31 protein-coding genes (1 of these 31 running past the window's edge) are annotated in these 57,671 nt (G+C 42.5%); 14 read left to right on the top strand and 17 right to left on the bottom strand.

What is annotated here, in order from left to right; genetic code table 11:
* Positions 1 to 704, top strand: the 3' portion of a protein-coding gene (locus Q3A68_RS21740; RefSeq protein WP_302903250.1) for a glycosyltransferase family 4 protein. Its footprint begins 1,573 nt before the window's first position; 704 of the gene's 2,277 nt are visible here — the last part of the coding sequence; its start codon lies off the left edge, out of view; it ends in the stop codon at positions 702 to 704.
* 23 nt (positions 705 to 727) lie between these two features.
* Here Q3A68_RS21740 and Q3A68_RS21735 read toward each other — a convergent pair whose 3' ends face one another.
* Together Q3A68_RS21735 and Q3A68_RS21730 are read right to left on the bottom strand one after the other, a co-directional pair.
* Positions 728 to 2,200 carry a glycoside hydrolase family 130 protein gene (locus tag Q3A68_RS21735; protein ID WP_302903249.1) on the bottom strand — a complete coding sequence of 491 codons (1,473 nt, stop codon included), beginning with the start codon at positions 2,198 to 2,200 and terminating at the stop codon, positions 728 to 730.
* Between the two features lie 40 nt (positions 2,201 to 2,240).
* Positions 2,241 to 2,438, bottom strand: a complete 198-nt coding sequence (locus Q3A68_RS21730; RefSeq protein ID WP_302903248.1) for a hypothetical protein — start codon at positions 2,436 to 2,438, stop codon at positions 2,241 to 2,243.
* A 482-nt stretch (positions 2,439 to 2,920) separates the two neighbouring features.
* On the opposite strand from Q3A68_RS21730, the gene Q3A68_RS21725 reads away from it, so the two are divergent.
* From Q3A68_RS21725 to Q3A68_RS21670, 12 genes are all read left to right on the top strand, one after another.
* The gene (locus Q3A68_RS21725) at positions 2,921 to 8,575 is read left to right on the top strand and encodes a hybrid sensor histidine kinase/response regulator (protein ID WP_302903247.1); all 5,655 of its coding nucleotides are present in this window, start codon (positions 2,921 to 2,923) and stop codon (positions 8,573 to 8,575) included.
* A gap of 26 nt (positions 8,576 to 8,601) precedes the next feature.
* Positions 8,602 to 9,822: a hybrid sensor histidine kinase/response regulator gene (locus Q3A68_RS21720; RefSeq protein ID WP_302903246.1), complete on the top strand. Its 1,221-nt coding sequence runs from the start codon at positions 8,602 to 8,604 to the stop codon at positions 9,820 to 9,822.
* Between the two features lie 630 nt (positions 9,823 to 10,452).
* Complete coding sequence (locus Q3A68_RS21715; protein ID WP_302903245.1) at positions 10,453 to 13,374, top strand: hypothetical protein; 2,922 nt, start codon at positions 10,453 to 10,455, stop codon at positions 13,372 to 13,374.
* Positions 13,374 to 16,181: a hypothetical protein gene (locus Q3A68_RS21710; RefSeq protein ID WP_302903244.1), complete on the top strand. Its 2,808-nt coding sequence runs from the start codon at positions 13,374 to 13,376 to the stop codon at positions 16,179 to 16,181. Before Q3A68_RS21715 ends, Q3A68_RS21710 begins: the two co-directional genes overlap by 1 nt.
* Positions 16,182 to 16,185: 4 nt before the next feature.
* Positions 16,186 to 17,262 carry a DUF928 domain-containing protein gene (locus Q3A68_RS21705; RefSeq protein ID WP_302903243.1) on the top strand — a complete coding sequence of 359 codons (1,077 nt, stop codon included), beginning with the start codon at positions 16,186 to 16,188 and terminating at the stop codon, positions 17,260 to 17,262.
* Between the two features lies 1 nt (position 17,263).
* Positions 17,264 to 17,713 (top strand): hypothetical protein, encoded by a 450-nt coding sequence (locus Q3A68_RS21700; protein ID WP_302903242.1) that lies wholly within the window; start codon positions 17,264 to 17,266, stop codon positions 17,711 to 17,713.
* Between the two features lie 17 nt (positions 17,714 to 17,730).
* Entirely contained in the window at positions 17,731 to 24,957 is a 7,227-nt protein-coding gene (locus tag Q3A68_RS21695; protein WP_302903241.1) for an RHS repeat domain-containing protein, read from the top strand.
* Positions 24,958 to 24,974: 17 nt separating this feature from the next.
* Entirely contained in the window at positions 24,975 to 25,763 is a 789-nt protein-coding gene (locus Q3A68_RS21690; RefSeq protein ID WP_302903240.1) for a hypothetical protein, read from the top strand.
* A gap of 19 nt (positions 25,764 to 25,782) precedes the next feature.
* Positions 25,783 to 34,956 (top strand): AHH domain-containing protein, encoded by a 9,174-nt coding sequence (locus tag Q3A68_RS21685; protein WP_302903239.1) that lies wholly within the window; start codon positions 25,783 to 25,785, stop codon positions 34,954 to 34,956.
* On the top strand, positions 34,937 to 35,512 hold the full coding sequence (locus tag Q3A68_RS21680) for a hypothetical protein (RefSeq protein WP_302903238.1): 576 nt from the start codon (positions 34,937 to 34,939) through the stop codon (positions 35,510 to 35,512). The genes Q3A68_RS21685 and Q3A68_RS21680 overlap by 20 nt, the downstream gene beginning before the upstream one ends.
* A gap of 311 nt (positions 35,513 to 35,823) precedes the next feature.
* Positions 35,824 to 37,908: a hypothetical protein gene (locus tag Q3A68_RS21675; protein WP_302903237.1), complete on the top strand. Its 2,085-nt coding sequence runs from the start codon at positions 35,824 to 35,826 to the stop codon at positions 37,906 to 37,908.
* A gap of 17 nt (positions 37,909 to 37,925) precedes the next feature.
* Entirely contained in the window at positions 37,926 to 38,942 is a 1,017-nt protein-coding gene (locus Q3A68_RS21670) for a PorP/SprF family type IX secretion system membrane protein (RefSeq protein WP_302903236.1), read from the top strand.
* Between the two features lies 1 nt (position 38,943).
* Here Q3A68_RS21670 and Q3A68_RS21665 read toward each other — a convergent pair whose 3' ends face one another.
* The 14 genes from Q3A68_RS21665 to Q3A68_RS21600 form a co-directional block, all read right to left on the bottom strand.
* Positions 38,944 to 40,959 (bottom strand): T9SS type B sorting domain-containing protein, encoded by a 2,016-nt coding sequence (locus Q3A68_RS21665; RefSeq protein WP_302903235.1) that lies wholly within the window; start codon positions 40,957 to 40,959, stop codon positions 38,944 to 38,946.
* 923 nt (positions 40,960 to 41,882) lie between these two features.
* A complete protein-coding gene (locus tag Q3A68_RS21660) occupies positions 41,883 to 43,385 on the bottom strand; it encodes a capsule assembly Wzi family protein (RefSeq protein WP_302903234.1) in 1,503 nt (500 codons plus the stop codon).
* 51 nt (positions 43,386 to 43,436) lie between these two features.
* Complete coding sequence (locus Q3A68_RS21655; protein WP_302903233.1) at positions 43,437 to 43,922, bottom strand: glycosyltransferase; 486 nt, start codon at positions 43,920 to 43,922, stop codon at positions 43,437 to 43,439.
* Positions 43,919 to 44,362: a glycosyltransferase gene (locus tag Q3A68_RS21650; RefSeq protein ID WP_302903232.1), complete on the bottom strand. Its 444-nt coding sequence runs from the start codon at positions 44,360 to 44,362 to the stop codon at positions 43,919 to 43,921. The genes Q3A68_RS21655 and Q3A68_RS21650 overlap by 4 nt, the downstream gene beginning before the upstream one ends.
* A 210-nt stretch (positions 44,363 to 44,572) precedes the next feature.
* Positions 44,573 to 45,568: a glycosyltransferase family 4 protein gene (locus Q3A68_RS21645; RefSeq protein WP_302903231.1), complete on the bottom strand. Its 996-nt coding sequence runs from the start codon at positions 45,566 to 45,568 to the stop codon at positions 44,573 to 44,575.
* A 164-nt stretch (positions 45,569 to 45,732) separates the two neighbouring features.
* Positions 45,733 to 46,530 carry a polysaccharide lyase family 20 protein gene (locus Q3A68_RS21640; protein WP_302903230.1) on the bottom strand — a complete coding sequence of 266 codons (798 nt, stop codon included), beginning with the start codon at positions 46,528 to 46,530 and terminating at the stop codon, positions 45,733 to 45,735.
* A 2-nt stretch (positions 46,531 to 46,532) separates the two neighbouring features.
* The gene (locus Q3A68_RS21635; RefSeq protein WP_302903229.1) at positions 46,533 to 47,033 is read right to left on the bottom strand and encodes a serine acetyltransferase; all 501 of its coding nucleotides are present in this window, start codon (positions 47,031 to 47,033) and stop codon (positions 46,533 to 46,535) included.
* 20 nt (positions 47,034 to 47,053) lie between these two features.
* Complete coding sequence (locus tag Q3A68_RS21630) at positions 47,054 to 48,100, bottom strand: glycosyltransferase family 4 protein (protein ID WP_302903228.1); 1,047 nt, start codon at positions 48,098 to 48,100, stop codon at positions 47,054 to 47,056.
* The gene (locus Q3A68_RS21625; RefSeq protein ID WP_302903227.1) at positions 48,097 to 48,876 is read right to left on the bottom strand and encodes a glycosyltransferase family 2 protein; all 780 of its coding nucleotides are present in this window, start codon (positions 48,874 to 48,876) and stop codon (positions 48,097 to 48,099) included. Before Q3A68_RS21625 ends, Q3A68_RS21630 begins: the two co-directional genes overlap by 4 nt.
* A 21-nt stretch (positions 48,877 to 48,897) precedes the next feature.
* Positions 48,898 to 50,235, bottom strand: coding sequence for a hypothetical protein (locus tag Q3A68_RS21620; protein WP_302903226.1), 1,338 nt, complete (start codon positions 50,233 to 50,235; stop codon positions 48,898 to 48,900).
* A 71-nt stretch (positions 50,236 to 50,306) separates the two neighbouring features.
* Entirely contained in the window at positions 50,307 to 50,708 is a 402-nt protein-coding gene (locus Q3A68_RS21615; RefSeq protein WP_302903225.1) for an acyltransferase, read from the bottom strand.
* A 293-nt stretch (positions 50,709 to 51,001) separates the two neighbouring features.
* The gene (locus tag Q3A68_RS21610; RefSeq protein ID WP_302903224.1) at positions 51,002 to 52,360 is read right to left on the bottom strand and encodes a lipopolysaccharide biosynthesis protein; all 1,359 of its coding nucleotides are present in this window, start codon (positions 52,358 to 52,360) and stop codon (positions 51,002 to 51,004) included.
* Between the two features lie 51 nt (positions 52,361 to 52,411).
* Positions 52,412 to 54,799, bottom strand: coding sequence for a GumC family protein (locus Q3A68_RS21605; protein ID WP_302903223.1), 2,388 nt, complete (start codon positions 54,797 to 54,799; stop codon positions 52,412 to 52,414).
* 1 nt (position 54,800) lies between these two features.
* Complete coding sequence (locus tag Q3A68_RS21600; RefSeq protein ID WP_302903222.1) at positions 54,801 to 55,646, bottom strand: polysaccharide biosynthesis/export family protein; 846 nt, start codon at positions 55,644 to 55,646, stop codon at positions 54,801 to 54,803.
* A 567-nt stretch (positions 55,647 to 56,213) separates the two neighbouring features.
* On the opposite strand from Q3A68_RS21600, the gene Q3A68_RS21595 reads away from it, so the two are divergent.
* Positions 56,214 to 57,059 (top strand): N-acyl homoserine lactonase family protein, encoded by an 846-nt coding sequence (locus Q3A68_RS21595; RefSeq protein WP_302903221.1) that lies wholly within the window; start codon positions 56,214 to 56,216, stop codon positions 57,057 to 57,059.
* Positions 57,060 to 57,275: 216 nt separating this feature from the next.
* Here Q3A68_RS21595 and Q3A68_RS21590 read toward each other — a convergent pair whose 3' ends face one another.
* Positions 57,276 to 57,653 (bottom strand): helix-turn-helix domain-containing protein, encoded by a 378-nt coding sequence (locus Q3A68_RS21590; protein WP_302903220.1) that lies wholly within the window; start codon positions 57,651 to 57,653, stop codon positions 57,276 to 57,278.
* Positions 57,654 to 57,671: the final 18 nt, after the last annotated feature.

The following is a 57,671-nucleotide window of genomic DNA, read 5'->3' as shown; positions in this document are numbered from 1 at the left end:
AAGCCGAGCCCCACTTCAAAGCTCTGCAATACCTGAGAGGTATTAGCAATACTATAATTGGCATCTCTTATTATCTCCGAAGGCATCCATCCGAGAAACTTCTGTTGGAAACGTTGAACTGCTTAACAGAAAAGCTGACGCAAGCCTTCAATAAAACACATGATACAGAATGGCATTGGTTTGAAGATTTTCTAACTTATGATAATGCTATTTTGCCCTTATCCTTGCTCCATTCAGCTTCAATAACTGGTAACAAAAAGGTTTTCGATATAGGATTTGCGTCATTGAAGTTCCTGGAAGGACTCACTTTCAAATCCAACTACTGGAATCCGGTTGGAAACGAGAACTGGTATTTCCGCGATGCAAAAATGTCATTGTACGATCAGCAGGCAATAGAAACCATGGCGATGGTGTTAACGTATGGCCAGGCTTACGAGATGACCGAAGATTCGCAGTATCTTGAAAAAATGTTCTCGGTTTATCAATGGTTTCTCGGTGAAAATTCGCTCAGTATTCCTTTGTATGACCCCGAAACCAAGGGCTGCTCAGACGGTTTGCACCGCATGGGCATTAATAAGAACCAGGGAGCTGAGAGCGTACTGGCCTACTTAATATCACACCTGACGATATTGCAGAATTTCAAAACCAAACCCACCAGTTCAAACGGAGAGCTTACCAACAACGACGGCGTGCTGTTGAAATAATAAAGATAATGATCCCCGGCCAATTATATTTGGGGGTCAGAGACCAACTTGTCCAGCAATGCATTCAGCTCAACTGTTGCAAAAGATGAAGAATAATCAGAAAGCCCATAAGGAAGAATTAATTTGCCATTATTAACAATACCCCCGCAGGAATAAACCACATTGGGAACATAACCCTCCCGCTCATCCTGGGTAGGTACAAGCAGGGGCTCTCTAAGCCGGCCCGTTTCAACAGACGGGTCATCAAGCTTGAACAAACTAGCGCCCAAACAATATCTTCTCATCGGGCCTACACCATGTGTAATAACCAGCCAGCCACGGTCGGTTTCAATTGGCGAACCACAATTACCTATCTGGACCAACTCCCAGGGATGCAGAGGCTCCTGCAGTTTGATCGGGTTTTCCCACAGATTGATATTATTTGAATACATAATGAAATTATTGCAACCATCTATCCGGGAAAGCATAGTATAATACCCGTTGATTTTCCTTGGGAACAGAGCGAGGTTTTTATTACGGGCCCCATTGCCATGAAGGGGCCTTATTCTAAAATTGTGAAAATCAGAAGTTTGCAATAGCTTCGGCATTATTAAAGCACCATCGAAAGCGGTGTAGGTGGCATAATAAATAGCCGGTCCGCCATTTTCTGTAAATTTAACAAAGCGTGCATCTTCAATCCCTTTGCGTTCCAGCTCCGACATCGGAAATATCACCCGGTCCGAAATATCGGTATCTAGTGAAAAGCTAATGGTGCTGTAGGAGTCCGACAACCAAAGTATCTTTTCATACTCCGTTTTTTTTGAATCATCAATATCTTTTTGCTGCAGGTTCTGTATTGTTCGTTGTAAAGTGTCGTAATCAAACTTTTCATCCAATTGCCCTTTGAGTTCCTTTACAATCTTATGATCGATCCTGGCGGTAACTATTTTTTCGAAAAAAAGCTTTTTTTCATAGGTAGTTGCATTGCGGATAACCTCAGCCTCATCTACGTAATTACCTACGGGCAAAACTTCTATCTTGCTGTCCTTATCTATAATGGCTCTTCTAAAAGCAATAGACGAAATATGCCCTTCACCCACAGCCCTGAAACTGATGATCAACCGCTTTTGTCCCAACTCCAACTCGGATTGGTCGGGATCTTCAATAATGGAAGGGTTAAAAAATGCAGCTGACTCGATAGAGTATTCATGAGTAAAATATGAGCCCACCAATAATTTTCTGTAACTGGAAAGTTCTTCGTGGTCAAATCCGGTACTTTCGATAAATGAGCTCACCCTGTTGCAATGCCTGTAAAGTATTTTGGTGATGTTTCGGTGCCGTTTTGAAAACTCCTGCAACAGAGGTGAAATAATGGCAAACACTTCGTCTTCACTAAGTTTCATGACGCGTTCTATTAATTCTTGCGCCCTTTGCTCACCGTTAAAAAAGAATCTTGCAATTACACGTTTGGCATCAGGGTAAACCCTTATTTGTTGACGTTCAATAGGTATCCTCATTTGCAGAGAAATTTTGGTTGATAATAAATTATGGAGATGTTTATTCATGGATTTCCGTTTCCGGAATCTCGATATAATATATGCTACCGATGTAAATTCCATTTTGAATGGCAAGTTTATGCCGGGTGTCTTCCAGTACTTTTTTACAGTCGGGGCTATTTTTAGGAACCGACAGAAAATAGATCACATTATCCGTTTCATTGTTAATGAACTTATAATGTTTGCTGTCTTTTTTCATCACAAAGAAAGTTTACATACATAATAGCAAAAGGGTGATTTTGTTTGTAATTTATGCTGAAATTATAGGCGAAATTTACGATATTGACTGTTGATCTTATTTTCCGTTCCCATTTGCGTTTTAGCCGGAGCCTTTACTCTATTTTCATTAATCAATAGTTAAGCAATTTTCGAAAATAAAAACTGTATCTGTGTTATCATATCTGCACCGTGGGCTTAATTAAAATAAACTATTAATTAAGTTTTGCTTTGTGGGATTTTTTTTGCATATTTATTTTCCCTTGATTGATGAAATGTTGCCATATACTAAAATGCTCGTTTTGGGTGTTTAATAGATATAGCACCAGAACTATTTATGAAAAACAAACCCTAAATGAAAGTAAATTAACCTTTATTTAATTTAGAAAAATAGTTAAAACATTATCTTTTTTAGGCTGTATATAGCAAATCACAGCTACCTGAAATTTTTTGATTACCCAAACTATGAAAGATCAAATTCTGGAGGAACTCCTGGAACAGGAAGAAGTTTCGCGCTTATCACATGAAGATTCTCTTGACTTGAAAGAACTTTTACGGGTTCTTTCGCTTGTCAAAAACGGTAAACTGGATACCCGGATGCCTGTTACTCAGGCTGGTATAAACGGTAGGATATGCGAGGTGTTGAATGATATTATTGACATGAACCAGCGCCTGGTGGCTGAGATATCAGAAGCTGAAAAAACTATCGGAAAAAAAGGAAATTTATCAAAGCGTATCGAGCTCTCTGATGCACGGGGCGATTGGGCCGATGGCGTGTCGTCATTAAATAACCTGATATCCGATCTGACATCGCCGACCTTGGAAATTGCAGGAATGATCAACTCCGTAGCCAACGGCGATTTATCAAAACAAATACCACTCGAAATAAGCGGTCACCCGTTGCGCGGAGAATTCCTCCGTATCGCTAAAGAATCCAATCAGATGCTTTCCAAGCTGCGGTTATTCTCGATGGAGGTAACCCGCGTCGCGCGTCAGGTGGGCTCTGAAGGCAAGTTGGGTGAACAAGCTAAAATTAAAGGTGTTGCCGGTGTTTGGGCCGAGTTGACAGACTCAGTGAACCAGATGGCAGGTAACCTGACGGCCCAGGTGCGAAACGTTGCTGCAGTAACTACGGCGGTTGCCAAGGGTGACCTTTCGCGTAAGATCACAGTTGAGGCTAAAGGTGAAATATTGGAGCTGAAAAATACCATTAATACCATGGTGGATCAGCTCAACTCGTTCTCATCGGAAGTAACGCGTGTGGCATTGGAAGTAGGCACTGAAGGTAAACTGGGGGGCCAGGCGAAAGTGCCGGGTGTTGCAGGTACCTGGAAGGACTTGACAGACTCGGTAAACCGAATGGCAGGTAACCTTACCTCGCAGGTACGTAATATAGCTGGTGTAACTACCGCGGTAGCAAATGGTGACTTGTCCAAGAAAATTACGGTGGACGTAAAGGGAGAAATGCTTGAGTTGAAAAAGACCATCAACACAATGGTGGACCAATTGAACTCGTTTGCATCCGAAGTAACGCGTGTGGCGCTGGAAGTAGGTACCGAAGGTAAATTAGGAGGTCAGGCCCGTGTGAAGGGTGTAGGTGGTGTTTGGAAGGATCTGACAGACTCTGTCAACCAGATGGGTAGTAATCTTACCGACCAGGTGCGAAACATTGCCTGGGTAACCACGGCAGTAGCAAAGGGCGACTTGTCGCGGAAAATTACGGTAGATGCCAAAGGCGAGCTCCTTGAGCTGAAGAATACGATCAATACGATGGTGGACCAGTTGAACTCCTTCTCGTTTGAGGTGACGCGTGTGGCCAGGGAAGTAGGCTCCGAAGGTCAGCTTGGTGGCCAGGCAAACGTGCCGGGTGTAGGTGGTACCTGGAAGGACTTGACCGACTCCGTAAATCAGATGGCCGGTAACCTAACAGGCCAGGTACGTAACATAGCTGAGGTGACGACGGCTGTGGCCAAGGGGGACTTGTCAAAGAAGATCACGGTGGACGTTCAGGGCGAAATGCTCGAATTAAAGAATACGATCAACACGATGGTGGACCAGCTGAATTCGTTCGGGTCGGAAGTAACCCGTGTAGCGAGGGAAGTAGGTTCGGAAGGGCAGCTTGGTGGCCAGGCAAATGTGCCTGGAGTAGCAGGTACCTGGAAGGATTTGACCGACTCGGTAAATAAAATGGCGGACAACCTGACCTCGCAGGTGCGTAACATCGCCGAAGTAACCACAGCGGTGGCAAAGGGTGACCTTTCACGTAAGATCACGGTAAATGCAAAGGGCGAGTTATTAGAGCTGAAAGATACCATTAACACGATGGTGGACCAGCTGCGCGGCTTTGCATCCGAAGTAACGCGTGTGGCGCGCGAGGTGGGGTCGGAAGGACAGTTAGGCGGCCAGGCAAACGTACCCGGTGTGGATGGTACCTGGAAGGACTTAACCGACTCGGTAAATAAAATGGCCGGCAACCTGACCGCGCAGCTCAGAAATATAGCCGACGTATCCATTGCCATCGCAAACGGTGACTTGTCGAAGAAAATTACGGTCGACGTTCGTGGAGAGATCCTCCAGTTGAAGGAAACAATTAATACAATGGTGGACCAGCTTCGTGGTTTTGCATCCGAAGTAACTCGTGTGGCACGAGAAGTGGGTACCGATGGTAACTTAGGTGGCCAGGCGTTTGTGCCCGGGGTAGGTGGTACCTGGAAGGATTTGACTGACTCCGTAAACCAGATGTCGTCAAACCTAACCTCACAGGTGCGTAACATCGCCGAAGTGACCAAAGCTGTAGCAAGCGGTGACCTTTCGAAGACAGTAATCATCGACGTAAAGGGAGAGATCCTCGACCTGAAAAATACCATCAACACGATGGTGGACCAGCTGAACTCGTTCGCATCCGAAGTAACGCGTGTGGCAAGGGAAGTAGGTACCGAAGGTAAACTGGGTGGTCAGGCGCACGTCAAGGGTGTGGCAGGTACCTGGAAGGACTTAACGGACTCCGTAAATCAGATGGCATCCAACCTTACCGGCCAGATACGCGGTATCGCAAAAGTAGCAACAGGTATTGCAAAAGGTAACCTGAAGCAGCGATTATCCATCAACGCATTGGGTGAGGTGGCACAGCTGACGGATACCATCAACGAAATGATCGATACGCTTGCCGTGTTTGCGGACGAAGTAACCACGGTGGCACGTGAGGTGGGTGTGCAGGGCCGTTTAGGTGGTCAGGCTAGTGTACCGGGCGCTTCGGGTACCTGGAAGGACTTGACAGAAAACGTAAACCAGCTGGCGCAGAATTTAACTGTTCAGGTGCGTTCAATTTCAGAAGTGGCCTCGGCGGTAACCAAGGGTGACCTTACCCGAACTATCCGTGTGGACGCCAAAGGCGAGCTGGAAGCCTTGAAGGATACCATCAACCAGATGATCGCCAACCTGAAGGGTACAACCCTGAGAAACCATGAGCAGGACTGGCTGAAATCAAACCTTGCTAAATTCGCACAGATGCTGCAGGGCCAGCGCGACAGGAATGCGGTAGCAAACAAAGTGCTTTCAGAATTGGCCGAACTGGTAAATGCAAGATATGGTGCCTTCTACGTACTGGAACAGGATATTGCAGAAGAGCCTAAATTAAAACTCTTTGCAGGGTACGCGCAGAAGAGCCGTAAACTCATCAATAACGAATTTGAGCTGAGTGAGGGCCTTGTAGGGCAGTGTGCTACTGATAAGGAACGTATTCGCCTGTCGAACGTGCCCTCAGAATATTTGCAGATCAGTTCAGGTATAGGCAGCGCGGCGCCAATAGACCTGGTGATCCTGCCGGTGTTATTTGAAAATAATATAAAAGCTGTAATTGAGCTGGCATCATTTGAAAACTTCAGTGATACCCACATCGACTTCCTCGATCAGTTGACTGAAAGTATTGGTATCGTGTTGAACAATATCGAAACCAATACCCGTACAGAGGAATTGTTGAAACAATCGCAATCACTGGCTACCGAGCTTTCTTCACAACAGGAAGAATTAAGACGCGCTAATGACGAATTGCACGATAAAGGCCGCTCGCTGGAAGAAAAAGCCGAGCAGCTGACGCTGACCTCAAAATACAAATCAGAGTTTTTGGCCAATATGTCGCACGAGTTGCGTACACCGCTTAATAGCTTGCTGATATTGGCGCAACAACTCTTTGAAAACCCTGAAGGCAACCTTACCGAAAAACAACGCAGGTATGCTAAAACGATCCACTCATGCGGTGATGACCTGATCCAGTTGATTAATGATATCCTGGATCTGTCTAAGATCGAATCAGGTGTGATCTCAGCCGATGTAATGCCTGTTAACTTCAGGGAGATCGCTTCGTTCGCCGAATCAACCTTTAAACCGATATCAGAAGCTAAGAATCTGAAGTTTGAGATCAGCCTGGAACAGGGCCTTCCGGAGATGCTGGAGACAGATATGCAACGTTTGAACCAAATATTGAAGAACCTGCTGTCCAATGCATTCAAATTCACCGAAAAAGGTGGTGTGAAACTGGAAATATTCAGGCCTGGTCCGCACCAGGAAAATCCACTACCTGACGCGGAAGCGGTAATAGCGTTTTCTATTACTGATACTGGTATAGGTATATCAAAGAATACCCAGGGAATTATTTTTGAAGCATTCCAGCAGGCAGAGGGTTCAACCAGCCGTAAATACGGAGGTACCGGTTTAGGTCTTTCTATTAGTAAAGGTTTCGCCGAACTATTGGGCGGAACAATTACTGTTGGTAGTGAATTAGGAAAAGGAAGCGTGTTTACTTTATACCTGCCATTAAGATATAAAGAAGAGGCTGCTTCCGCGGCTACATACAGTGTAAAAGAACCGCATTCACCGGCGCATCTGAGAAGCAGTTTGCTGGATACTGCTGAATTAGTGATTGATGATGACCGTCACAGTATCTCGGCAGAGGATAAAGTGCTGCTGGTTATCGAGGATGATTTGCGTTTTACCAAAATTGTGATCGATAAAGCACATGATTACGGGCTTAAAGTCATTGTTGCTATCAGCTATCTCGAAATATTCGATAGTATTCAGAAGTATAACCCAATTGCTATCACGCTGGATGTGAACATGCCTGAATCAAACGGGTGGAAGATACTTAAATTGCTGAAGTCTGATCTCAATTTGCGGCATATACCGATACACCTGATCTCGGGTGAGGATAATAAGGTTATGGCCCTGAAATTAGGCGCAAAGAGCTTTAGCCTGAAGCCGCTTTCCAATAATTCGCTCGACGAGCTGATCTCGGGAATTGTCCGGTTTAGCGAACAGTCGAAGAAGAAGGTACTGATCATTGAAGATAATGAAAGCGAATTGCAACGACTGACTGATATGCTTAGCAGCGAAAAGGTAGAAGTACTTGGTGCAACTACGGCTAAAAAAGGTCTCACACTGTTAAAAAAAGAACAGGTCGATAGTATTATTCTTGATTTTGTGTTGCCTGATGCGGACGGTATTGAACTGCTTAACAAGATCAATACAGTAAAGCAGCCACAAACAACTATGTTGCTTCATTCGGCAAGAGATTTTACTCAAAACGAGTTGATCCAGTTAAAGCGATTGAATCATAAGGTTATTACCAAAACAGCCACCTCACATTCTTATTTGCTGGAGGAAATATTGACCTTATTGCACGTTGATAAAAAATATATTAGCCAGGAAAATCTGGATATCATCAATGGTATAAGAGTAAATAACGATGTGCTTGATTCGAAGAAGGTATTGGTGGTAGATGACGACGTTCGAAACCTGTTTGCATTGACGGCAGTATTTGAACGTTCGAACATAGAAGTAATAACCGCAGAAAGTGGACGCGAAGCATTGGAAATACTCAATAGCGATAAGAAAGTAGATATCGTGCTGATGGATATCATGATGCCTGAGATGGATGGTTACGAAACGATTCAGATCATCCGTAAAGAGCCTAAGCACAAGAATTTGCCAATAATAGCAGTGACAGCCAAAGCGATGATTGGCGACCGGCAAAAATGTCTGGCATCAGGCGCATCAGATTATATTACAAAACCTGTAAAAACAGATCAACTTTTATCGCTAATGCGTGTTTGGTTAATTAAGTAAACACTTTAAAGATTTAAAATTAGCGAATGGCTGTAGCTCCTGATGATAATATAAAAGTTCTGTTGGTAGATGATAACGAGAATAATCTGACATCAATGGAACTTGTTCTTGAAAACGAGGGGTATACTTTTTTCAAGGCAACGTCGGGCAAAGAAGCTTTGCGTATACTTTTAAAGGAAGAAGATTTTTCATTGATCCTGCTGGATGTTCAGATGCCCATTATGGATGGGTATGAGACAGCAGAGCTGATCTATCAGCGCGATAAGCTCAAGCGCATACCCATCATCTTTTTTACTGCGCAGGATTACGAAGAAGAATCCATGTTCAGGGGGTATAAGGCTGGGGCTGCTGATTTTATCCGCAAGCCATTTAAGCCTGAATTGCTTCGTTATAAGGTAGCTATTTTCGCAGAGCTGCATCGTAAAAATTCGCTTTTGCGAAAACAGGAAGAAAAATTGCGGTTGATAAACGAAGATCTTGTGGCATTGAACCGGAACCTGGAAAAGCGGGTATCTGAACGCACCCGTCAGCTCGAGACACTAAACCAGGAACTCAAGGAGCTGAATTTATCGAAGGATAAATTTCTATCAGTGATCTCTCATGATCTCCGCAACCCGCTGACGTCCCTGTTACTGTCATCAAAAACCTTAAATGATGAGATAGAAGATATTGATCCTAAAAAACTAAAGATGCTTTCAGGGGTCATCCATCGTACTTCTAACAGAATTTTAACGCAATTAAATGAACTGGTGGATTGGGCGAAAAAGCAGCGCCAGAAAACCACCTTTAACCCTCAGAAAATTAAGCTTAATGATGCCATAAATGAGGCATTAGAATTGCTGAAAGAAACTGCGATCCAGAAAGATGTCAAATTTGAAAATCAAACCTCAACAGATTTTTTTGTTAATGCTGATCCTTTGATGCTCCGGTCAATTTTGCAAAATATTGTCACCAATGCTATTAAATACAGTCCGCGTAAGGGAATTGTGAATGTTAGCGCACAACTAACAGACAAAATGGTAGAAATATGTATAATGGATTTTGGCATTGGTATGTCGGAAAAAACGAAGAATACAATATTGGGAAACAACAATACCACATCGCTTCCGGGTACCGATCAAGAGCAAGGTACAGGTCTGGGATTACTATTGGTGAAGGATTTTGTTGCCCAACATGGCGGCCGGATATTAATTGAAAGTAAACTACGGAAAGGGACTTGTTTTAAGTTTACAGTTCCAGCCAATTAATCCAGGTTTTATTTGATAAGTAGAGTGGTGTTCCGAATAAAGGTAAATTGCTGACACCGAGGCCGAACGTCTAAAAAAACATAATTATAAACTACAAGGTGAGTAACCGTATATAAGTCTTGGTAAAATTCTTAGCCTAACAATCATTTGTTAAAGCACTGTAGTAAATATTCTAAGCGTAAGCAAATAATCTAACCTAGTCAAGGGTACACCTTGCTGGAGCCACGTACGCTTGTCAGTTTGGGCAGGTCTTATCCTATTTTAGCCAACCTCTGAATTGATATATTCCGAAAAAAAACAAAGCAGCAGAAATAAAGCGATATAATCAAATTTAGCGATATATAGTGTTTCCTCGTTTCTTTTTAACTCTTCAAGTTGCACAGCAACTGGTCAAAAATATTTTGAACTTTTTTTTGAAACCCTGGATAAAGTCTTCCGTATAAGGACGTATTACTCAACCTTAATTCCTTATTACTATGGAACAAATTTACCTTTATCCTTTTTCACAATCCAAGCGACATCATTGTAGGTTTTTGTCCAGATCAAGGTTCTGAGTCGAATCTTTTTGCTGTGACCATCAGCTCAGTTTGCTGATACAAATTCATCCACTTACATTTTTGATTTTTCCCTATGGTGATTACACGGGCATTATTCCGCTATATCATTGTTCTGTTCCTTCAGGTAGCATGTGCATCATTGTCTTATGGGCAATCTGCTATTAACTGGACAGGTACAACCAGTTCTGATTGGGCGACAGCCTCTAATTGGAGCACAAACTCAGTACCAGGCGCAACTGATAACGTTCAAATAGGTGTCATCACTTTTAATGGTGCGAATCAACCCGTTATCAGCAGTAATGTTCAGGTTGGAAGTATTACTTTCGGCGGAAGTGCACCTGTTTCACTTACCGTTGCTTCTGGTTTTTTGTTGCAGGTCACTGGTAATATCGTAGAACAGCATAGCGATAGTGACATCGCACCATTAGTTACATTGACCGGAGCAGGGAGCGTAACCTGCGCTTCCCTAGTAGTGGGGAATGTTATAATGCCAAAGTTGGTACGGAATAAGGCAACTGTTTTTCAATCCAATGTCGCAGCACTTACGATTACCGGAAATTTAATCATCAAGTCGTCAAGTATCGATCTGCTATCGGGCGGACTTGCCCATAACAACAGTACTTTTTCTCTTGAGGGGGGGGTATTGACAATAAACGGAACCATTACGACAACAAATATTTCACCGGCTTATCTCCCAGCTTTTTCAGGAGATAAACCACTCTCAAAATTTGTAATAAATATCAACTCCAATCAAAATGCTACACTGAAACTTCAAAACAGCAATGCTTTGTCGGTTAGCAACCCTAATTATGCTTCTATTGATTTTTATAATTACGTTTCCGGCACCGGTACCAGCACGGTAGAATATGGCGGAGGGAATCAACAGATATATACCAACACGACTCATGTCATTGATTCATTACCACACCTATATCAGAACCTTTCTGTTTCCGGAACAGGAAATAAAATAGTTGGGTTCAGCAATAATAACAATCTGGATATAGGTGGTAATCTTTATATAACTGGCGGAGCACTTGATTTAAATACTTATACCACCACTACTACCGTCGGTGGTAATTTCAGCAATAGGAGTACAGTGACATTCGGTGCCAATACCACAACATTTAACGGTGGCACATTTTTTAATTCCGGAACATTTACTGTCGGAACGGGAGCAACATTGTTTTCCGGCAATTCTGCACAGTCGCTAACAGACAGTACACAGAATGGGACGTTTTTCAGGAAGCTTGGATTTAACAATTCAGGGGCAAAAAGCATAGTATCCGGAAATTTTGCGGTCATGTCCAGCGGTAAAATACGGATGTCTAATTCGGCGGCAGTTTCGGTTGCGTCAGCTGCTACGCTGACATTAAAAGCAGACAGTACAGGATATGCTTCCATAGCAGCCCTCGCTTCAGGGTGCAGTATTAGTGGTCAGGTAAACGTTGAGCAATATATTCAGGGAAGTGTTTATCTCAATAATACCAGTGCAAGGGGCTACAGGGTATTCTCTTCACCAGTAAACTATACCGGGACACTATCGGGCGACAGAAACTTTGCCATGGGTTACTTACATGGTACCAACAATTATAATGGTATATATACTACCGGTCTCAGTGGCGGTGGATTTGACGCCGCGGGGAATCCTACCATATATCTTTTAAGGGAGGATATTGCCGTTTGTAATTCATCGTTTGCTTGCGGAAATAATAAACCTATTGGTCAGATCAATAATGCTGATCCACATTTGATTGGTACAATGCAGCGCTTTACTACGACATACGTTGTTGACACAACTGTAACACTACCAGTTGCCACAGGTGTGTTATTCTTTTTCAGAGGTAACCGGGTCTTGAACAATGGAACTACTGCCGGTACAAAAACAACAAGTCCGTATAATTATCCGGAGGATGTAACGCTTACCAATACTGGAACTATTAACCAGGGCGATGTACAGGCAAAAGACTGGTTTAGAAGTGATCACTACTTGTCATACACTAATTCAGCTGTGATTTCTAATTCGGGATTAAGAGGTACTAATAGGGTAGGAAATCCTTACCCTGCACCTATAAATTGGGATAATTTCAGTGCTACAGACAGTACTAGTCCGATATACGGTCCCAATTTAAACACAACGATTTATATAATTAATCCCGCTAGCTCACAATACAGTACCTATAAGGCAACGCCATCGCATGACAGAACACAAGTATACGCTGGGACTGGTATTGCCACAAATATTATACAGAGCGGATACGGTTTTGATGTTTTGGTGAATGATACAGTACCTAATAATCCTCATGCAGCTACCTTATTGTTCCGGGAAACAGCCAAATTCGACCCGGATGCTGCTGCTAGTGGTTCAGTAGGAACTTTTGCGGTTGCCGGTAATAGGCAAGTGTTAATGACTGCCAAATCAGGCGCGTCCGTTATCAGTTCGTCTAAGTTTACCGTAAAGACTGCTTCTGCACGCAATGTGGCAAATCCAGCTAAAGTGTTACCTAAATCTCAGCTGACTTCGTTAAGTGCTAAACCAGTTTCTGTAAATATAGCGCCAGAGCAAAATATCAGGCTGAAACTTCATGCGGTTGATGATACCGTTCGTGATGATGATATACTCATCAGGTTTGATGCGGCGGCGCAAAATAAATATAATCCGGCTGAAGATGCTTATGATTTGGGCGGCACAGATGAAGCCAAGGTTATGCTGTCTAGCTACTCAAGTAACCACACCCCATTAGCGATAAACACGCTGCCATTACCTGCGCGGTCTATATCCATAGGTTTATATACTAATGCTGTTGAAAGTGGGACCTATGTTCTTCGGGCATCAGCTATTAAGAACATACCCGCTAATTATCATATCATACTTAAAGATAAAATTAAAGGGAGTGTTGTCGATTTAAGGCTACAGCCCAGGTATGTATTCACTATAGATAAGGCAAACAAAAGCAGTTTTGGTGACAGGTTTGATCTCTTAATCTCATTAAACTAATGGAAGCAAGAAACATTATTTACAGGTTCTCGACTTTGCTTCTGCTGATTGCATGTAGTTCAAAGTTATATGCACAAAGTCCAGTTGGGCAGCAAAAGCAGAAAGCTGTAGTTGACTCGTTAGTTAGAAATAGCCTGGCCCATAATTTTCTTGAAGATCCATTCAAATGGGCGAGGGGATGGGAAAGCACCCGTTCATATGCGAAAGCTTTATCGACCGATACAGCCTCAGTCCATAAAAGCCAGTTGGATAAACTAATGGCATCGCGTGCTAAATCACTGGGTTTTGGGGCAAATAACAGTCTGAAAACGCCAGGCTTACCCAATACGGCGAACTTGCAATTGCCCTCTTTACCCGGTATCCAGACGCTTCCTAATCCAACCGGTATTATCACCACGGGGCAAAATGCATCGGCACTTAAAGTACCATCTGGTACGCCATCTGTTCCGAATGTTTTGAGTAATCCGGTACCCGGACAGGCAATGAATCCGGCAGCAGTAAAAAATCAATTAACTACTGGCATTTCTAAGATCTCTCCTTCAATATCATCACTGCCAATAAATTCGAGCGGCCTGACATCAAAAATAAGTAGCTCAAAAGGGCTTTTAGATAGCAGTGCATCGCGTTTGTTGAATGTACGATCAGCATTAGTTGGTCAGGCATTCTCTAATATGAAACCTATTAATGATGCCATCTCTAAGAATTTTAAATCGTTACCAAACAGCACTTTTTCAGCAAATTTTGCCCTCGAAAATGATGTGCAATATAATCCGATACAATTAATACCTAATGGAAGCAAATTTCAGGAAGTTATAGGCATGCGGGGGACGTTGATGGTAATGGGCGTCCCTTTGAATTTAAATATCTCAAATAATCAGGCGGCCTTTAATGGCCAAAGTCCCTTTGCTGGTGCCAGTTTATTCAAGTTTGGTTTTAATCCGGCTTCATATGCCGGCTTGTTAAAGAATCAACTGCAACAATATTCAGATTTAAAAAACACCGCCTTTCAGGGTTTTAATTTTACCGATTATGTAAGGCAAACCATCACAAATCAAGTTCAGTCACTTCGCGGTGATGTTTCAGGCTTGAAAAGTTCTCCTTTCTCTAACCTCGTATCCGACCCGGAAAAACTTCAGGGATTGATAACCATGAGCAAAAGTGAACTTCATTCAAAGCTTCGGGCAATTGCTGATGAAAAAAATAAAGCTTTACCAGACAGTTCGGGTAAGGTTACTGAACTGTCAGAAGCAGAAAAACAAGCTAATATACGTAAGGCGGATAGCTTGGAAAATGTCATTACAGCCATCAATAAGAAAATAACATCCAAAGGTTTAGACCCCGCAACATTGATACTTGAGGAAAACTACCTGTCGGGAAAGACTTCCTCAGGATTTAATTCTTCGGAAGCAGCATTGAATCTGTTTGAGAAGAGACCGGCTAATGCATTACAGTCAATGTTTGGAGGCATCAGGGGCTTACATGTCGGATCATTTGGTACCACTTTGCCCGGGGCAACAGAAGATGGGCAAAGCCGACTGGTAAGCGGTGCTGACCTCACAGTGAAAATGGGTTATTATCCTTTTACAGTTGGCTTCGGAACACTAAATGATATGAACTCTATGAAGGATGCAGGGTTCGATAACTCTATTTATCTTTTTCCTAAGAATATCACCTATATAGGCGCTGAAATGCCTCGCAGCGTATTTGGCAATGTAAAGGTATCTGTTGTTAGCTCATCCAGCAGTCAGTTCAGTAATTTACAGTATGGCGTTCCGACTTTGCCTGGTAATTCAGTAGCTTTTACAGTCACCAAATCGCTAAATGTAGAAAATGTGGGCCATCTGACATTTGATGCATCCAAATCGGCAACATTGTTCAGCAAAGATTTTTCTCCCGGAAGCGAGACGTTATTGTTGCGAAAAGCAGGAGCTAACTATGACCTTTCTAACGATCTTTTCCAGTCGCTGTCGTTAGGTGTGCGGCATCACCTCGATATACCCGGCATGAATGCGTCAGATAATGTTTACTTCAATTATGCCGGGCTTGGGTATCAGAACCCTGCGAATAATGGCTACTCGGGCGCCTCTATGAAGTTTGGCGGAGATCTGAAAAAAAGCTTCTACAAGAATGATCTCGTATTTGATCTGCGCGGAGATTACAGCAGCACACCACTGAGTTATACCAACAGTGATAAATTCAAAAACTATAGGTTAGAACTCGATAGCAGATACAAGGTAAATAACCGCTGCAATCTTGATTTTAAATATTCGGCAAACGGCACATCACAGGTTCAGCAGGGCACAAGCAATTCCGTGTATAATGCGCAAAAATTTGAAGTCGGGCTCACAGACTCGTATAAAATAGGATCATACGTTACCACAACGCGCGCGAGTATAGCAGATCAAAGCTTCATGAATACTTATATGTCAGCGGCTGGCAGCAATCTGCTTAATCTTACTTATGTGCAGACAATGGCCTTTAAAACAAGCTCGCTGACAGGTACACTTTTCTATAACAAAGAGATGACCTCATCTCAATTACTTGGGAATATGCTGACATCAGATATGATTTATCAGTACCAGTTGTTTAAGCGCTTTCAGTTATCATCCGGCGTAACCTATCTGAGCAATGCTTCATATGTCAAGCAAATTGGGGTAAAGCAGGGGTTGCAGCTGATAGCCAGCAAACATTATGACATCACCGCTTCGATGGATCTTATGAAAAATCTGATGACGCCGCAGTATGCGGATCTCTATCCATCCTGCAGAGGCGAATTAACATTGAAATATTATTTAAAGATCGATTGACGGAATGAAGAAGTTAATAATCCTTTTGCAATTATTTATAGTATGCCAGGCATTTGGCCAGGTGACCTTTCAGTTTATACCTGAAATCAATGGCCGGAATATCGAAGGGTTACTAAACTGTAAGGTTATCAATAGTTCAGGGAAAAAATCAGGCTCTCTGTCGTTGACCATCTCAGAACGAAAAAGCGGCACCGTAATGACCGTAAGAACGGCATCAATTAACCTGATGCCTGGTGTAAATACCATACCCCTTTCGGCTATACGCAGCGCTGCGTTTGATTTTTATAACAACCCTATCGCTGTAATTGTCCGTCATGACCATAACTTCCCGGTGGGAGACTATGAGTATTGCTTTACAATCAACTATTCAGGAGGTGAGATGCCTTCCGAGCAGTGTTTCGACTACAACCTCGTACCCTTTGCTCAGCTGCATCTCATTGAACCTTATGATAGGGATACATTGTGCGATAAGCGGCCGATGTTGACATGGCAGCCATTGATTCCAACATTACAGGGCACGACTTACCAGTTGGTACTAACTGAAATAAAAAATGACCAGAATGCTGTAGAAGCCCTGAATTATAATATGCCGATCATCAACCAGTCGCATATTATATCGCCTATACTAACCTATCCGGCGGTTACGCCACAACTTGAAGATGGCAAAACCTATGCATGGCAGGTAACAGCCTATAAGGATCAGACGATACTCAACCGCTCCGAGATATGGACCTTCAAAGAACATTGTAATGAAAAGAAAAAAGATCCGGTAATCTCTGATGATGGCTATCGCGATATTGAGGATCTCATCCGCGGTAACTATTATGTTGCCAGTGGTATGATCCGCTTTGCGGTTACAAATCCTTACAAGGAAACAAAATTCAAATACCAGATTGAAACCCTGAATAATCCGGGAAAGAAAATAAAAGGACTACCCAAGATAACACTGGCTACAGGTAAGAATAAGATCATGATCGACCTGGCTAATACAGATTCGTTTATCGACGGCTATTCCTATCTCATGACCTTATGGTTGCCGGATGGGACGATGAAAAGTTTAAGATTTATCTATAAAGACTAATATGAAAGCGACGGGTATTGTATTACTCCTATTAACATTAGCGTCCTGCCACACGCCAACAGAGAAATGGCTGGACGGCATGTCGGACTATCAAAGCGTTAAAGGGAAATCCCTTACACTGGAGATTATGAAAATAAAGCCTGTGAAGGAGGATACGACGGCCATTACTTATAAAATTAGATTATATCCTGGTAAAGAATGGATGGAAAATTATACTGGTCATCAAAAGACTGGACTTTTCTACAGTATGGACAGTTGTTTTGTTCTTCGTACTGCAACGGCCAGTTATAGCCCGGACATGGTACAGCCGGTAAATAATGGTATTGCCGGGTGTTATGAATACCTGCTTTCATTCGGGATTGTAAAAGCTATGAAGCACCGGCAATTGCAGTTGGTGTACACAGATAAATATATAGATGGGAAACCCTATCAAATAATATTAAACAGGTAACAAGCGAACTCACGCATATGAAATTATCACGATTCAGAAAAAAAATTGCTATAGGGTTATTGATGCCGACGCTTTTTAACCTGTTGCTGCCTTTAACAGGGCATGCGCTAACCTCGGGCCCGACGCAGCCTGAAGTGGCTGCATTCCAGCCTGCCGGGGTATCGGATATGGTTGATCTGTTTACAGGTGACTTTAAATATAATATTCCCCTGCTCGATATTGACGGATATCCAATCAACCTCAATTATGCTTCAGGCACCGGTATGGATGATGAGGCAAGCTGGGTTGGGCTTGGATGGAACGTAAACGTGGGTGCTATCAACCGCCAGGTGCGCGGTGTGCCTGATGATATGGCTGGTGATAACATTGTAGCCAATAACTGGACAAAACCTAAAGTAACTGTGGGAGGGCGTGTAAGGGTTAAGGGTGAAATATTCCAAATCGGCAAGCTGATTAAAGGCTCAGGTTCATTGGGACTGGGAATTTTTAATGATAATTATACCGGTATCGGAGCCGATGTATCAGCAAATGTCGGTGTTTCATTCGGTAACATAAACGAGACGCCATTCACCGCGGGTTTAGGTTTGGGAATTAACTCGAGCACAGCAAGCGGGGTGGACATCTCACCCTCTGCAAATCTTGGAATTTCACGGAATATTAATGATGAGAAGGTAGAACATGCCGGTCTGAGTGCGTCATTGGGCTATAATAGCCGCTCTGGCTTAAAAAGCTTAACATTGGGTTCGTCATTTGATGTTGGTAAGCTGGAAAAATATAAAGATAAAGATGGTAAAGATCAGGTGCGTGAAAAAGGAGAGAAAAGCGGATTTGAGATATCCGGGTCTTTCATTTCATTCAATACGGAGCCTGTAATGCCAAAAATTCAAGTACCATACAAGGGTAGGTATGGTTCTTTTAGCCTTGACGTGGGCGGTACATGGAACGGCTTTTTTGCTGGACCGGGAGCGACAGGATATATGAATGTGAGAGAGGTGGCCTCTACACAGATGACTAACCCCTCATACGGTTTTATGTATGCTGAACTTGGTAAGAGCCAAAAAACGGCTACAATGGATTTTATCCGTGATGGGGAAAATCCAATAATTCCGGAGCTGCCTAACCTGGCAGTGCCGGTACCTACACCTGATTTATTCTCTTTTACCAGCCAGGAAGGATCAGGGCAGTTCAGATTATATCGTGGTGGCTCAGGCGCATTCTTTGACAACGAAGTTAAGGACGACAATTCCTCGACCACAATTGGTGCGGATCTTGGCTTTGGACCGAATTGGGGACTGGCCCACGGTGGGATCACCTGGTACAAGCAAAACTCGTCCAATACTACCCGCAAATGGACCAGCAATAATAACTATATCGGTAAAGGCGACTTCCAGGATGCTTCTTACGCCAATCCTTCTGCTCAGCATATGTACTTCAAAATGGTGGGAGAAAGGACCCTTGAAGATGCGAATATGACATCGCAGTTGCAGGATATTCAACCTTTGGCAGTAAATATTAGCGGCAAAACTGCGAATGCGCAGTTCTCGAACAATGTGAACCTGACCAACCCATTAAAAAAAATGAACAGGTCGATTAATACGACTACAGTTTCTTACTTGACGGGCGAAGAAGCTGCTGCAGGTGGATTGGATAAAATGATCAAAACTTACGCATTCAATGATGCTTCAACATTTCAGGCACCGACAACTTACCAGACGCAAACTGCATCACTTTCTGAATCACGTTATTTTGATAATACAACAGGCTATCGCCGCCGTCACCATATCTCGGAGATCACTGTGACAAAGACCTCAGGGCAACGCATGGTATACGGTATCCCGGTTTACAACATCAAACAAACTGAATATAGTTTTGCAATAGGTGCAAAGGGAAGCGAGTACAGTATGCTTCCTAATACCGCTGGGGTTAAAGGCACGGACAATACTTTTCCTAATACCAACAATTTGGTTAGCGTAGCTTATACTAATCCGGGCACCTCAACGGCGGCTATTAATTACAAAAAAGGTATCGATAATTATTATCATGACCAGACGCAACCAGCATATGCTTCAAGTTTTCTGCTAACCGCGATTTTATCACCGGATTATGCGGATAGATTAGGTGATGGGATATCTGACGATGATGCTGGAACTGCAATAAAATTTAATTATTCAAAGCTGTCAACGCCTTATAAATGGCGTTCACCATTTGCCGGAGCGACCCTGAACAGAAGTTTGCTGGCAGACAAGGATGATGATAAGGGTAGCATTGTATACGGCGAAAAAGAGGTGTACTATGTCCAAACTATCGAGTCAAAAACAAAGATCGCCTACTTTATTACCCAGAACAGGAACGACGCCATGGGGGTAACCGACTTTACAGGGACCAGCATGGATACCAGCAATCCACTGAAGTGCCTGAAGGAGATACGGCTGTACTCAAAAGCGGATATGTCTAAACCTATAAAAGTGGTAAAGTTCGAATATTCCTATGAACTGTGCCGGGGCATACCTAACAACACAGATAATGCTAACGGACTCAATAGCAATCCTGCCCTGGGCGGTAAACTTACACTGAAAAAGGTGTGGTTTCAGTATGGCAACAGTCCTAAAGGAGCCAATTTTCCATATCAGTTTACCTATAACAATAGTGTTAATGGGCAGACTATTAATTATGGGGATATGCTGACTGACCGCTGGGGGGTATACAAGTCTCCGGACGCTAACCTGGGCTTGATGAAAAATGATGAATTTCCATACACGGCGCAGGATTTGCAGGGTAACAACTCATCAATAAAAGCAACGGAAGATCAGAATGCAGCGTTATGGCACCTGGCATCAGTACAACTGCCAACGGGAGGTAATATAAATGTCAATTATGAGTCGGGCGATTATGCTTACGTGCAGGATAAGCGTGCTATGGCAATGTCGGGGATTGCAGGACTCATAGATCAAAGCGGTAATGATATCAGCTCCTCTTCGGAGACAGCTCTACGTGACGCGCATGGTATCAAGGTACAAATACCAAATACAACTGTAACCGGCGACCCTACAGCATGGTTTAAAAATAATTACCTGAATGGCGCAGACTATATCTATACCAAGTTTTCGGTAAAGATATCTACAGCATACAGCAATTCCGGCGGACCAGACTATGATTACGATTTTATACCATGTTATTCGAAAGTTCAATCTGTGTCGGTTAGCGGTGGTTACGCCAAAATTATATTTGAGAACCGCGCAGACGGTGGTGTAACAGCCAACCCGATTATTTTTTCGGCATGGCAGAAAATAAAAGACGAGTATCCCCGGTATGCTTATTCTGGTTTTGACCGGAGGACGAAAGATGGCGACCTAGTGTCTGCAGTATCCGATGCGGTGAGCGCAGTACTATCTGCGATAGGTAACCTTAGCGAACTGACGGAGAATTTTTATCATAAAGCAAACCGGAAGAGCTTTGCAGGCAACATACAACTGGAAAAATGTTTTGCAAAGTTGGTAAAACAGGATGGCCATAAATTGGGTGGGGGCGTGCGGGTGAAAAAAATTATGATTAGTGATACCTGGGATACAATGTCGGGTAATAATGGTGCGCAACCTGCTAGCTATGGCCAGGCTTATGATTATACAACAGTAGAAAATGGTGTGACGATAAGCAGTGGAGTAGCTGCATACGAGCCTTCAATTGGTAATGACGAGAATGCATTAAAACAACCTGTACCTTATGTAGAGAAGTTCAAGGGCGCCATCGATGATTTCTTTGATCTGGAACAACCTTTCGGGGAATCTTTCTATCCGGCGCCATCAGTAGGCTATAGTAGGGTGACAGTGACCGACCTCGATAAGAATCATAACCCAGATCCGACATTGCGTACTGGGTATACTGTTAATGAGTTCTATACTGCAAAGGAGTTCCCGGTACAGGCTACAGCATTGCCAATTATTCCAATCCATAATAAACCGGTTAACAAGTTCTCATTCCTGGGAGCAACGAGTATCGACGAATTAACCATGTCTCAGGGCTATTCATTTGTCCTGAATGATATGCATGGCAAGGAAAAGAAGGCTACAACCTATAATCAGTCAGGAGCCGAAATATCGTCTACAGAGTACCAATACCGGATTGATACCATTGGCGCTGATAAATTTCAATTGAATAATACTGTAGACATTGTAAACGCAGACGGAACAATGTCCAATAGTAAAATCATTGGAAGGGACATTGACTTCTTTACCGATTTTCGCGAATTCGAGTCCAAAAACTCGGGGATCTCGTTGCAGGCGGGATATGATATGGTAGGCCTCGGGTGGTTTAGCTTCCCATTCTTTGTGAAACCAAGTTATGACGATTCTGATTATAAATTGTTTCGTTCTGCTTGCGCGGTAAAAGTTAGCCAGTATTACGGTATTGTCAAGAAAGTGATCAAGAGGCAAAACGGCTCGGTGATCGCTACAGAAGACCTGGCATACGATGGCGTCACCGGAAACCCTGTTGTGACACGGACACAAACAGAATTTAATAATCCTCAACGAAACGATACAAATAATTCAATATATACAACAAACCTGCCTGCATATTGGGTGTATAAAGGCATGGGTGCAGCATACCAGAACGCCAATATGCTCCTGAAAAATTTTACAACGGATGCCAACGGTGTTATAAACAGCGCCTATTGGAATTATCTTAAAGCAGGTGACGAACTTGTTAATATTGCAGGTGTAACGAAATATTGGGTAATTGAAGACCAGGCGACATCTCCGTCGACTGAAAGTTCGCCTACCAAAAAACTGATTGACATCAAAGGCGGTTATGTTGACTTATCTGCTGGTACTGGTATAACAGTGAAACTGTCACGTTCAGGCTACCGGAATATACTTGATGCCAGCACCGAGCACATCGTCAGCCTTAACAATCCGATAGTAAACAACAAGCTTCAGATAGCGTCGAATGCTGACCAAACCAGCCTTAAGGTGATCAATGCGTCGATGACAGCATTTAACGAAAGCTGGGGAATGGATCAGAGCGGACAGCCGCAGGATTATACCGCAATACCGAACGGTGCAGCCTCGACCTATCAAAGTGTATCTGTTGGAGGGGTTCATTTCATAGCTGCCGTGAATTATTTTCCTAATTCCTGCTTCTTCCCTTGTAACGACAATCAGACTGACGAAGTGAGCTTCGGTAAAGCAGGCCTGTACGGTGCAGCCATATGGCCGACAACGGCATCAGGCCAGTTATCAAACCCGCAGGTAACAATCAATCATACCATCTATGCGCCTTATACCGGTTGGTATTATTTCGTATATTCCGGTGCAGGCAGCTACCAGTATACCATTGATAATAGCACTACGCTGCAACGACCGACAAATACATATTATGGCGTGTCTGAAGTGCAGCTGACTGCCGGCTCACACCAGATTTCTTTAGTCGAGCCAAATAGTGGCAGTGGTCTTCAATATATTACCCTGATGGTCTTTGGTTCTACAACACCAACGTCATCAACAGATGGTTTTATCGATCGAAGCCAGCTAGTATTCTCTACCGGGAACCTTGCTAACCTGAATGATATTCATACCTACGATTACCGTTACCATATCAATCCATATGTCAGAGGATTCCTTGGTAATTGGCGCGAGATAGCAAGTAATGTTTTCCAGCAGAGCCGGCACTATAATACCGATCCGTCTGTGAAAGGTGTAGATGTAAGAAATGCAGGCTATATCAATAACTTCTCTTCATATTGGTATTATGACGTGATACCCTCAACCGTGCCGGTCAATACGGTTACCTTCGGACAGGCAGTGCCACTGTCATCGCGTGGCAGCAGTGGCGTGTATTCTTTTGGGGGCGACATACCAGGCGCACAGGATCAGGTTTTAACAAGTGGCTCCCTGGTAAGCAGAATGCAAGGTGCTTTAGATAGATCGGGTATATGGCCTGTGCCGGTCACGACACAGCAATTGGGCCATCAGGTGACAGCAGTCGGGACATTCACATCCGGAGCAGGGGAGTACTATTTCGGTTATTCAGGCGATGATAATTTCGTTTATTCCATAGATGGCACTACTTTGCCACAGCGGCCAAATACACTATGGTGCTGGTATCCGATGACACTAACGGCTGGCACCCACCACCTTACCCTGCAGGCGACTAATAACAACAGCAGTTTTCCTGGCGCCATAGGCATGGAAATCTATACCAGTGCAGATGGAAGCGGAACACCGGTATTCAGCACAACCAGTCTGATTGGTATCCCTGCCCCTCCACCACAATATGCGTGGCAGACCGACAACCTGGGTAACCGTGCACGCTGGGTAACTGCTAACACGATAACAGGTTACGACCGTTATGGACAGCAAATTGAAAATAAAGATGCATTAGGAAGATTTAGTGCGGCCGCCTTTGGCTTCAATGGTGAACTACCAATTGCTGTAGCATCAAACGCCATGAGCCGGGAAATTTATAATACAGCTTTTGAAGATACCCGCTTTTCTCCGGGTACAGGTTTTAATACTTTACGTTCAAACGAGTTTAAAGTAACAAATACAAATAGTATTAGCTCAGCGGTGGTCACTACCGAGTCACATTCCGGCAGATATAGCGTGGCCCTGCCAACGAATGGACTGACACTGACTACCAAAGCGCATAGTCAATTACTGAGTACAAACAACTTGCTGAGTATTAATCAATACGGCGAATATAATACTAAAACAACCAGCGCAGATGCGGGCCTTTACCCGAACGGCTTCGAACCGCAGCCCGGCAAAAAATATATTATTGATGTATGGGTGAAAGATGGCCACCCGAGCGATAAAAATGTTTATCTGCAGTTGAACGCAGGCATACCGCCAACCATTCCTGTAGACGACCAATATTCGCCAACTTCTGTGCCACAGATAACATTGACCTGTAAGGCACTGGTTGAAGACTGGAAGCTGCTGGAAGGTACAATCGATCTAACCAGCATACCAGCAGGAAGCGCCTATGCAATTTCATTGACGCCAGGTTCTGGTTCTTCTTCGCAGATCTATATTGACGACATCAGGATACATCCGGTGGATGCCCAGATGAAATCTTATGTATACGATGACAGGAACATGCGTCTGATGGCAGAATTAGATGAGAACGGTTTCGCAACTTTTTATGAGTATGATGATGAGGGGTTACTCATACGTGTGAAGAAAGAGACCGAACGTGGTGTGATGACCCTGAAAGAAAGTCGCTCATCTTATAAAAGACAGCCCTAATACAATATGCTATGAAAATGATGAATAAGAATATTAAAAAGCTGATACTGATAATCGTTATTTCTACTGGTGCTTTGTTCACCTGGGCAATGACCTATCGTCATTTACAACAGCCCCTGCAGACAATGAGACACCAGGTAACGGATGGAAAGAAAAAAGAACATAATTACGATCCTGCATTGCTTAGACAGCTAGAACAACTGGCTGCTCAGCTCGATTTTAATAAGCAGCAATGCACCTATTCCGGTATTATTAACGTGGACGATGGCGGAGACACCACCGCATCTGTACATAATCTGGAATTCTTGTTTAGCAGGTCTGGGAAGGATTTTTATTATCGTATGGGAAATACTGAAACGATACATGAGGACGGGGTAAATCTGTTCATTCAGCATGAACAGAATAAGATTGTCCTTTCTCATAATGATATGGTTGTTCAATCACCCGTGACTAACCTGGCAACTATCGAAAAGAACCTTAGATATGAAGATTATGACCTGGTAGGCGCTAACGAAGGGGGAGGTAAGAAAATATCTCTATTAAATAATACTCATATCACATGTAAAGAACTGTCAATGACTTATGATACCATCTCAGGCAAGCTGCAGAAGTTATATACCCGCTTCAGCGATATTGCTGATCCGCTAAATAAGGAAAAAGACCGGGTAATTTCTGTCTCGATAAAAGGGATAGAAGACAACAGTCACCTTGGTCATTATCCTCGCCTGCATGATGTAATTACGGCAACCGATGGAAATCGGCATCTGAAAAATAAATACGCGAACTACGAATTGATACTACTGTAATATCACAAACCTGAACCCAATGAAGAGATTTTTATATTTTTTGCTGCTTACAGCCTTGTTAACAGGCAGTTCCTGGCTCAAGGCCTTTGCGGGCATTGAGCCCTATGAGAATTTCATCAAGGGTAAAGTAAAAAGAAACGATACTTTATTGGTGAAGGACGAGAAATTCAAAAACTCTAAATTCAACTGGAGTGATATCACCAATATTTCGGTCAAGAACTCGATATCCTTCCGGGTAACAGACCAGGCGTTCATCAAAAAGGATTTTAGCTGTACAGTTTATTTAAAAATTGAATATCTGACCAATCCTCAACAGCAGGTGCCCGAGGTAAAGAAGGCGACTTTGAAAATTAATTATTCGTCTAAAAAAAATGCAACGTATAAAATAGTAGATAATTACACCTTTACCGGAGCCTATTGGGTAAAGGTGACCGTAGAAAACATTTATAGTCCCGAATTTGGCAATGATCTGCCAGCGGCTTTATTACTATCGAACCAGATTGTGATTGACCGGACATATCATTTCGATCCACATGTAAAGGTCAGACCAAACGCGCAACTGGTCAAAAATTCGGCGAGTTCAGGAACTACAAAAAAAACTTCATCACCATCGCTGAAATCCAGTTTATTGTCAAGCACAAAACAATCTTTACTGGCTGATGGTCTGTCTGCCGGTAGTACCGGTCTGGTCAATACGTCAAATCAGTTGCAATTGACATGGCAGATCGTACCAGGAGCCGAGTATGATGTTGAGTGGACAACTGCCGATGCAGGAAATGATAACATCAACATTATTCGTCAGATGGCTGCCGGGACAGCAGGTACGGTTGATCCTGCTACTTTGAACCACATTTTCCTGAACAATGCTACACGGGTAACAATAGCCGGGCAGAATTATTTGCTTTCGCTTCCATATAATGATGATTATGTGCTTGTGCGGATGCGCCAAGTTCAATATAGTACAGATGGTATCAGATTGCTTGGTGATTGGAACTATACACTGGACAACGGACAATATGCTATATGGTCCATTAATTGGCATCAGCAAAATCTTAACTGGCAGTATTCGGCTGCTTTTGCAGAGGAGGGAAAGAAAAAAGAGGTTGTCAGTTATTTTGATGGTACACTGCGCGGAAGGCAGACGGTGACTATTAACAACTCTGATAATGTACCCGTTGTACAAGAAAATGTATATGATGAATTCGGGAGGGCGACAGCGAGTATATTGCCTGCACCTTTTAAAGAATCTTCGGGCGTTGCACCTTATTTGCGCTACATTCAGAATTACAATGTTAACAGTGCAAATACTCCATATAGCGCATCGAATGTAACCGGTACTGGTGGAACATGTGAAGTGGTGCCTGACCCTTTAAATACAAATTCAGGAGCATCTAAATATTATTCAGCGCAAAATGCATTCATAAATGATAAGTCTTACAATAGTTATATCCCGGATGCAGAAGGATATCCATTGTCTGTAACCTCTTACACTGCGGATAATACAGGGCGCATAAAATTGCAGGGCGGCATAGGTAAGGCTTTTCAGCCTGGTAGCTCTTTTCCAAGTAATACGACAAAATATTTTTATGGCAAACCTGAACAATGGGAACTCGATCAGTTATTTGGGAATGACGTGGGATTTGCCAGCCATTATATGAAAAATATGGTGGTTGATCCTAACGGACAGATCAGCATCAGCTATCTTAATGCCAGCGGGAAAACTATTGCGACAGCATTAACTGGCGGTGCACCTTCAGGCATGACTGCTTTGCCATCACAAACACCAGTGGTTAACAAGACGACCAATCTGCTCGATCCGGATAAATTCGTATTTAATAGTTCAGCTCTCAAAATAACTGCCACAACAACGTACCTTGCCTCGGTTTCAGGCGACGCAACGCTGTCTTATAGCATCGATAAACTAATTGACCATTATTCGGGAGGTGTAGCGCCGTTATGCAGCAATTGCTATTATGACCTTACGATAACGGTAAGAAACGATTGTAATGCATCAATTTATACAACGACGACACCTATACAGGTAGGCTCAGCGACCTCTGACTGCAACGCAACCGGACAGCAAACCGGTACGCTCAATCTGAATTTTCCGGCAATTGGTGAGTATTATGTCACCTTCGACCTTGCCTTCAGCAAGACGGTAATGGAAAATTATGTTGATCAGTTTGTAACACAGGGACAACAGGATGGTAACCTGAAAAAATCTTTTGATTTTATCTTCCCTTATATACAAAGCATGGACCTTAAATCGTGCCTGAGCGATTGTTCAACAAATGAACAGACCCTGGGAACGAAAGATAGTTTTACACAACTTTTCACCAATAAGTTGCTGGCACTCGGGGTGGATGCAAATAGTATAGCAGGAGTGCCTTTCCAGACATGGCTCAGCAATGAATATGATCAGTTAAAAGCTTATTGCGATGCGATGCAGGCAACCTGCGCCGTCAGTAGCGCGTCAGCACCCTGCGATCAATATGAGAGTGCGATGCTACAGGACGTTTCACCTGGTGGACAATATGCACTTTTTGACAATACTACCGGAGCTGCCTTAGAGCCTCAAATCAATGTTATTAGTAATAACTGGCGTACTGTATTCCCGGTGAAGGCATCGACCGATTCGGCCTATATTGCCGAGGAAATCACATTGCCGGACGGGACCGTAACATCACCATATGATTCGGCCTTTACATTGCTGCAACTCGTGCAATATTGGAAAGATAGCTGGGCCGAAAAATTTCTGCCGTTCCATCCGGAATCCTGCAAGCTCCAGTTTTGCCAAAATAACGCCACTTACGAGGCATGGGATCAACAAGTGCAGGATAATGTGACAACTGCCGCTGCGATACCGACCATTCAGGGTGCATCCGGGGGGCTACATTATGACTATACCAATGCTGCCTGGTTGGTAGCGGCCGACCCATTCTTTAAGTCAGGCGGTGCCGGGGCAGCCTATAGCACCGATTTTCAGAACGATCTGCAAAACTACAGCCGCAATGTCGGCAATTACACGGCGGCTTCACCTAAAGACCTGGTTCAATTAATAGATTACATGCTGTATTGCGCCGATCCTGCGGCAAATACCAATGCACAGAATGATCCTAACGGTACAAACTGGGATAACTGTACCCCATCGGCGGCTTGCCGTGTGCCGGATCGTGAATGGTCATTGTACAAGGAGTTTTATTTTGACCTCAAGCAAAAATACTATGACAAATTGCGTGCAACTACTACCTGCGCAAATCAATGTCAGATCGGGACGCCAATCACGATATTAAACAATAGCAGCTGCCCTGCAAATACCGATTTCTCTATCAATACTTATTCATCAGCTGATGGTACCCCGACGGTAACCTGTACACCTCCGGTAGTAACACCACCAGACCCTGGTGATGGCGGCCCCCTTGATGCAGCAAAAAATGCAGGTAAAACCCTGACAGGAAATAACCTGGTAAAATCACAAGGTGGTCAGGGGAAACTGGCGAGTAGCAACCTTGCCGGGGCCTCTATGATCAATAGCGGAAAACCGGCAAATACCAAAGCTGCAACTGTGTCTGCAAACAAGTCACTGGCGGGCCGTACTCTGGCCGATGGTGGCAGCGGGACTATTACCGCCCCGAATTCCGGCACTACGCTAATGACGGTAACATGCAACACCGGCAAACTTGCAGCGGCAACAACGGTAACCGTAGGTACTGCAGACGGCAGTTACCAGACTGTACTGCAATTTCCACAAGGATCTATTATGCAGAACTTCTGTTTGCCCGCTAATTTACCGCCACAGAGCATTGTAGTGCTTTCTGTTGTTTGCACAGGATGCCAGGCTAACCCATTGGTATTCAGTGCCTGGACAAATAACCAGATTGTACAAAAAACATATGATGCCGGCAATACGGTAACGTCGACATCTACTATCACACCTGACAACAGCTCATTCTTTAATGGTACGCTCTCCATTAACCAAGATAATACCTTTAATGTGGTATCGCCTCTGCATAATTATACGGGCACATGGTCAATAGATGATAACTGCCATATGGCGCTAATTGGGAATAACCGTGTGGTGTACACAGTTTATAGCGTTAACAGTAGTCAAATGGCTTTAGGGCACCGGGAGGGTAGTATCGAAGAGATATGGAACTTTAACAGCCTGGCATCCGGTGTAACCTGTTCTAGTCCGGTTACCCTGCAGGTTGCCGGCAACCAAGGTAGTAATGCTTACCTGTCGGGTACCTATCCAAGCCGACACCTGCTGACAGTTCTTTCCGGAACTGCGGGCAGTCCGCCCGCGTTTACCGGCCAGAATGCAGCAGGCCAGACGGTGACTACGACATCTACATTCTACAGCTGTCTGACAATACAAACAGCTTCCGGTACAAGCATCAATTATCAGAATGTTTGGGTATTTGACAATGTTTACGACACTGCTGCATCTACCTGTTCAGCAGCGTTGCTAACCAAGATACCGCGCTTCCCTGATTATACCATACCATCAAATGCCGGATCAAGCGCTGCAACAACTCCGCAACAGGCGCTGAACCAAATGAGTGCGCAGGCAACGGCTTCTGTCACTTCAGCGGCCGACAGCTGGATAGCTGCTCTTAATGCCGGATTGGTGCAGGGTAATTATGACCAAACGACTATCAATACGCTTAAAGCGAAACTGATTGAAGTGGCCTCAATGGGTGGAGACTTTAACCATCCTTTCGGCGCCAGCACCACGCCACCGGGCAAGGTAACCGCCAGCGGCTACACTTCATTTGGCGATGCTATCAAGGGTGTATTGGGCCTGTCGAACTTTACTAGTTTATTGAATCCATGGCTGATCAGCTCACCTTACCCGTATTCGCCAGCAATGCAAACCGGGCCGCGCTCTATCAGTAATAGTACCGCTGATATTTGCAGCCTGTTGACCCAATTCCAATCGGCCTGTAATTCCTATAACAGCGCCCATGGTACTTCGCTGACTTTATTTGCCTATCTGAGTCAAACCTATGGCAGCGCCATGACCTTGACGTCAAATGATTTGACGGTATTGCAAAACTCCTGCAATCAATGCCGCTTTATCCTGGCAAGCGACGTTACACTGCCGCCATTTCTTGACCCGACCGGGCACGGATGTATCGCGAAGTCTGATTATGATGCCGCGAAGACAGATTTCACTAATCAATTTGCAGGAACTTTAACGACAGGCGATCCTAATTACGAGAATATTTTTACCACCTTCATGAACCAGCGCTGGGGACTGACCTTATATTATACCCAGTACCAGGATTATGAAACGGCCCTTATAACAAACTCTGCTGCGATGCTGTGCAATCAAGCAGCACCAACATTTAACGTGGATTTGTTCTCGTGCATCACTGAGCAGGAGGCGGCAGCTGTAGGTAACGGGCTGAATGACTATTCTGTATACATCAACCAGCAAAGGGAATTGTTTAGGGCCAGCTATGCCAGCACCTGTTCGGCTGCAAAGGCGGCGGCTACGCTAAATGCTCCGCAGCAGATATATCACTATACTTTATATTATTATGACCAGGCCGATAACCTGGTGCGTACCATACCGCCTGAAGGCGTAACCTTGCTTAGCGATGCAGATGTGGCCAGGGTAGAAGCGGTGCGTAACAACGATGCTTCGGCCTGTACCTATACCGGCCCAACCACAAATTCTGATAAAACAGCGGCGTTAATTTCTCTGTCCGGCACTTTGGCCGGCTCAACAGGCGCGGTAGAAATGTGGCTGTATGATGACGGCAGCATAAACAACCAGTTTATTGAGGCAACGCCTGATAATAAATACCTGATGCAGGTAGTGATCAGCGGAACCCAGCTGGGGGTAGATGTTTACCCGTTGACTAGCAGCGGAAGCAACAACATAACGCTGGCATCCGGGTCGACGCATTACCGTGCGGACATTTCGGCGATGGTGCCATTGCGTCCGTTTACGCATTTTGTATTCCAGGGATCATCACTAGGCTCATCCGGAACGGCACAAATCTACCTGAACGGGGTTGCCCTTACGGTAACTCATACCAATACCACTATTGGTCCGGGATTTTCCATTACTACAGATCCCAGTGGCAATATCCTAATGCCTGACAACCTGGCCACGATAAAACACCTGCGCCTGTACAGCCAGCCTTTAAGTACCGCTGTTATTACAGCCAATGCCACCAATACCTGCTTTATGCCAGCAAACACGCCCGATATAGGCTGGTTCAGGTTCAATGTGCCTGTAGCAGGCGGCCCGACCACCATAGCCGATAACAGCACCAATGAAACGCAGCTAATAAATGTATACCCGGTACACGGGCTACAAACTAATTATGCCTATAACGCCACCAACCAGGTAACCACGCTGCAAAGCCCCGATGGCGGTACAAACCGTTTTTGGTATGATTTGATGAGCCGCTTGAATATATCGCAGAATGATAGGCAATTAGCAAGCCAGAATTACAGCTATACCACTTATGATATACTCGGCCGTGCTATTGAAGTGGGAGAGAAGAACCAGCAGGCCGTGAATTTAGGAGTGCCGGATTACCTTGCCGATGCAACAATTACTTCATTTAATGCAACCGGGACCAACAGCCAGGTGACGCACACCTATTATGATGCAGCAGCACCGGCAACTAATGGTATACAAAGTATAACAACGCAAAATAACCTGCACAAGCGCGTGGCGGCAACTACCTACCAGAACACCGGAACAGGGGTAGTGAAGCAGGCCACATACTATGATTATGATATCGACGGTAACGTGAAAACACTGTACCAGCAGATATCAGGGCTTGGACTGAAGCAGATCAACTACGAGTATGATCTGATCAGCGGGAAGGTAAACTTTGTAGGATACCAGACAGGGCAGGCTGATCAGTTCTACTACCAGTATAATTATGATGCCGATAACCGTATTACCGAAGCCTGGAGCAGCCCGGTTGCCAATGTGGTATCTTATGGCGTGGGTAGTACGCTGGATCAGACGCAGAAACGCATGGATGCTAGCTACCAGTACTACCTGCACGGGCCGCTTGCGCGCATGGAACTGGGCGACATCAACGCCAAAGTGCAGGGTGTTGACTATGCCTACACACTGCAAGGCTGGTTAAAGGGTGTGAATAGTACCGTAACAGGTAGTACCACCGACATGGGCACCGATGGCACCAACAACATCGGGCAGGATGCTTATGGCTATGGCTTGTATTACTATGCTAATGACTATAAGCCGATCAATACCGCTAAACAACCTTTTGAAACAGGTGTACCTACAATCAGCACATTTAAGCCGCTGTATAACAGTAATATCAGTGCGGTATCCATGAACATTCCGCAACTGGGAAGCCAGTTCTATTATCATACTTACCAGTACGATCAGTTGAACCGGATTGCCAGTACAGCTGAATATACGGCAACCGGGGCGGGTTTATCATCACTTGCAGCCACCCAAAATTACAAGGAAAGCTTTACTCTTGACGGCAATGGTAATATTCTGAGTAGTGTTCGTAACGGCAATACCAGCAACGGCAAGCCGCTGACGATGGATAACCTGACCTATAACTACAACAGGGATGCTAATGGTAAGCTAATCAATAATATGCTGAACTCTGTAAATGATTCTGCAACGCCAAGTACTGGTTATGTAGGTGACATGCGTAACCAATCAACTAATAATTATACCTATGATGCTATAGGCAACATAACCGCTGATGTGCAGGCAGGCGTAAGTAATATTAACTGGAGCGTATATGGCAAAATACAAAGCCAGACCAATGCCCAGGGAACCATTTTTTATACGTACGATCCAGCACAATACAGAGTTGCCAAAACCTCGGGAGGGGTTACAACTTACTATGTGCGTGATGCACAGGGGCATACGTTGGCGGTATACGATAATAAAAATAGCCAGATAAACTGGCGCGAACAACATCTATATGGTAGCAACAGAATAGGCATGTGGATGCCAAATATGAATTTGGCTGATAACAATGCAACCGCAATTTGGAGCACCCTTGGGTTAAAACAATATGAATTAAACAATTATCTAGGCAATGTAATGGTGACGCTGACCGACAAACGCATTGCGCATTCTACGGATGGTACCACAATTGATTACTATCAGCCTGACGTTATTACCGCACAGGAATATTATGCATTCGGCTCATTAATGCCTGACCTGACTTATGCGGCTAACAATAGTTACCGCTATGGCTTTAACGGTAAAGAAAATGACAATGATGTAAAAGGAACAGGCAACGAACAGGATTATGGAATGCGGATATATGATCCAAGGGTTGGTAAGTTTTTGAGTGTGGATCCATTAAGTGCGAAATATCCAGAATTAACACCATATCAATTTGCAAGTAACAGTCCCATTTGGTTAATAGACATTGATGGAAACGAGGGAGGAATTCCTATTGATTATAGCACAGGTAGCAAGGGATATAACGCATTTCAACCGTTGAGCGCTGCTGGAGTAGATCAAGCTTTTAAACAAACTACTAAACAAAGTTTGAGCAAGTCAGTAGTGACCGAAAGTGGAGAGTTAGTTATGGAAGAGGAAGCAGAAAGAAGAGGCGGTTCGATAATATTAGGAACATTAGGTAAGGCATTTGGATTAACGGCTTATTTGGTTTTTTCCTCAAATAATACTGGTATAGACACAAAGCCGCCATATCAAAGAATTACGACAAAGCCTGAGCAATTAAGTGCGTTTGAAATTCATCAAATTAAGGAAAGGTTAAGTCGTGGGGCTGGTACTCCTCAAGATTTATTATATGCCCCTTATTTGAAAGAGCGTTACCCTAATAGCAAATTTAGTCAGCTGGTTGGTAAAGATCCTAGCTCATCTGTATTGGCATTTAATCTGATTGCTGCTGGATTTATTAGGCCTGATAATACTGCAGCTCACCATATTGTTGCTGGCGAAGCCAAAGGTGCGGCACTTGCAAGAATGATATTAAAAAGAGAAGGAATTGATATAAATGAAGCTGATAATGGTGTATTTTTGCCTAAAAACAGTAAATATGAAAATTTACCAATAATGACACATTCGACAATTCACACGAATAAATATTATCAAGCCATTAACAATAGGTTATTAAATGCAAAACCTGGAACTGTAAGACAAGAATTACATAAAATTAAACAAGAAATATTAAATGGAACATTCCCGAAATAATTTTAAAATATACAGAGTAACTGTCGATGTTAGCAATTATCAGTGGATAATGCCTAATATTCCTGAAGATGATCTGCTTGAATTCGTGATTTTTGACTGTAATAAAAAAGATGAGAGTTGGATTAAAACTAATTGGTACGTTTATAATCTTAAGGAAAAAAAAGGAAATTTTTTTGAAATCAATGGGGGGGCTCTGGCTTTTGATCAACAAGTTTACGACAGTGAGTTGTTTACGTTATTGGAAATGGCAGGAGAGATATTGCCAGTAAATGTTGGAGGCGAAAGACTTTATGCGTTGAATGTGCTGGAATGTATAAACTGTTTAGATCAAGAGAATAGTAAATTTGATTACTATGATGATGGAACTAAGGGGAGAATATTGAAATATGCTTTTCATCGTAGACTAACGGAATCATCTATCTTTAAAATACCTGAGACTAGCCGGGGAGAGATTTTGACTTACAGCGGAGTTAAAGACGCTGAAGATGAATTTTATTCTTTGTATAAACAGCTTAAGTTTACAGGTCTGAAATTCGAAGAGTTATACTCAAAATAACCCCCCTCAACTGGCGCGAGTATGCAGCGAAGGGGAAAAGAGGTGGTGTACTCGTGACAAAAAATATTAATAATAACCTAAGCCTTATCACTTACTACAACCAATGGTAGCATGTATTTAAGATTGATTTTTTTAACTATTGCGGGTGTTACACATCGTTACACCTGTTACATGTAACACCCAAATTTTATTGCAAAATCTTCAAAAAAAACCGAACCCAATAATACAGCATTACGTATAAAAGCCTAGTTGAAATTTTGCCGGTTTTTGGAGCATACCTGACAGCCGGCCGGACACTTAAACCGATCACGATGAAAAAACTTTACCTATTTTCCTTATTAGCGTTAACTGCACATTTTGCACAGGCACAATCAACCGATAACAAGCAACCTGATCCGGTATATGCTGCATCATTCAGGCTTTCACAATCGCAAACTGCATTGTCAAATCTTGCGCGCCTGAGAAGGCAATCGGCTATGCTGGCTGCTGTTTATTCTAATCGGAGACCAGGAGATAGCACTAATTTATTCTCGGGAAATCTTTTATCGGCTTCGGGCTCACAACAAAAAAGTGTGTCGGCATTTACCTCTGCTTTAACACAGGGTACCGGTATTGCCGCCTTTACCTATGATGGTACTGCGGCTGCCACGGTAGCGATTGATCAGACCTTTTCGCCAACATGGACAGGCAAGCATAAATTTAACAACTCGGTTACTGCTTCATCCGGTGTTGCACAGGGTATGGCATTAACACCAACACTTACCGCTGCAGCAAATAACGATGTGCTTGCTGCAATTGATGTTACCCCAACATTTTCAGTCGGATCATTTACCGGTGTTCGTAAAGCCGTATTTAGAGGGGTGTACTCGGGTTTGGGACAAGCCTCTAACGATGCAATCATCGTGGCAAATACGTCTGCGGCAACATCTTCAACGCAACAATATTCGCCGGGTATCACCTGGATGACAAACGGCTGGAATACGTCATCGTCAACTTCAATACCGATTGCTTATAGGGCTTTTGTCTCTACCATAGCAGATAACTACCTGGCTAATGGGTCATTTGTTATTGCCGTATCGCAGAACAGTGGATCATTCACCAACGATCTTTCTCTTGACCCATATGGTAACCTAACAATTGGTCAGTCTTTGTATACTTATGGCGGTAGTACGACATCCAGAGATGGTATGGTACTTAGTAACGGACCAACGCCAACCTCAGGTTCACCTGTAGTTTACTCCGGCAGGTTACGCTTGAATGCCAGCGCCTGGAACACAGGTACCTCGTCGGTACAACAAACCGATTTTATCGTAGAAAATAAACCTATATCAGGCTCAACAATAACTTCAAAAATGGTGGTTTCCAGCCGTATCGGTTCAGGTAGCTTCACCGAAAACTTCGCGATTGCAAATAATGGCCTATGGTATCTCAACGGCACCGCCCTTACAGGGGCTCAGCTTATTGGGGCAAATGTGAATGGCACAGGAATGGAGGCAAAAACGGTCAGCGCTACATCGGCAACGGGTATTACCCTGACTAACGCTACCGGTACAATGACCTTCGCGAATGACACCACGACTTTGCAAACAGTAGCAAATTTCTTCCCAAAAGCAGACACAAGATACATGCGTAGCACCATGACTACAGGCGGTGACCTTTCGGGCACATTACCAAACCCGACGGTGGCAAAATTTAACGGACAATTGCCATCTTATTACCTGAACTATAACAACCTGACCAACAAGCCCACAACTGTAAGCTCATTTACCAATGATGCAGGTTATCTGACGACGGTTTCATCAGCTCAGGTGACTACCGCTTTAGGATTTACACCTTATAATGGCGCGACAAACCCTAACGGTTACCTGACTGCGGTATCAGGATCGCAAATAAACACTGCATTAGGATATACTGCTGCCAATAATAGTGCAGTAGTTCACTTAGCAGGCGCAGAAAGCATAACAGGTTTAAAAACTTTCACGGGCAATGTTAGTATTGGTGCAACCACCATACCTTCTGGCTACCAGTTTGCAATTAATGGCAACACCATTGCCACTTCAATAACGGTAAAAGCTTATTCGAACTGGGCCGATTATGTTTTTAACCCGGACTATAAACTTAAATCACTTACTGAAGTAGCTGATTATATCCGGAAAAATCACCACCTGCAAGATATTCCGACTACAGCCGAGGTACAAAAGAACGGTCAGAATCTGGGCGAAATGAACGAGAAATTGTTGAAGAAAGTAGAAGAACTGACCCTTTACCTTATCGAGAAAGATAAACAGATAAGCGATCAGAAAGAAGTGATAGGCACTCAGGAAGAACGTCTGAAAAAACAAGAGGAAAGACTTAAACGGATCGAAGCTCAACTGAATATCGCACCGCAAAATTAAGCTGTGCCTTTACGAAAATGATAAGGAAGACTGGGTGGATGCTGGTTTGGGCAATAGTGCCCCTGTGCGGCATAGCACAACAAAAACCGCAGTACACTCAGTATGTATTTAATAATCTGCTGATTAACCCGGCGGTCAGCGGAATTGAGAATTATATAGATGTAAAGGCAGCTTACCGCAGCCAGTGGACTGGCCTTGATGGAGCTCCGGTAACGCGTACGCTCTCGCTCAGCGCGCCCATAGGTAATGCCTTTGTTGCCGGCGATGCTGTGTCGATGTCATCAGGTTCAGATAATCCGTATAGCCCGGCATACGCAGCAAGTTATCAGTCGGCACCGCCGCATCACGGCCTAGGGTTAACACTCGTTGCAGATCAACTTGGTTATACCCGGAATACAGATATCAATGCTACGTATGCCTGGCATCTCGGCATTAGCAGCGATCTCAACCTCTCATTCGGTATTGCCGCCGGGTTTGATAATACTACACTGAATACTTCAGCTATATTGCTGCAGCAGGCAGATGACAATGCGGTAAATAATCTGCAAAGCAACACCTGGTCACCGGATCTGGGGATGGGCATATGGGCCTACTCGGCCGATTACTATGTTGGATTGTCAGCACTGCAATTGCTACCTCGGCATCTTAATCTTACCACTCAGAATGTGCAGACGCTGCAGGACAGGCGCAGCCCCAATTTTTTTGCCACGGCCGGCATGCGGTTCAGCTTGTCGGATGACCTGGCCGTGGTACCCTCGGCACTGTTTAAAATGATGAGTAACCTCCCAGCGTCATTTGACCTGAATACGAAAATGGTTTTTGACGGACGCTTTTGGATAGGAGCAGCCTATCGGTATCGCGATGCGGTTGGAGGGATGTTCGGTCTGAATATCAACTCGCTGGTTAGCCTAAGCTACTCTTATGACCATGCTACATCGGCATTCAGGTCAGTCAGCCCTTCTACCCACGAAATAGTTATTGCGCTAATGCTCAATAACCGCAACCGGGTGATTTGCCCGCAGCATACATTTTGACTTACCGGATTATAGTAATGTATCCTGACTTATTGATAGCTGTACCATCAGTTCCGACTGCGTTGATGATATAGAAATAAGTACCTGTAGGAACACGTTGACCCTTATTGTCGCCCTTCCAGCTTTGATTGATATCCGTGGATTCAAAAAGCGCCGCACCCCAGCGGTCGAATATCTTGATATGATAAGAGGTGACATTAGTAATGGTGACCTGGAATTCGTCATTCTTACCGTCACCATTTGGAGAAAAAGTATTGGGAATAAAGATGTAGTTATTATTCTCAATAATAATTAGGCCGCTTTTGCTAACCGATTCGCTGCAACCGTCGGTATTGGTTGCAGTCAAAGTAATAGTAAAGTTCCCTTTTTGATTAAAAATGTGTTTCGGGTCCTTTTCTGAAGATGTGGTCCCATCGCCAAAATTCCATGAATAAGAGTTTGCGCCTGTCGAGTGGTTGTTAAATTGTACGGCCACAGGACCGTAAGCCGCATCGGTATATGATGGTGTACAGGTAAACTCCGCAACTGGCGTGGGTGATGGCGGCGCTATGGTGATGTTGGCCAGATCGCTGCTACAACCAAAACGCGTTACCATGAGCGAATAGGTGCCGCTTACTTCGGGGCCCGTCACAGGGATCGTCGGTGACGCAGCAGCGGACTGGAACCCGCTAGGCCCCGTCCATTGGAATTGCAAATTGTCCGCATCTGTTGTGCTCAGCATTATCACATCGTTGATGCAAAAACTGTTTTTGTTTAAAGTAATGACGGGTAATGCGGGTTTAATACCTACTGTAATGGACTGTGATGAAATCACCGAGCAGCCGCTGCTTCCTATAGCCTCTAATGTTATCGTTTTCACGCCCGGCGTTGAATAGCTAATCGTATAGGGGCCGGTTCCGGTTGCCCCGCTTGTGTTGGCACCCTCGCCAAACGACCATTTCAAAGAGGTATAATTCGACGATTTATTTTGCAAAGTTAATTGGGGGCTTGCTGAGCAGTTATTAGTCAGGGTATAGCTGAAAGCTGGCTGAGGACCAGCGAATTGTCCCGTACCTGCTTTACCGTGTTGGTCGGTGAAGGCTAACGAGAATCCATTGTTGCCGGAGGAAAAATTATTGATTAGTAACGCATAGTAATGTCCCTGGACCATGGTGACGAAGGCAAGTTTACCATTTTGCCCTTTCCCGCAACCAGGGGGCTCCGACACATCGGTTTCATTAAAATCGAGGCCCGTTTTGTAGTATAAGGCATCGCTTGGACAATCTACGTTTTCTACTCCATACCCTGCTTTACAACGGATAGCATTAGTGGGATTTACCTGAGCACAATCGCCGATGGTACCTAAATCAAATAACACCCAGTCGATATCGTCACGCACATTGGTTGGGGTGATAGTAAACACCAACGTACCATTATTTGCAGCTTGCCACTTATACCAAACACTATTCGATTCAGAAACCTGTTCTGGGACACTTAAGCAGGTGCCCTTTGCTTCGTCATTATTAAGACCGGCGCCTGACACGTTTTGTTGGGATATTGTCGCTGTCGAACAAAGGAAAGAAGCCGTAGCGCAGTCCTGCCCCGGTTTGATGATGGGATTATAATTATTTATGCAAAGTTTGAATGTACCTGTATTGCCATTGTCTCCGGTAACCTGAATATAGTAGGTGTTTCCGATGATCAGCCCCCCTTTATACAGACTGCTAATATTATTACCCGATAAACTCGTACCCACCAGCTCTGTGCCGCTACAATCGCTGTACAGCTTTATCTCAGGAGATTGCAGTGTGCCGCCACTACCGGCACCGCTGACATTAATATCCACATCCTGAGCTGTAGAGGTAAATTGAAACCACAACGACTTATGTACATTTTGATTATTATAGGCGCCATCGGCGGAGCAGTAACCAACTGTCTGTGTAAGGGTTTGGGCAAGTTTGCAGTCTTCAACAACGGTTTGTGCTACGGCTGCGTTTAGCGTAAAACAAACAAGCAATAAGGCGAGGCACTTCATCATAAACACAGGCTGCCGCTCTATTGACCGGCACGTTGTAAAACACTAAAATACATGTTTTGGTGATGTAATTAAAGTGGTTGTTGCTAAAATCAACATAAAAAATTAACCGTGGTGTCAATTATCCGACTAATCACTTACTTTTTGGCGGATAAGAAAGTAACTTAAAATAGCGTTCGTTAGCACAAAGGCGGTGAATATTATTAGTGGAAGCTTGATGACGGCACTTTGAAAATGAGGATTAAACCAAGCAAAAGGCGCGTTTAAAACAATTGTGTGGGCAAGGTAAGCACCATGACTTTTCGCTGAAATGTCGCCAGGAAGCCTTATTGCAGACGAATTGATGTTTTATACTGTAACGTTTTTGCGAATCAGGAAAATTCCTGCCGTCATCATTGCTACATTAATAGTCTCAAAGCTCCGGGTAAGCTCTAATGTAATGGTGTATTTTTCGATAGGCAGGAGCCGCAAAAAAACAATAAAGGCTATTGCATAATCTATTATAAGCAACATCGCACCCAGGTGATAGTTTCATGCCTTGGAATGAAAGTGAAATCGCGTGATGAATTGGAAAGGATCACCTATCCTAAGAATCCTGGAAAATCCAAATGGATATAGGCACAAGCAACGGGATCGCTTACCGTTTAATACCTCATGCAAAATCATTCGTTTTGCCGGCATTATTGGAATATAGGTAGATAGTTTTGTCACATTTTTTACACTTACTGGTGCCGTTATCAAAATCTTCCCAATTGTGATCGCATTTCGGCTTATTATTTATTATCGAGGTAACGATGCCTATGATTGCAACTATCAATGCAGCTATCAATAAAACCATTATTGTTGTCATTTTTCAAGGTATTAAGGTGAATATTGTATTTACTTATCTGTGCTAAATGAAAAGTTGTTATTAAAATGTATTATTTTTAAAACACTCTCTTAACCTTTAACAGTACGCCCAACGAATTATAATATAATCCGCCATCGTCACCGGCAATTGCTACACCTAAATTATAGCCCTTAGACAGGGCCTTATTTGCTTCCAGGTAACCTGAAAACTCGTTAACTTGTCCGAACAAACCGTATTTAGGGGTAGAGTGACGCCCACCCAATGAGTGCCCCTCGGGACTGGTTCCGTAAGTGCCATAATTATTTGAGTAAGTCAGTTTCAATAAAATACTGATCATATTAACTGATCCCTCGAACCCCAGATTAAACGCCCTGACACGGTTATTAATAAAATAGTCATCCGGATCAGTGACCAAGGTGCTCCTGGCGTACCTTCTGTCGGTAATCAACGGATTACCGACATTCAATCCTTTATATGACCACCCCGTTAAATACATGCTATTGTTGTAATAGTCCTCGTCTCCGGATTTTGATTCGGTGGAATCAAAATAGCCCGCCTGATCAACCGTATAAACAAACTCAAACAACACTTTATGCCAATTAACAAAATGTACGTCTGTATTCGTGTTTGTTAAGCTAAGCCCATTAATGCCGTCGGCAATGTTTGCCAGGTGAAAAAGTGCACCGACATCATATATGCTTTGACGATATAACATTAAGCGAACAGATGGAAAACTATATTCTAATCCCAGATCAACTGATCCCAGGTGGTTGCCTACCTTTGACCGTGCTCCCCGGTTATTTACATTTTTCGGCGAATTATACGTTTTTCCGATAGCGGCATAAATCAGCGACTGAAAAGGACTTAACAAAAAAACATCAGAGCCATAGATGTTTTTTTCACCACCATAATACACCTCGTGATTTATCCCGCCGTATAATTTTAGCCGCCAGTCGGGCTTGCCAAACCTACCATAAAGCTGTTCCTGCTGATAGTAGGTTTCAGCGTGGTCAACCAAACTGTGGGTCAAACCAAGGTCGCCCACGTATCCAAATGCATAACCTCCTTTTATTGCGAACAAATCGCCCAAAAAAGAATAGTAATTAGGAATGGATAGCTCTAATTTTGGAATCCCTAATGCATTGCCGGAGACCGAAAATGCCCCCGTCGATAAAGTTGAGTCTACCAGTCCTACTATTTCTTTTGTGCGGCCTGCTTTAAGCTCAAATACGCCTAACCGTCCCTTGACATATCCTTCTATCAATGTCAGGTTTGAGCCTTTGCCAAAGTTTGCCCTGGTTTCGACACCAGCGCCCCAATCAATTTTATGTTTCCGCGTCGTATCATAATCTTTGTAGATAGCTCCCAGCAGGCTACCTGATGTTCCGGGCAACGGCACACTGCCATATTGGTCTGCTCTGAACCAAAACGGCAGTTTACCAGATGGTGACACTATACCCTGACCTTCTACCGAATAATGCCAATAATTTGATTGAGACCACACAACACCCGGCACCAGGGTTAACAAAAAAAGAAAAAATAAGACTCTGAATGCCGTAACATTTTGATTATCACGCATTTTTAATATTGTTAATTAATAAAGGGGTTATCGCTGTTTTACTACCTGAGGCTATTTCAAGTTAATAAAGCTTTGCAGCGATGAGATCAGTTCTTTTGATGCATAGTCATCAATGTTGAATAAAGGCTTCAAGGGGGTCCTTTGCAGGCTTTTTAGTTTTTCTTTCAGCTCTTCTTCAGTATACGCCACATTTATATAACCTAACTCATCGAACCTGGTAGCAGTTGCCAGTTGATGATCATTCCGGTGTTCTCCGTATTTGGCCAGCCTGGGCATAACCAGTATGGGCTTATTTTTGACAAAAGCCGATATGATTGTTCCCATTCCGGCATGAGAAATAATTAGCTCTGCCCGGTCGAAATAATCGTCGAACTCCTTTGGCGCAATGAATTCCTGAATTTTAAAGTTTTCCGCTTTATAAACTGATTCCGCCACCTGCACAATTAGTTCGACGTCCCCTAAATAGGGGTGAACCTCATCAATGGCTCTAATTAAGCGATCGAAGGGTATTTGGGTTCCTGTGGTAACAAATATCATTGTATAATATTTCCGCTAAACACTACTTTGTCGTTAGCTAAATGCAACCATTGTGTATAAACCTTGTCTGAAAAATATGTTGCTAATCGTCCGCTCATGGAGAGTTTTTCGGCGTTAGCAATGCTGTCAACCCAAACAGTTTTAATATTCCTGATTTTGCCGACGATAATTGCCATCAGCCCCGGGGCAGCCCCGGTGGTAATGATAACATCCGGCTTGGTGGTGGAAATAAGTTTCCAGACCTTAAAAAATGAACGTATCAGCTCCATCTTGTTCCATCTGCTGGCGTCTGGCACCGCGTGAAAATCATAACCTTTTACAGTTGAAGCAAAGTTCGGCTTAGTTGATACAAATACGACATCATTATCCTGAAAGGCAGGCTTTAGTCTGAGCAGTTGGATCCAATGTCCACCTGTTGAAGCAATGGCTAGAATTTTCATAGGCTGAATTAATTTAATTTACAAAAAATTAAATAATATTTCGTTTTTCATAGGCTAAGATAATTAAAAATATGTTAATTAACATATTTTTTGCTTTAAATATCATATTAATTTCTAAAATATTAAGTTTTTATCAATTTATTAATTTTAAGTGTATTTTATTGCTCAAAAATATGACTTTAGCAATTTAACCTTTAGTTTAAATTGAAATTAGTAGACTGATAACTCTTTTTTGTAAATATTCACAAGCTCTTTTGTCTTTTTCCGAATATCAAGTTCGTTGATCGCTGTATTCAAAGCATTTTCCCCTAAGAATTTTCTTTTATCACTGTTTGCCGATAGTTCCGATAAAAATTCCGCAAGTTGTAAATCATCATTCTCTTTAATCAGCAGCCCATTCCAATTCGCCCGAATCACATCAGGTATTCCGGCATGATGTGTAGCAATAACCGGCAACCCGCTCGCCATTGCCTGAACAATTGTGCCGGGTATTCCTTCTTTATCGCCCCGTTTGTCAGTAACGCTGGGATGAACAAATACATCTGCTTGTGCCAGGATTTTTAAAAATTCATCCCCATGTTTGATATGTCCTTTAAACGTAACATTTTCACGTAAGCCGTTTTCGGCAACAAACTTTTCAAGAGATTCCAGCATTTCGCCCCTGCCGACGACAGTATAAACTACCTTTAATTGAGGGCGCATCTTCTTGAGGGTCGCCAACGATTTTAAAACCGTTAAGTGCCCCTTCTTCGGAACAAGAGAAGCAATAGTAAGAATGTTGTATACATCGGAGTCTTCGTAAGTTCTTTCAACGTTAAACAGCTGTGTATCAATGCCATGATAGTGTATTCGTATTTTTTTCTGGGGACAACCCATTAGCACTAAGTCATTAGCCATGTCATCCGACATTGCCAAAAAGCGATCATAGCTGTCAAATACGCGTTGCAGATAAAATCTGCCAAGTCCAAAAAAATACTGAGGAAAACGCGACACATCATACCCATAGGCAGAACATATTTTAGGGATGGCTATATTTTTGGTAAACGGATGAAAATAAGATGTATCTGTTAAAAAATGTCCATGAATAAGAGCAGGGCGGTGCTCTTCATACTTTCCTTTCAGAAACTGTTTCTGCTTATTGTTAATGATCCTCAAATTAATAGGCCAACGCGCCGGGGATTGAAAAACCTCGGCATTGATTTTCAAATTGTTTAAATGCTTTACAGTAAATACTATATTTTGATACTCGTTTTGAAAGTTGATCTGGTCTGCAATAAAAACTTCTGTCGGAGCCGTAAACTTGCGTTCTAAATGTAAAATCATAAATATTGATTAAATAACAGATTAAGGGTGTTGAAAGCTTCTACAGTTTAAGGAGCCACATCATTGTAGGTGGCATCTTCGTCTCCGATTCTGACATCATCATAAAAAACTACTCTTTCGGTTGTTGTTGATATACCTTTGTCTTTTTCCGGCATCCAGACCCATTTGTATATTCCCAGTTTAAAATAGTTCCCCACTTTATCGTTATAGCTGTTTGGTCCGTTGATGGTTTGCGCAAGTTTCCCGTTTTGCCAAACTTCTATCAGCCCGTCATCCTCCCATGAAAAACGTATATGAAATACCCAGTTGGTCCATTGAGAGTTTACGCAAGGTCCCAGATCGTAGTCTTTGCTCAATAAATCTTTATTAGCTGTCAATCGTTTAGCCGAGGATTTAATGGCTAAAAACCAATGCCCGTTTTGCGTATACAAAGCAAAAGGTGGTGACCGCCATACCCCGCCTTCTGACAGATCAGGCATATCGTGCCATTGCTGTATAATTTCAGGTGCCGGATCCGGGGTGAATGTGGCAGGCAAGAACACACTGAAGCCGACCCATCTTTCTGTTTTGGCATTTGGCTCCGGCTTCCTGGCCACTTCGGCTCTTTTGCCATTGGCAACGGCCGGATCACTTTTCCTAAGGACAAATTTCAGCGAATAGCGCCCGCTATGCGCCACTGAATCGGAAATACTTATTGAATTTTTGTCGGCTTTTTCGTGTCCTGGCCAGGCATCTAGTGCCCCGGGACCTTCAAAAGTATCTTCAAAAAGTAAATGATGCCTATTTTGGGCACATACCGAACTATTTAATATGACCAACCCGATAAATAACAAGCTTAGTTTCATAATTAGCTATTTAATTGTTTTATAATCCTGGCAGGATTCCCAACAACAACACTGTTAGAAGGTATGCTTTTGGTTACCATGCTACCGGCGCCAATAATTACATTGTTGCCTATTTCTATTTCGCCTAATATGCATACATGGGCGCCGATATTTACATTGTCGCCTATTACCGGGCAAGGCCGGTCAAACTCACCCTTGTTACCAATGGTTGTCGAGTGTCTTAGTGTACAATTTTCACCGAACACAGTGTCTTTGTTGATCACTAAAGCATAGCCGTGATAAACTCTCAATCCGCTTCCAGCCTTAACCTGGTACGGTATCTTGATACCCAGTGCCCATTCGAAGAAAAATCTGTATAAGGCCAGGTATGGCGACAGGAATAGTTTCGCTAACTTTTTCCCCTTACAAAAATTTGCTATGCGGAAATGGACGGTAATAAATCGCCCCTTCGTGTTGTTGTGATTCCTTATCCAATCCTGTTTAATGAATTTGAAAAATGTCATTTCTTTAAATTCTCATTAAATTAATTACTGTAAACATCCAAATACTGGGTAACCGATGATTCTATTGAGAACCGTTTTTTGACAGAGATGTACGTTTCATCCAAAACTTGTTTTATTTTTCCTTCCTGGTAATAGTCTATCAGCTCATTTATTGTGTGGGCACAATCATCGATATTGGCTGCTTCGAAAAGGAACTTTGTGGCTATATCTTCCATTATTTCGGCCGGGCCTTCAATATTCGAAGCAACAACTGGCAGGCCTGCTGCTACACCCTCGACAACAGTCAACCCAAAACCTTCAAACCGGGATGGCTGAATTAAGACATCGTAGTTTGCCAGGTTATCATATATCCATGCTCTATCCTTTTCACCTAAGAAATTGATGTATCGGGATATTCCCAGATCTATAGCCAAAGATTTGAGATAATCCATCGACTGGCCGGTCCCAATGATATCTAAAACCAAATTGCTTTTTCCCTGCTCCACAATTAATTTATGCATCGTTTTAATTAAGATATCCTGACCTTTCTTTTCGTGTATTAACCTGCTTATCTGCACTAATTTGATGAGCCTGTCCTCCTTGATTTCATAGTCATCTTTCTTTTTAAAATTGTTCATCGGGATGCCATTATGTATAACTTTTGCTTCGATATTGAACCGGTTTTTGACATCTGTTGCAACAGCAGAGGATATAGCTATAATTGAGTCGTACTTATCTATAATTGGATTCTTTATTCCGACATCATGCACGGTGTAAACGGTTTTAACCTTACCGAACCTGATCAAATTGACCAATTTAATCTCGTGACAATGGATTACATCAGGTTTAAGTTTGTGCAATAATAAATTGAACCGAAGCACAGGTAAAGGATTACGGCTGCCTTCCTTTCTGTTAATCAGATATATTTTAACCAAGGGGCTCAATCTTTTTAAAAGTTTTTCATTCCATTGATCATTTACCACAATCAGGGAAACTTCATGCTGTTTACACATTTCATTAAGCATGTCAATAGCAAGTACCTGCGAACCACCCGTATGCATTGTAAAAAAACAGTGTACGATTTTCATGATGACAATAAATGATACTTTAAAAGAATATTCTTGACACGACTTTTAAATGAATAGTAATAGATCTTACGTAATGTTTTGGAGTGTGCGGATGCCCCATGCTTCAACAAAGTCTTTTTTATATCCTTTAAAAATTTTGTGGTGCCTGTGCTGGTTTTGGTTGCCTCCCATGTACGGAACCCTGCGATGGGCTTAACTTTATAAGCATAAATAGGTCCATGCTCAAGCAAACGAAGCCATAAATCCAAATCCATGCAGTAGTGGATTGACTCATCAACGTAATTGACCATTTTCACTAACTCCGTCGAGTAAAATGAGCCCTGCTGAATGACATCGTAGTTGTGATTTAACAAATAAACCTTATCTGAAATCAAGGCATGCTTTTGTTTGATCAGGTTTCCGTTTGCGTCGATGCGGTCTAGTATACTTCCATAATAAACAGCGCCGTCATTATTCAAATGATAAAGCTTAACTATTTCCTCAACACACTCCGGATATAAAATATCATCAGAATTTATCCATCCCACCAATTGTCCTTCAGCGAGCTTGAACCCTTTATTTATTGCGTCTGACTGGCCTTTATCTTTTTCGTGTATAACTATATCGATCTTATCCTGGTATTGTCTTACAACGTTCATTGTGTTATCCGTTGAACCCCCGTCCACAATAATATATTGAATGTTTTTATAGGTTTGATTTAGCACACTTAGGATCGTGGCTTCGATAAATTGCCCTTGATTATAGGATGGGGTTATTATAGACACAAGTGGTTCCATTAACTCAATGTTTTTTTGTTATTAGCTGTTTAAATCATAAATAAGTTGTCCATTCCCGGGCATTATACCGTACTGATGTTCATCACTTTCATCCTGCACACTCACCCCTTTATAGGTTAACACAAACAGCATTGAAACAAACATTACAATAGGTGGCGAAATGATATCGATCCCAAAAAATGATGTTAACAACAAGCCTGTTATTAATATGGCCGATAAATAGGAAAAAGTATATACTCTGTACCTTAAGTAGTATCTTATGTAACTGATATAAACGGTGATAAATAATATAATTCCGATCAGCCCGGTTTGCAAAATCAATAATGACCAAACGATATCGCCGGTATCGATCTGTACCACTTCGTCTGTGCCGTCTTTAACAAGACCAACCGAAAAATCAAGTTTATTTTTAAAAGAAGATTGCTCATTAACCAAGCCTACTCCCGTAAGAGATGTAAACACCCCCTTGCCTGTTACATAACTGAAACGTTCAAAAAAATGCAAGGCCCTGAATTGTGTTGTAGATAACTCCGCTACTTCAGACGGTTTGTAATCAAACATTTGGCTCAAATTCATTGAGGTGCTAAAATTCTTCAAATCATTGAAGCCCTGATTTAGCCGGCCGTCATTTGACTCTGAAAAGGGTATAGTAACTACCCAGCCCAGTAATACAAGGAAGGCCACATTGACGATTCTAACTTTGCGATTATGATAATAAACTGCAATTAGGGATAGTATGGCTACTATAAGTGTATTCCTGTTAAATGAAATAATTACGGCAAGGAAAACAATCACCGCATAGAGCAGATACCGTGGGTTGAATTTATCAAACACTTTTCTGGCATAATAAATCAAAGCAAACAGGGCGTAAAAAGGCAGATTATAAAATCTTGCCAAACCTCCGTTAGTTTGTTTGGCAGTTACATCGTCGCTTTGCAGCGTTGATAAAATTGCCTTCCCAACAAATGCCTGAAGTATATATACGACTGATGCTAATACCGTAAATACACAAACCCATTTTATAACGCCTTCTATCGTTTCATACTTGTATTCGGTAAATAAAATTGGCGATAGGATAAAAAGATGCAACCTTAAAACCGATAATACAACCTTGGTTTCCACATGTAGTACCAACAGCGAATACAACCCTAAAAAAATCAGAAATGCCAGGTACAGGCGAACAGGGAGTGTCAGATATTTTTTGAACGGAATATACCTGGCTCTAAAAACCAAATGGCCTATAATAATTAATGAAATCCAATCGTATGGTTTAGTAATGACCGGATTTAATTCAATAATCTTTAAAGGCGCAAATTGATAGCAGGAGGTAGCCAGCAGAAAAAGAACGAACAAATTCACGTCGTATCTCCGCTGTAAAAAGGTAAACCAGTATATTATAAAAAAAATCAGCCCTAACATCTAAACCTGAATTAGTTAATCCTCATGACAACATCTTTTTCTGTTGTCTCATTATTTGCCATCTTAATAAAACGTGCAGGGTTACCTGCCCAAATCTCATCTTCCGGGATGCTCTTAGTTACGACACTGCCGGCGCCAATAATAGAGCGGTTTCCGATCGTAACTCCTTTTAGAATAATGGAGTTAGCACCAATAAAAACGTCGTCACCTATTACAATTGGCGAGGAATTGATCTTATTCGATAGATCCTGCCTTCTGTCTCTGAAATCTAACGGGTGGAAATCTGTATCCCAGATACTTACATTTCCCCCGCAGAGCACAAACTGTCCAATCGCGATACTGGTAGAACAATAAATTGATACGCCTGAAAACCCGCAGTTATCGTGTATTATAAGCTTTGCATTCTTGTTCACTTTAATAGTGCAGGGCTTGTACAAACCCACCAGATTCGAATGAATTGAGCTATTAAAAATTATGTTCTTACCAAAGACGCATTCACCGTTGTTATAGATAATAAGCCTGCCATTACATCTGGGCAGCTCGCTGTATTTGACGTTTTTTAGCTTTAATAGTATTTTGTGATAGTTATACAAATAGCCCTCCCTTAATGATCTTAAGGGGGTAACCATTAGCGTTTTAAGAACCGATTTCACCATCTAACTCCAGTTGTTTTTTTGATAAATTTTTACTCCCAAGTGCATTAACATCATTTGTTCCATATCCCTTTGGCTTCTGAGTTCAATATTTTCTTACTCTGAATAAATAACACTATTCCCATGAAAACAAAAATGATGACATTGGAATAAGTGACTCCGGGTATACCCATGTATTTCCCTAACAATATTCCTGTTGGGATATTAATTAAAGTGCAGATTGCATAGAGATACACCTGCATTCTGATTTTACCAATGCCATTTAAGAAAAAGCATTGAAGCATTATCCAGCTATATCCCATAACATAAAATGCCATGGCCACTGAGACTGAGAAAGGCACGGAAACACTTCCCTTTAACCAGAACTTATAAATCAGAGGAGATGCAAATAATATCACTAAAGTAAAGGCACATAGCAAAAGCCAATACTTTTCCATCTTGGTTAAAACTCGCCTGATCCATGCCATATCTCCTTTGGTGGCTGCATCAGTGAAAGCGCTCCAGAAAGGAGTAATAATGATGTTGAAAATCATTATTACCATAGAAAATAGTTTATAGGCAACGTTGAATGTAGTTACTGATCTCGGTCCAAAGAGTTGGGTAATAAGTATGTTATCTGTTTCGAACAACAACAAAGCACCCATCTGAATAATGAAAAATACGCCTCCCAGACTTAAAAGCTCCCGGCTGTATTTAAAATTGATTAATTTTATTGATGGCGAAACATGCTTATAGGTGGTATTAAAATAAATTATACTTGTCAGTAACTGGACAAATACAGGCATCCCACCTAATACAAACACCAAATAATTAAGCTCGCCCCTGGTGTTTTTGGTTAAAATGTAAATCACTATGATCACACAAATCTGACCAACGACATACATTAATGATACCCTTGCCGGTTCATGCAGTGCTGTCAGTATCACATTAACGATCTGTGCAACAAACTGTATACAAAACAGCCCAAAAACAATTAAAGCTAAGTGGTTAAGGTTACCACCATTAACATCCGAAGTATTCAAAATCCTCGGCCAGCTTATAAAATGATTTAAACCAAAAAATAACATGAAAACACTGGCCGAAATAATGGCCAGTATAGCATATGTAGTGCTGATATAAATGCGCGCCTGGCTATAGTCCTTCAATGCATTTGCCTGAGCCACCTTGTTTTTTAACCCATTGCCCAAGCCAATGTCGAAAAAGCTAAACCAACTCATTACTGAGCTAAGGGTAAGCCAAATACCGTATTGAGTAGGATTAACATAGTTAATCGTCATCGGTATTAGTACAAATCCAATAAAAATGCTGATGCCCTTAAGCAAAAAAGAAATAGCTACATTCTTTTTGGCTTTAAGAGTCCGCTCATGTCCCTGAGTAAAAAAAGATTTAAGTTTTAAAACAACTGTCCGCATATATCTTAAGTATACCAAATAGTATTGACCGTAGCCAGCAGGGGTGAGTTATCACACTGAAATAGCCTTCTGTCTTTTCTTTATGTTGTCGTCCCCATATCCGGAGCCATAACCATGTTTATTACTATAACCATAACCAGCCTGGCTCTGCTTAATATCATTCATAACTATATAGGAGCGTTTGAACTTTTGGGTGGCGACCAGCTCATTTAAGATATTGAGCTGCGTCTTATAGGTATACCCCTGACGGACAATATATAGACTAACGTCAACGTATTTTCCGATCAATAGCGCATCTGACACTAACCCTATAGGGGCGCTATCGATAATGATATAATCAAAATCCCTTTTTAATTCAGTTATCAGTTCTTTTAAACGATTACTCAATAATAGCTCTGCTGGGTTTGGTGGTATCCGTCCGGCGGATATTAGGTAAACATCGTCCGAAATGTCTGTTGATTTGATGATATCAGAGAATTGAATTGAAGAGGATACGGCATATTCAGTAAATCCATAAGTATGATCCATATTTATATTGGACGACAATTTTGGCTTACGAAGGTCTAATTCAATCATTACTACTTTTTTGCCACCTAAGCCCAACACACTGGCCAGGTTTAACGTAATAAATGATTTTCCTTCGCCGCCCATACTGGATGTGATCATGATAACACTACATTGGTCATTATTCTGCACAAAATGTAAATTGGTCCGTAAAGCCCTAAACTGCTCTGCCAGTACAGTCCTCGAATTCTTTTCAACTACCAGCGATTTTCCCTCGTGTGCAGTACCAATTTCACCGAGAATAGTTACTTTGGAATACTTTGATACATCTTCTTTGCTTAAGATTTTAACATTTAGCGCTTCTCTTAAGTAGATATAAACCCAGGGAATGAAAAGGCCAAGGGCTAAACCTATGAGTATAATATTGAACCTGTTGGGTTTAAATGGCTCATAATCACTTTTAGCTGGATCAATAATTCTTGATGCTGAAACTGTCGAAGTACGGGAAATTGCAGTTTCTTCTCTTTTTTGCAGCAGGTATAAATATAATTCCTGCTTCAAATTTTGCTGCCTTGCATAATCCAGAAACACTCGTTCTTTTTTGGGAACATTCTTTACCTCATTAGCCAGGCCTGCATTCTGAGTTTTTAATGCATTGATACCTACCAATAAACTGTTTTTATAGGTGTCAAAACTTTTAAGCAGGCTTTGTCGGGCAGCTTCAATTTCGGAATCTAAATTTCGGACAACAGGGTTATCTTCTTTATAGGATAAAGTGAGCTGTCCTCTTTGAACCAACAATTGGTTATAAGCGCCAACCGCTGCCGCAAATACCGGATCCTGAACTGCCAACGAGCTTGGCAATATTCTTTTATTTGACGGATCGTTTATCGTTTTTGAGATATCATTTAAAACAGACAACTGTATTTCCTGCCCATTAAGCTTTTGGTAATAATCCGACACATTACCCACCAGCGCTTTAGACTGTTCGTCAACATTAGCGATATTGTTTTGCTGTTTAAACGCAGTGAACTGTGTTTCTACCCCCGACAGTTCTCCACTGACAATTTTTAGCCTCGTGTCGATAAACGCCAGTGTGCTGTCTGCTATTTGCTTTTTATTTTGCAGATTATATTGCAAATACAAGTTCATCAACCTTTGCAGTATGGCTTCACCTTTCTTAGGATTAGGATATTCAAAAGTCAACGCCAATGTCGTACTCTTTTTGTCCGTTAAATCAATCGAGAGGTTTTTCGATAGTTCTTCTACCTTGCTATCAACAGATTGTACATCCAAAAAATAACCACCAGGATCTACTGTCCCCGGCTTTTTTGTGATGACCATGTCAAACTGTTTACACTTTACAATTTCTCCAAACTTTACTGTCTGATTCAAGTCATCATCATTAACCGAGGGGAGGTGAATTAATTTTTTAATGCTTTTTATATGCACCTGGCCATTGGCAATATTGATGTCGAATTTCTTCGCTTCTATCGAATCCTTCTTTTCGATGATCAAAACATTAAATGGAGCTTCATCATACAACTCGACGGCCCTTAGTCTGCCTTTCCGGTAAATTGTTGTATTCAAATGCATATCCTTAATCACATTTGCCATCAAGCTCTTTGATCTTAGGATATCCATTTCGTTGTAGGCATTATTGGGCATACCTAACAGATCAGAAAAATCCATCATAGCATCGCTTCCCATAGACTTGCCGCCCGGAATCTTGCTTTGATCGTCAATGGTTATCTGACTATTAATTTTATATGCTGGCGTGGCGTAACGGGTGTACAAAAATGCAGCCGCACCAAAAACCAAAACGCCAATTATAAATAAATACCAATTTTTAAGAATTTTTGAAACAACCTCTTTTAGATCGAAATTCTCTTCTTTGCCAAAATCTTTGTCAAGTTCCCTTTTGCGAAAATCCATACTATTTCCTTGTTAATATGATAGCGATAATAGATAAAATTGAGCCTGCTATTGTATAATTACGAGCCTGGGCCATATCAGTGGCTGCGGCTTTTCCTTTGCTCGGTTCCACATAGATGTAGTCGTTCTGTTTTAAATAAAAATAGGGTGAACTCATAAAATCACTTTTTTTGAGATTGATCCGGTATGGTGTACGCGTACCATCAAGGTTTTCCCTGATTAGCAGTACATTTTCACGTTTACCATAAATTGTAAGGTCTCCCGCCATTGTTATGGCATCTAAAACGCTTACTTTTTCATTAGGCATAATGTAGCTGCCGGGTTTTAAAACCTCTCCTCCCACATTGACTTTGAAATTGGCGTAGCGCACCGTAATGGAAGGATTGTTATAAAATTTTTCGGCCGTTGTTCGTATCAGTTCTCGTGCTTCTGTGGTAGTAAGTCCGGCCACCTTTATTTTCCCTAAGACAGGTATGGTAATTGTGCCTTCTTTATCGACCAAATAACCTGCCGGGCTATTTATGTTGGGCGTTGCGAACGACAAATTTGAAGCTGATGATGCAGGCATAACGTTGCCTGTAGCATTATTGGCAGCGGAGCTAACATTACCCGAGTTAATCATTGCTGTGGCCTGGGGATCGACTGTCTGCACGACCACAGTCAGAATATCATCATTCTGTATTTTGGGCTCTGTAAACGAAGCTTTGGGAATACCGCCTAAACGTCCTGAATCTGGTATGTCTTGAAAATATTTGGTGTTTTTGGTTGAGGCACAGGAAGAAAACAAAATAAGGAGTAGAAAAAAGAGCAAGTAAACATTTCTTTTCTCGGTAAAGTTTTGTCTCATATACAATTGCAGTAGGGGTGTTTTTTTAGTTGCTTTACGTATATGAAACACATATTATGTTGATATTGTTTTTATTTTTTAACTTTAACTTAAGTATTTGTGAATATTTTAATCTTTTTGAAAATTAATACCAATAAAATATTAAAATCGCAGAAACGTGGATTCAAAACGACATGATTTTAACAGAAACGTAAAATTTATTCTGTTGATTTTATAAAATGTGATAGATCATCGCCTCCAAGTCATTTTATTCCTTAGATGAAACTAATCTTGTTGGCAAAACTTTAATTGAAAGTGGAGCATATTCACCGCCAAAAAGGAAACAAAGGGAGGTATCTGGAAATAGCGTAAAAACAAAAGCGGCTTCTAATTTAGTTAAAAGTGGCTTTTGAGGTTTTGCGAGCCCGCTGAGGCTCGAGCTCAGGACCCGTAGATTAAGAGTCTGATGCCTAATTGCCCTTTATCAATTGTTCAGCTAATTCCATAACTCATCCTTTTCGTCAATACTGCTGCGCGGTTCTTATTTTGGCTGCTATATTTACTTTATTTTAAATGAACAATAATAAAATGAAAAAGACTTTTCTGTTGGCCCTGGTCCTCACAGCCACTGTACTTTTAGCGCGCGCTCAAAGGCCGGCTTATAAAGTATATGCCATTAAATTCGCCGCCAGTAACTATCCTTTCACCGCCGCTGACTGGGCTAAAGGCGGACCGAATACGGACAGCGTAAAAATTAATTTTATGGTCTGGCTGATTAGGGGAAACGATCGGAACATCCTGGTCGACGCCGGTTTTTTAAACGATATAGAAGATGCTAAAGAGTTTAAAGTGGTTAACTACGTCAGGCCTGACAGCGCAATTTCAAAATTGGGCCTGAAGCCAGGAGACATCACAGACATTATCCTAAGCCACCCGCATTGGGACCATATAGATGGAGTGGGTTTATTTCCCAACGCCCTTGTGTGGATACAGAAGGAAGATTTCAATTATTTTGTGAGCACAGCCTGGCAAAAAGGTGAGCATAATGGTGGTTTCGCAAAAAGGGACGTGCGGACGATGATCGATTTGAACCTTGCCGGAAAGGTAAGGCTGGTGAATGGTGATGATCACGAAATCATCCCCGGCATCAAAGTGTTCACCGGCTCCAGGCACACCTTTAATTCACAATACGTGCTGGTAAACACAGATACCAATAAAGTGGTGCTTGCATCAGACAATATCTGGACCTATTATAGCCTGGAGCATTTAGCCCCACCATCCGAGGGTGGTACACTTGATCCCGCTGGCTATGTAAAGGCCGTGCAAAGGATGAAAACCATGGTAACCGATGTGAAGTATATCATCCCCGGCCATGATGCGAAGGTGTTCTCAAAGTTTCCTGCGGCGGCAGATGGCATTGCAGAAATTAAATAAGGCACCTGCTTAAACTATGTTCGCAGAATTTGTTTATGTCTAACGAAAAACCCTTCAACTTCCGCTGAAGGGCTTTTTTGTGACCCTGGTTGTACGAATGTCGAACTCTTTTATTAAGGATTGCAAAAAGATTGTAGCGTTGAAAGTATATTAATGGGCTATTACTTGCTTAAAACCAACCTTTAAGTTCACCCGTCATTTTATCCAATTAAGCGTTTACTTGCCTTGATTTTTCAGCAACTCCACTTTTTCGCGTTCACTTGCCAATAGCCGCTCATAAAGTTTCTTGTTTTCTTCCACCACTTCCATCCATTTTTCGATTGGGTTGAAATTCAAAGTACAATTATTGTTGATCGAACCTGCATTGTCATGAAGTGTGCTTGAGATTATGTTTATCACCGCATCTTCATTAAAAAACTTTATAGCATCTGAATTAGTACCAAGAGCTTTCGCGATTTTATCCAAAACCTCCTCTTCGATTTTTTCGCTTTGCTCGATTTTCGAAACAGCCTGTTGACTGATTCCTAATTCGGCTGCGCCGGATAGGTAGGGGGCATTGCTGCCCCTTTCCCTCCTAAGAACCGGACTTGTCACTTACATGACATCCGGCTC

It is taken from the genome of Mucilaginibacter tolerans, from assembly GCF_030519375.1.
Classification (GTDB): Bacteria; Bacteroidota; Bacteroidia; order Sphingobacteriales; family Sphingobacteriaceae; genus Mucilaginibacter.
The sequence above is the reverse complement of the archived record's forward strand: the minus strand, read 5'-3'. Positions and strand labels throughout refer to the sequence as shown.

Bases quoted from the DNA above. Each gene is read 5' to 3' on its own strand.
- Q3A68_RS21735 (WP_302903249.1), bottom strand. From the start codon at position 2,200: ATGAGGATACCTATTGAACGTCAACAAATAAGGGTTTACCCTGATGCC.
- Q3A68_RS21730 (WP_302903248.1), bottom strand. From the start codon at position 2,438: ATGAAAAAAGACAGCAAACATTATAAGTTCATTAACAATGAAACGGAT.
- Q3A68_RS21725 (WP_302903247.1), top strand. From the start codon at position 2,921: ATGAAAGATCAAATTCTGGAGGAACTCCTGGAACAGGAAGAAGTTTCG.
- Q3A68_RS21720 (WP_302903246.1), top strand. From the start codon at position 8,602: ATGGCTGTAGCTCCTGATGATAATATAAAAGTTCTGTTGGTAGATGAT.
- Q3A68_RS21715 (WP_302903245.1), top strand. From the start codon at position 10,453: ATGGTGATTACACGGGCATTATTCCGCTATATCATTGTTCTGTTCCTT.
- Q3A68_RS21710 (WP_302903244.1), top strand. From the start codon at position 13,374: ATGGAAGCAAGAAACATTATTTACAGGTTCTCGACTTTGCTTCTGCTG.
- Q3A68_RS21705 (WP_302903243.1), top strand. From the start codon at position 16,186: ATGAAGAAGTTAATAATCCTTTTGCAATTATTTATAGTATGCCAGGCA.
- Q3A68_RS21700 (WP_302903242.1), top strand. From the start codon at position 17,264: ATGAAAGCGACGGGTATTGTATTACTCCTATTAACATTAGCGTCCTGC.
- Q3A68_RS21695 (WP_302903241.1), top strand. From the start codon at position 17,731: ATGAAATTATCACGATTCAGAAAAAAAATTGCTATAGGGTTATTGATG.
- Q3A68_RS21690 (WP_302903240.1), top strand. From the start codon at position 24,975: ATGATGAATAAGAATATTAAAAAGCTGATACTGATAATCGTTATTTCT.
- Q3A68_RS21685 (WP_302903239.1), top strand. From the start codon at position 25,783: ATGAAGAGATTTTTATATTTTTTGCTGCTTACAGCCTTGTTAACAGGC.
- Q3A68_RS21680 (WP_302903238.1), top strand. From the start codon at position 34,937: ATGGAACATTCCCGAAATAATTTTAAAATATACAGAGTAACTGTCGAT.
- Q3A68_RS21675 (WP_302903237.1), top strand. From the start codon at position 35,824: ATGAAAAAACTTTACCTATTTTCCTTATTAGCGTTAACTGCACATTTT.
- Q3A68_RS21670 (WP_302903236.1), top strand. From the start codon at position 37,926: ATGATAAGGAAGACTGGGTGGATGCTGGTTTGGGCAATAGTGCCCCTG.
- Q3A68_RS21665 (WP_302903235.1), bottom strand. From the start codon at position 40,959: ATGATGAAGTGCCTCGCCTTATTGCTTGTTTGTTTTACGCTAAACGCA.
- Q3A68_RS21660 (WP_302903234.1), bottom strand. From the start codon at position 43,385: ATGCGTGATAATCAAAATGTTACGGCATTCAGAGTCTTATTTTTTCTT.
- Q3A68_RS21655 (WP_302903233.1), bottom strand. From the start codon at position 43,922: ATGATATTTGTTACCACAGGAACCCAAATACCCTTCGATCGCTTAATT.
- Q3A68_RS21650 (WP_302903232.1), bottom strand. From the start codon at position 44,362: ATGAAAATTCTAGCCATTGCTTCAACAGGTGGACATTGGATCCAACTG.
- Q3A68_RS21640 (WP_302903230.1), bottom strand. From the start codon at position 46,530: ATGAAACTAAGCTTGTTATTTATCGGGTTGGTCATATTAAATAGTTCG.
- Q3A68_RS21635 (WP_302903229.1), bottom strand. From the start codon at position 47,033: ATGACATTTTTCAAATTCATTAAACAGGATTGGATAAGGAATCACAAC.
- Q3A68_RS21630 (WP_302903228.1), bottom strand. From the start codon at position 48,100: ATGAAAATCGTACACTGTTTTTTTACAATGCATACGGGTGGTTCGCAG.
- Q3A68_RS21625 (WP_302903227.1), bottom strand. From the start codon at position 48,876: ATGGAACCACTTGTGTCTATAATAACCCCATCCTATAATCAAGGGCAA.
- Q3A68_RS21610 (WP_302903224.1), bottom strand. From the start codon at position 52,360: ATGCGGACAGTTGTTTTAAAACTTAAATCTTTTTTTACTCAGGGACAT.
- Q3A68_RS21605 (WP_302903223.1), bottom strand. From the start codon at position 54,799: ATGGATTTTCGCAAAAGGGAACTTGACAAAGATTTTGGCAAAGAAGAG.
- Q3A68_RS21600 (WP_302903222.1), bottom strand. From the start codon at position 55,646: ATGAGACAAAACTTTACCGAGAAAAGAAATGTTTACTTGCTCTTTTTT.
- Q3A68_RS21595 (WP_302903221.1), top strand. From the start codon at position 56,214: ATGAAAAAGACTTTTCTGTTGGCCCTGGTCCTCACAGCCACTGTACTT.